Source organism: Actinoplanes sp. NPDC026623 (assembly GCF_040638275.1).
Taxonomy (GTDB): Bacteria; Actinomycetota; Actinomycetes; order Mycobacteriales; family Micromonosporaceae; genus Actinoplanes.
On sequence record NZ_JBEZXZ010000007.1, the window covers coordinates 57672 to 102755 of the forward strand.

The 45084-nt window shown below is 71.6% G+C and carries 43 protein-coding genes; 29 read left to right on the forward strand and 14 right to left on the reverse strand.

Annotated elements, in window-relative coordinates:
* Positions 1-16 precede the first annotated feature (16 nt).
* The gene (eccD, locus tag AB0F10_RS03730) at positions 17-1459 is read left to right on the forward strand and encodes a type VII secretion integral membrane protein EccD (protein ID WP_360620255.1); all 1443 of its coding nucleotides are present in this window, start codon (positions 17-19) and stop codon (positions 1457-1459) included.
* 57 nt (positions 1460-1516) lie between these two features.
* On the opposite strand, the gene AB0F10_RS03735 is transcribed toward eccD, so the two are convergent.
* Positions 1517-2020, reverse strand: coding sequence for an inorganic diphosphatase (locus AB0F10_RS03735; protein ID WP_360620256.1), 504 nt, complete (start codon positions 2018-2020; stop codon positions 1517-1519).
* 519 nt (positions 2021-2539) lie between these two features.
* On the opposite strand from AB0F10_RS03735, the gene AB0F10_RS03740 reads away from it, so the two are divergent.
* The 8 genes from AB0F10_RS03740 (at position 2540) to AB0F10_RS03775 (ending at position 11503) form a co-directional block, all read left to right on the forward strand.
* Positions 2540-3535 (forward strand): hypothetical protein, encoded by a 996-nt coding sequence (locus AB0F10_RS03740; protein WP_360620257.1) that lies wholly within the window; start codon positions 2540-2542, stop codon positions 3533-3535.
* Positions 3536-3746: 211 nt separating this feature from the next.
* Positions 3747-5156, forward strand: a complete 1410-nt coding sequence (dacB, locus tag AB0F10_RS03745; protein WP_360620258.1) for a D-alanyl-D-alanine carboxypeptidase/D-alanyl-D-alanine-endopeptidase — start codon at positions 3747-3749, stop codon at positions 5154-5156.
* A 71-nt stretch (positions 5157-5227) separates the two neighbouring features.
* Positions 5228-6286: a zinc-dependent metalloprotease gene (locus AB0F10_RS03750; protein ID WP_360620259.1), complete on the forward strand. Its 1059-nt coding sequence runs from the start codon at positions 5228-5230 to the stop codon at positions 6284-6286.
* Positions 6287-6295: 9 nt separating this feature from the next.
* Positions 6296-7285, forward strand: coding sequence for a tRNA lysidine(34) synthetase TilS (gene tilS / locus AB0F10_RS03755; RefSeq protein WP_360620260.1), 990 nt, complete (start codon positions 6296-6298; stop codon positions 7283-7285).
* A gap of 126 nt (positions 7286-7411) precedes the next feature.
* The gene (hpt, locus tag AB0F10_RS03760) at positions 7412-7987 is read left to right on the forward strand and encodes a hypoxanthine phosphoribosyltransferase (RefSeq protein ID WP_360620261.1); all 576 of its coding nucleotides are present in this window, start codon (positions 7412-7414) and stop codon (positions 7985-7987) included.
* A gap of 381 nt (positions 7988-8368) precedes the next feature.
* On the forward strand, positions 8369-10402 hold the full coding sequence (ftsH, locus tag AB0F10_RS03765; protein WP_360620262.1) for an ATP-dependent zinc metalloprotease FtsH: 2034 nt from the start codon (positions 8369-8371) through the stop codon (positions 10400-10402).
* Between the two features lie 2 nt (positions 10403-10404).
* The gene (folE, locus tag AB0F10_RS03770) at positions 10405-11073 is read left to right on the forward strand and encodes a GTP cyclohydrolase I FolE (protein ID WP_360620294.1); all 669 of its coding nucleotides are present in this window, start codon (positions 10405-10407) and stop codon (positions 11071-11073) included.
* 28 nt (positions 11074-11101) lie between these two features.
* A complete protein-coding gene (locus tag AB0F10_RS03775) occupies positions 11102-11503 on the forward strand; it encodes a RidA family protein (RefSeq protein WP_360620263.1) in 402 nt (133 codons plus the stop codon).
* Positions 11504-11515: 12 nt separating this feature from the next.
* Here the strand turns inward: AB0F10_RS03775 and AB0F10_RS03780 are convergent, their stop codons facing one another.
* Genes AB0F10_RS03780 through AB0F10_RS03790 form a run of 3 tightly spaced genes read right to left on the reverse strand, consistent with a single transcriptional unit; the run spans position 11516 to position 15004 of the window.
* Entirely contained in the window at positions 11516-11776 is a 261-nt protein-coding gene (locus AB0F10_RS03780; RefSeq protein WP_360620264.1) for a hypothetical protein, read from the reverse strand.
* A gap of 10 nt (positions 11777-11786) precedes the next feature.
* The gene (locus AB0F10_RS03785) at positions 11787-12425 is read right to left on the reverse strand and encodes a hypothetical protein (RefSeq protein WP_360620265.1); all 639 of its coding nucleotides are present in this window, start codon (positions 12423-12425) and stop codon (positions 11787-11789) included.
* Positions 12422-15004, reverse strand: a complete 2583-nt coding sequence (locus AB0F10_RS03790) for an FtsK/SpoIIIE domain-containing protein (protein ID WP_360620266.1) — start codon at positions 15002-15004, stop codon at positions 12422-12424. The genes AB0F10_RS03785 and AB0F10_RS03790 overlap by 4 nt, the downstream gene beginning before the upstream one ends.
* A gap of 241 nt (positions 15005-15245) precedes the next feature.
* Here AB0F10_RS03790 and AB0F10_RS03795 point away from each other — a divergent pair, with 241 nt between their 5' ends.
* A complete protein-coding gene (locus tag AB0F10_RS03795; RefSeq protein WP_360620267.1) occupies positions 15246-15782 on the forward strand; it encodes a hypothetical protein in 537 nt (178 codons plus the stop codon).
* A gap of 3 nt (positions 15783-15785) precedes the next feature.
* Here the strand turns inward: AB0F10_RS03795 and AB0F10_RS03800 are convergent, their stop codons facing one another.
* The 7 genes from AB0F10_RS03800 to AB0F10_RS03830 are packed head-to-tail and all read right to left on the reverse strand — an operon-like array spanning position 15786 to position 24252.
* The gene (locus AB0F10_RS03800; RefSeq protein ID WP_360620268.1) at positions 15786-16373 is read right to left on the reverse strand and encodes a hypothetical protein; all 588 of its coding nucleotides are present in this window, start codon (positions 16371-16373) and stop codon (positions 15786-15788) included.
* Between the two features lie 11 nt (positions 16374-16384).
* Positions 16385-17539 carry a M23 family metallopeptidase gene (locus AB0F10_RS03805; RefSeq protein ID WP_360620269.1) on the reverse strand — a complete coding sequence of 385 codons (1155 nt, stop codon included), beginning with the start codon at positions 17537-17539 and terminating at the stop codon, positions 16385-16387.
* Positions 17536-18093: a hypothetical protein gene (locus tag AB0F10_RS03810; protein WP_360620270.1), complete on the reverse strand. Its 558-nt coding sequence runs from the start codon at positions 18091-18093 to the stop codon at positions 17536-17538. The genes AB0F10_RS03805 and AB0F10_RS03810 overlap by 4 nt, the downstream gene beginning before the upstream one ends.
* Positions 18094-18099: 6 nt before the next feature.
* On the reverse strand, positions 18100-20058 hold the full coding sequence (locus AB0F10_RS03815; RefSeq protein WP_360620271.1) for an MFS transporter: 1959 nt from the start codon (positions 20056-20058) through the stop codon (positions 18100-18102).
* 1 nt (position 20059) lies between these two features.
* Positions 20060-23536 carry an ATP-binding protein gene (locus AB0F10_RS03820; RefSeq protein ID WP_360620272.1) on the reverse strand — a complete coding sequence of 1159 codons (3477 nt, stop codon included), beginning with the start codon at positions 23534-23536 and terminating at the stop codon, positions 20060-20062.
* Between the two features lie 43 nt (positions 23537-23579).
* Positions 23580-23942, reverse strand: coding sequence for a hypothetical protein (locus tag AB0F10_RS03825; protein WP_360620273.1), 363 nt, complete (start codon positions 23940-23942; stop codon positions 23580-23582).
* Between the two features lie 16 nt (positions 23943-23958).
* Complete coding sequence (locus AB0F10_RS03830) at positions 23959-24252, reverse strand: hypothetical protein (RefSeq protein WP_360620274.1); 294 nt, start codon at positions 24250-24252, stop codon at positions 23959-23961.
* Between the two features lie 389 nt (positions 24253-24641).
* Between AB0F10_RS03830 and folP the strand changes: the two genes are divergently transcribed.
* The 7 genes from folP to AB0F10_RS03865 all read left to right on the forward strand — a co-directional run bounded on the left by folP (position 24642) and on the right by AB0F10_RS03865 (position 29086).
* Positions 24642-25487 carry a dihydropteroate synthase gene (gene folP / locus AB0F10_RS03835; RefSeq protein WP_360620295.1) on the forward strand — a complete coding sequence of 282 codons (846 nt, stop codon included), beginning with the start codon at positions 24642-24644 and terminating at the stop codon, positions 25485-25487.
* Positions 25466-25825, forward strand: coding sequence for a dihydroneopterin aldolase (gene folB / locus AB0F10_RS03840; RefSeq protein WP_360620275.1), 360 nt, complete (start codon positions 25466-25468; stop codon positions 25823-25825). Before folP ends, folB begins: the two co-directional genes overlap by 22 nt.
* Positions 25822-26349, forward strand: coding sequence for a 2-amino-4-hydroxy-6-hydroxymethyldihydropteridine diphosphokinase (gene folK, locus AB0F10_RS03845; RefSeq protein ID WP_360620276.1), 528 nt, complete (start codon positions 25822-25824; stop codon positions 26347-26349). Before folB ends, folK begins: the two co-directional genes overlap by 4 nt.
* A 35-nt stretch (positions 26350-26384) precedes the next feature.
* Entirely contained in the window at positions 26385-26864 is a 480-nt protein-coding gene (locus AB0F10_RS03850) for a DUF3180 domain-containing protein (protein ID WP_360620296.1), read from the forward strand.
* Between the two features lie 155 nt (positions 26865-27019).
* Entirely contained in the window at positions 27020-28201 is a 1182-nt protein-coding gene (locus AB0F10_RS03855; protein ID WP_360620277.1) for an ABC transporter permease, read from the forward strand.
* Positions 28202-28230: 29 nt separating this feature from the next.
* Positions 28231-28515 carry a hypothetical protein gene (locus AB0F10_RS03860; protein WP_360620278.1) on the forward strand — a complete coding sequence of 95 codons (285 nt, stop codon included), beginning with the start codon at positions 28231-28233 and terminating at the stop codon, positions 28513-28515.
* A 79-nt stretch (positions 28516-28594) separates the two neighbouring features.
* Positions 28595-29086: a hypothetical protein gene (locus tag AB0F10_RS03865; RefSeq protein ID WP_360620279.1), complete on the forward strand. Its 492-nt coding sequence runs from the start codon at positions 28595-28597 to the stop codon at positions 29084-29086.
* A 72-nt stretch (positions 29087-29158) separates the two neighbouring features.
* Here the strand turns inward: AB0F10_RS03865 and AB0F10_RS03870 are convergent, their stop codons facing one another.
* The gene (locus AB0F10_RS03870; protein ID WP_360620280.1) at positions 29159-30172 is read right to left on the reverse strand and encodes an ABC transporter ATP-binding protein; all 1014 of its coding nucleotides are present in this window, start codon (positions 30170-30172) and stop codon (positions 29159-29161) included.
* 2 nt (positions 30173-30174) lie between these two features.
* Between AB0F10_RS03870 and AB0F10_RS03875 the strand changes: the two genes are divergently transcribed.
* From AB0F10_RS03875 to AB0F10_RS03890, 4 genes are all read left to right on the forward strand, one after another.
* Positions 30175-30897, forward strand: a complete 723-nt coding sequence (locus AB0F10_RS03875; protein WP_360620281.1) for an ABC transporter permease — start codon at positions 30175-30177, stop codon at positions 30895-30897.
* Positions 30894-31610, forward strand: coding sequence for an ABC transporter permease (locus AB0F10_RS03880; RefSeq protein WP_360620282.1), 717 nt, complete (start codon positions 30894-30896; stop codon positions 31608-31610). The genes AB0F10_RS03875 and AB0F10_RS03880 overlap by 4 nt, the downstream gene beginning before the upstream one ends.
* 160 nt (positions 31611-31770) lie before the next feature.
* Positions 31771-32769, forward strand: coding sequence for a glycine betaine ABC transporter substrate-binding protein (locus AB0F10_RS03885; RefSeq protein ID WP_360620283.1), 999 nt, complete (start codon positions 31771-31773; stop codon positions 32767-32769).
* A gap of 108 nt (positions 32770-32877) precedes the next feature.
* Positions 32878-34251, forward strand: a complete 1374-nt coding sequence (locus AB0F10_RS03890) for a hypothetical protein (RefSeq protein WP_360620284.1) — start codon at positions 32878-32880, stop codon at positions 34249-34251.
* A gap of 8 nt (positions 34252-34259) precedes the next feature.
* On the opposite strand, the gene AB0F10_RS03895 is transcribed toward AB0F10_RS03890, so the two are convergent.
* Together AB0F10_RS03895 and AB0F10_RS03900 are read right to left on the reverse strand one after the other, a co-directional pair.
* Positions 34260-35384 (reverse strand): NADH-quinone oxidoreductase subunit D, encoded by a 1125-nt coding sequence (locus tag AB0F10_RS03895; protein WP_360620297.1) that lies wholly within the window; start codon positions 35382-35384, stop codon positions 34260-34262.
* A gap of 61 nt (positions 35385-35445) precedes the next feature.
* The gene (locus AB0F10_RS03900; protein ID WP_360620298.1) at positions 35446-36444 is read right to left on the reverse strand and encodes an SAM-dependent methyltransferase; all 999 of its coding nucleotides are present in this window, start codon (positions 36442-36444) and stop codon (positions 35446-35448) included.
* Between the two features lie 147 nt (positions 36445-36591).
* Between AB0F10_RS03900 and AB0F10_RS03905 the strand changes: the two genes are divergently transcribed.
* The 8 genes from AB0F10_RS03905 to AB0F10_RS03940 all read left to right on the forward strand — a co-directional run bounded on the left by AB0F10_RS03905 (position 36592) and on the right by AB0F10_RS03940 (position 44951).
* A complete protein-coding gene (locus AB0F10_RS03905; protein WP_360620285.1) occupies positions 36592-37509 on the forward strand; it encodes a Rossmann-like and DUF2520 domain-containing protein in 918 nt (305 codons plus the stop codon).
* Positions 37506-38339, forward strand: a complete 834-nt coding sequence (panC, locus tag AB0F10_RS03910) for a pantoate--beta-alanine ligase (RefSeq protein WP_360620286.1) — start codon at positions 37506-37508, stop codon at positions 38337-38339. The genes AB0F10_RS03905 and panC overlap by 4 nt, the downstream gene beginning before the upstream one ends.
* A 91-nt stretch (positions 38340-38430) precedes the next feature.
* The gene (locus AB0F10_RS03915; protein WP_360620287.1) at positions 38431-39366 is read left to right on the forward strand and encodes a septum formation family protein; all 936 of its coding nucleotides are present in this window, start codon (positions 38431-38433) and stop codon (positions 39364-39366) included.
* A gap of 62 nt (positions 39367-39428) precedes the next feature.
* Positions 39429-41075 carry an L-aspartate oxidase gene (locus AB0F10_RS03920; RefSeq protein ID WP_360620288.1) on the forward strand — a complete coding sequence of 549 codons (1647 nt, stop codon included), beginning with the start codon at positions 39429-39431 and terminating at the stop codon, positions 41073-41075.
* Between the two features lie 56 nt (positions 41076-41131).
* Entirely contained in the window at positions 41132-41986 is an 855-nt protein-coding gene (gene nadC, locus AB0F10_RS03925) for a carboxylating nicotinate-nucleotide diphosphorylase (RefSeq protein WP_360620299.1), read from the forward strand.
* Positions 41987-42118: 132 nt separating this feature from the next.
* A complete protein-coding gene (locus tag AB0F10_RS03930; RefSeq protein WP_360620289.1) occupies positions 42119-42877 on the forward strand; it encodes a type III pantothenate kinase in 759 nt (252 codons plus the stop codon).
* A 59-nt stretch (positions 42878-42936) separates the two neighbouring features.
* On the forward strand, positions 42937-44463 hold the full coding sequence (lysS, locus tag AB0F10_RS03935; RefSeq protein ID WP_360620290.1) for a lysine--tRNA ligase: 1527 nt from the start codon (positions 42937-42939) through the stop codon (positions 44461-44463).
* A 134-nt stretch (positions 44464-44597) separates the two neighbouring features.
* Positions 44598-44951 (forward strand): Lsr2 family protein, encoded by a 354-nt coding sequence (locus AB0F10_RS03940; RefSeq protein ID WP_184988208.1) that lies wholly within the window; start codon positions 44598-44600, stop codon positions 44949-44951.
* Positions 44952-45084 lie beyond the last annotated feature (133 nt).

Consider the following 45084-nt stretch of genomic DNA (forward strand, 5'->3'; position numbering starts at 1 on the left):
CGATGGGAAATATGGCATGAGCATTGGGTTGGCCCGCGTCACGATCAGTGCTCCACAGCGCCGGGTCGATGTCGCGCTGCCCGAGCACGTGCCGCTCGCCGAGCTGCTGCCCGAGTTGCTGCGGCACGCGGGCGAGGGGCTCGCCGACGACGGCGAGAAGCACGGCGGCTGGCTGCTGCGCCGCACCGACGGCGTCGCGCTCGTGACCGCGCAGGGCCTCTTCCCGCAGGGCGTCCGCGACGGCGAGGTGCTGCACCTGGTGCCGGCCCGCGACAACTGGCCCGAGCTCGAATACGACGACGTCGTCGAGGCGATCGCCGAGGGTGCCCGCCGCCGCGGCACGATCTGGACACCGGCCTCCACCCGCACCGCGACCCTGGCCGGCAGCGTCGTGCTGCTCTCGATCGGACTCCTCGCGGTGCTCGCCGCCGGGCCGGCCTGGGGCGGCGCGGCCTTCTTCGGACTCGGCGTCGGCCTGCTGCTCGCGCTCGCCGGCATCACGGCCTCCCGGGCGTACGGGGACTCGCGCGCCGGTGCGGTCCTCGGCGGCTGCGCCATGCCGTACGCGTTCGCGGGCGGCGCCGCGCTGATCTCCTCCGGCGACGGCGACAAGGTCGGCGTCCTCGCCCTGCTGCCCTGGATCGGCGGCCCCGAGCTGCTCGCCGGCTCGGTGGCGCTGCTGCTGGTCGCCGCGCTGGGCGGGGTCGGCGTGGCCGCCTCGTTCCGGGTCTTCGCCGCGGGCGTCATGGCTGGCCTCCTCGGCGCGCTGACCGCCCTGACCGGCCTGGTCACCACCGCTGCCGGTGCCGCCGCGGTGCTGTTGTCGGCGCTGGTCTGCGGCATCGGCGCGCTGCCGCTGCTGGCCATCCGGCTCGGCAAGATGCCGACGCCCCCCGTGACCCTGCCCACCGGCAGCGAGGCCGAACAGGGCTTCACCGGCGCGCCGACGGGCAGCGCCGCGCTGGACGCCGCGCGGGAGCGCCCCGACCGGGCCCGGGTCTTCGCCGCGGTCAGCCGCACCGAGGAGTTGCTCACCGGCCTGCTGATCGGGCACGCGCTGCTCTGCGCGGGCGCGTTCATCGTGCTGGCCTCGTCCGGCGGGCTGTCCGCGCGGATCCTGATGGGCCTGGCCGTGGCGGCGCTGCTGCTGCGCTCGCGGCTCTTCGTGACGCTGCGCCAGCGGCTCCCGCTGATCTCGGCCGGGCTGGCCGGCCTCTTCGTGCTCGGCCTTGACCTGCTCTGGGGCGCCGGCGAGGCGATGCTGCTCGGCCTCGGCGTTGCGACGCTGCTCATGGCGCTGGCGACCGTGGCCGCCGGCGCGACGTGGACCCGGCGGCCGCCCTCGCCGTACCTGGGCCGGCTCGCCGACGTGCTGGACACCCTCGCCGTCGTGGCGGTCATCCCGGTGGCCTGCGCGGTCGTCGGCCTCTACGCGATGGCCAGCAACATCAACATTTGAGCGGAAACGACAATGCGGCGGTCGGGCCTGCGCCCCACCGCCGCGTTCCCGTGAACGTCAGTGATCCTCTTCGTGGTGCTCGGCCGCCTCCGCGCGCTTGAACGACGCCCGGATCTCCTCCTCGGCCTCGACCCGGCCGGTCCAGGTCGCACCCTCGACCGACTTGCCGGGCTCGAGGTCCTTGTAGACCGTGAAGAAGTGCTGGATTTCCATCCGGTCGAACTCGCCCAGGTGGTGAATGTCGCGCAGGTGCTCCTGGCGCGGGTCCTCGAAGGGCACGCAGAGGACCTTGTCGTCGCGGCCCTTCTCGTCGGTCATCCGGTACATGCCGATCGCCCGCGCCCGCACGAGGCAGCCGGGGAAGGTCGGCTCCTGGATCAGCACCAGGGCGTCCAGGGGGTCGCCGTCCTGCCCGAGGGTGCCCTCGATGAACCCGTAGTCGGCCGGGTACTGCGTCGCGGTGAAGAGCGTCCGGTCCAGCCGGATCCGGCCGGTCTTGTGGTCGACCTCATACTTGTTCCGCTGGCCCTTGGGGATCTCAACCAAAACGTCGAAATCCATCGTTCGCTCCCTTGTTAGCCCCGCAGTCGGACCCGGCGGGGCGCGGCGACGGAGCGGGAGCGAGACAATCCCCCACAGGATCCGCGCGCGCCGGTGTGCCGGATGTTTGTAGTCTCCCCTAAGTCTGACGCCACGTACGGAGGAGGGGCTTGTGGGGAGGCAAGATTCACAGAACACTCCCGAGTACGACGGCGTGTCCGAGCCGAAAAAGGGCGAATCGCCGGTAGGGCGGGCCAGTGTGTCGCCGCCGGGATCACCTGGGGGGTCGCAGCCCGTGTCGCCCGCTGAATCACCGGCCGAGCCGCCAGCCGGGCAGCCAGCCGGTTCAGAGGCTGAGCCGCCCGCTGGCTCACCCGCTGAGCCGCCCGCTGGCTCAGCGGCAGGGCCGTCCGCTGGCTCAGTAGCTGGGCCGCTGGCTGGGCCGCCTCCCGGTTCACCGGCTGGGCCGACGCCGGCCTCGCCGCCTGCGGGGTCGCCGCCTGTGTCCTCCGGGCCGCCGGCTGGGCCGTCCGCCAGCCCGTGGGCCGGGCCGCCTACCGGGCCGCGGGTTGGACCGCCTGCTGGGCCGCCTGCCATGCCGCCGGCCGGATCGCCGGCCGGGCCTTCACCTGCGTCGTCTGCTGGATCGGCGGCCGTGCCGCCTGCCGGGCCACCGGCTGGGTCGACGGCCGCGAGGCCTGCTGGATCGGCGGCCGTGCCGCCTGCCATGCCGCCCGCCGGATCGCCGACCGGGCCTCCACCTGCGCCGCCGGCTGGATCGTCGGCCGGGCCTTCATCTGCGCCGCCTGCAATGCCGCTGGCCGGATCGCCGGCCGGGCCTTCATCTGCGCGGCCTGCTGGGCCGCCTGCAATGCCGCCGGCCGGATCGCAGGCCGGGCCTTCATCTGCGTCGTCTGCTGGATCGGCGACTGTGCCGCCTGCCGGGTCACCGGTTGGGCCGACGGCCGCGAGGCCCGCTGGATCGGCGGCTGTTCCGTCCGCCGGGTCGTCGGCTGGGAGGCCTGCTGGATCGGCGGCTGTGCCGCCTGCCGGGCCGTGGGTCGGGCCGCCTGCCGGATCACCGGCCGGGCCGCCACCTGCGTCGCCCGCCGGACAGCCCGACGGGCCGTGGGTCGGACCGTCGGCTGGGCCGCGTGCCGGGTCGCCCGCGGGGCCACGTCCTGGGTCGCCCACCTGGTTGCCGGCCGGGCCGCCTCCTGGATCGACCGGGGTGCCGCCGGCTGGGTCGCCCGCGGCGCCACCTCCGGTGCAGTCCACCTGGTTGCAGGCCGGGCCACCTCCTGGATCAACGGCCGGTTCGCCCGCCGGGCCGCCGGTCGGACCGCAGACGGTCTGGCCCGCCGGACCGCCCGCGGCGCCGCCGGCTGGATCGCCCGCGGGGTCGCCGGCTGGGTCGCCCGCGGCGTCGCCAGCTGGGCGGTCTGCGGTGCCGCCGGGTGGGCAGGCGCCGGCATCGGCGCCGGTGACGCCGCGTCCGTCCGGGACCACCTACGGCCGTGCCACGGTCGCACCTAGCGGCTCCACTCATCAGGTCTACGGGACTCCGTCGCCTCAGCCGCAGCGGTCGCCACAGGAGTCTGCGCAGGTGCAGGCGCCTTCGGCCGGACCGGCGGATGCGCCCGGCGGCTCGTCCCCCGGCCTGGGGGATCGCCCGGCTGAGAAGCCGGCAGCGGCGCAGCCGGGTACGGGTCGGTCGCGGCGTACCGTAATGGTTTCGGTTTTTTCGGTGATTTTGCTGGTGGTGGCGCTGGCGGCCGGGACGTTCGTGGTCCGGCCGGGGCCGGTGGACCGCTGGCTGGCCGCCGACCCGACCCAGGCGCCGACGGCCGAGCCGGCGCCCGAGCCGACGCCCACGCCCGTGCTGGCGGCGATCGGCACCTCCGGCACGGCGCCCACACCCGAAGGGGTGAAGGCGGCGATCGGCCCGCTGGTCGATGCGGCGGTCCTGGGCCCGCGGGTCAACGTCTCGGTGGTCGACGCCGTGACCGGTGAGTCGCTTTTCGCGCAGAATGCCGATACCAAGGCCATGCCGGCCTCCACCACCAAGCTGCTGACCGCGGCGACCGTGCTGGCCGCGCGCGGCGCGGCCTACCGGCTGACCACCCGCGTGGTGGCCGGAGCGGAGCCCGGCGAGGTCGTGCTGGTCGGCGGCGGCGACCCGACGCTGTCGGTGGACGACAAGGGCCAGTTCCCGGGCGCGGCCCGGCTGGACAAGCTTGCCGCCCAGGTCGAGAAGGCAATGGGCGGCCGGCCGATCACCAAGGTCATCGTCGACACCTCGCTGTACGAGGGCCCGCTGACCGCCAAGGGCTGGGACGGCGACGTCATCAGCGGCGGCCAGGTCGCGCGGATCCAGCCGCTGATGACCGACGCCGGGCGGATCAGGCCCGTGCACAACGAGTTCGGCGGCGATCCGCGCTACGCCGATCCCGCGGCGGCGGCCGGCCGGGCCTTCGCCCGGCATCTCGGCCTGCCGGCCAGCGCGGTGAGCAAGGGCACGGCCCCGGCCACGGCGCCGGTGGCCCCGTCCGCGGCGCCCTCCGCCCCGGCGACCTTCGTGGCCGGCGCCCGGCTCGGGAAGGTCGACTCGCCGCCGCTGGTGCGGGTGGTCGACTGGATGCTGGAGCAGAGCGACAACGTGATCGCCGAGACGATGGCCCGGCAGGTCGCGCTGGCCGCGAGCGAGGAGCCGTCGTTCGAGGGCGCCGCCGCCGCGATGATCGCCAAGATCGGTGAGCTGGGACTGTCCACGGACGAGGTTCAGCTCTCCGACGGCAGCGGCCTGTCCCGGAAGAACCGGATCAGCCCGAAGCTGCTCACCGACGTGTTGACCCTCGCCGCCGGTGGCACGAATCCCCAGCTGAGCGCCATGTTCGGCGGCCTGCCGGTGGCCGGCTGGTCGGGCACCCTGCGTACCCGTTTCATCGTCCCGTCGGCGAACCAGGTCGGGCAGGGCCTGGTCCGGGCCAAGACGGGCTCGCTCACCGGGGTCAACGCGATCTCCGGCGAGCTGGTCACCCAGGACGGCCGGCTGCTGGTCTTCGCCATCCTGGCCGACGCCACCGGCGAGTCCGGCGCCGCGCGCCGGGCGCTCGACAAGATCGCGGCGAAGCTGGTCACCTGCGGGTGTACCTAGGGGTTTTCTCCGGGCCGTCCTCGGGCTTTCTCAGGGCGGCGCGGTGGAAGCGCGCGAGTACGGTGGTCTGCATGGCGCAGTTCGTTGACTGGGATCTGGCCGCCGCCACCGCGGGCGCGCTGTCGAAATCCGGACCCGCGGTGTCCTACGAGGAAGCCACGCAGGTGGTGGCGCAACTGCGCGACCTTACCGACGAGGCCGCGGCGCACGTCGCGGCATACACCGGGCTCACGCCGCAGGTCGAGGCGCCGCCGGTGCGGGTCGTCGACCGCAAGGACTGGGCGGCGGTCAACATCTCCGGCCTCCGCGAGGTGATCATCCCGCTGGTGGCGCGGCTCTCGGGCGGCAAGCAGCCGGGCGGGGTCGCCGACGCGATCGGCTCCCGGGTCACCGGCGTGCAGGCCGGCACGGTGCTGGCCTACCTCTCCGGCCGGGTGCTCGGGCAATATGAGGTGTTCTCGTCCGAGCCGGGCCAGCTGCTGCTGAACGCCCCCAACATCGTCGAGGTCGAGCGCAAGATCGGCGCCGACCCGCGCGACTTCCGGCTCTGGGTCTGCCTGCACGAGGTCACCCACCGCACCCAGTTCACGGCCGTGCCGTGGATGCGCGGCTACTTCCTCGGCGAGGTGCAGGCGTTCGTCGACGCCTCGCAGAGCGGCGAGCACATCCTCGAGCGGCTGCGCCGCGGCGTGGCGACGCTCTCCGACGCGCTGCGGGACCCGGACAGCCGCTCGTCGGTGCTCGACATCGTGCAGACCCCCGCGCAGAAGGCGGTCCTCGACCGGCTGACCGCGCTGATGACGCTGCTTGAGGGGCACGCCGAGTTCGTCATGGACGGCGTCGGCCCCGAGGTCATCCCCTCGGTCGAGTCGATCCGCTCGAAGTTCAACCAGCGCCGCGAGGGCGGCAACCCGCTGGAGAAGGCGATCCGCCGGCTGCTCGGCATCGAGGTCAAGATGCGGCAGTACGCGGAGGGGCACAAGTTCGTGCACGGCGTCGTGGAGCGGGTCGGGATGGCGGGCTTCAACAAGATCTTCAGCTCCCCGCTGACCCTGCCCCGGCTCGACGAGCTCAGCGACCCGGACGCCTGGGTGGCCCGGGTGCACGGTCCGGTCGCCCTGCCGTCATAGCGTGAGCGGATGGCCAGGATCCCGCCTCCGGTAGCGACCGTCCGCTCGGCGGTGCGGCGGGCATTGCTGCCGGACCCGGGCGGGGCCGCCGGGGCGCCGCGGCTCGTGCTCGTCGCGTGCTCGGGCGGCGCCGACTCGCTGGCGCTCGCCGCGGCGACCGCCTTCATCGCACCCCGCCTCGGCGTGCGCGCCGGCCTCGTGACGGTGGATCACGGACTGCAGGACGGCTCCGCGGGCCGGGCCGCCGCCGTGGCCCGGTGGGGGCGGTCCGTGGGGCTGGATCCGGTCGAGGTCGCGACGGTCGAGGTGGCCGGGCGCCCCGGCGGGCCGGAGGCGGCCGCGCGGGACGCGCGCTACGAGGTGCTCTCCAGCGTCGCCGGGCGGACCGGCGCGTCGGCCGTGCTGCTCGGGCACACCCGCGACGACCAGGCCGAGACGGTGCTGCTCGCGCTCGTCCGGGGCGCCGGCCCGCGCGGACTGTCCGGGATGCCGTACCGCAGGGGGGTCTTCGTCCGGCCGATGCTCGACGTCGGCCGGGCCGACACCCGCAAGGCCTGCGCCGCCCTCGGCCTCGCGGCCTGGGAGGACCCGCACAACACCGACCCCGCGTACACCCGGTCCCGGGTCCGGGCGGACGCCCTGCCGGCGCTGATCGCCGCCGTGGGGCCCGGCGTGGTCGCGAACCTGGCCCGGACCGCCGGCCTGGTCGCCGCGGACGTCGCCTACCTGGACGGGGTGGCCGGTGCGGCGCTGCTCGCCTGCCGCTCGGCGGCCGGGCTGTCGGTGCCGGCCCTGTCGGAGCTGCCGCCGGCCATCCGGAGCCGCGTCCTGCACGCCTGGGCCGGGGAGCTCGGCGCGCCCGGCGCGGCCCTGTCGCATCGGCACGTGGTCGCCCTGGACGCCCTGGTCACCGGCTGGCACGGGCAGGGCCCGACGGCCCTGCCGGGTGGGATCGTCGTGGGTCGCCGGGCGGGTGACCTCGCCCGCGTGGACGTGTGACAGTGGTCACCGCCCGTCGCCGAGGCCCGGACACGGGGGTGGAATCACCCCATAACCTGCGCTTGGGCGGACACTTACCCCCGCCCCCGGCCACGCGAGGCCATCTTCATACGGCACGCTAGGCGCATGGCAGACGGCTCCTGGTACGACGCCGACATCGACCACGTGATCATCTCTGAGGAGCAGATCCGCGAGAAGACCGAAGAGCTCGCCAAGCAGGTCGCCGCGGACTACGCGGATGCCGAGGGCGGAATTCTGCTGGTCTGCGTGCTCAAGGGCGCGGTCATGTTCATGGCGGACTTCGCCCGCGCGCTGGGCCGGCAGGGCCCCTCCTCCGAGATGGAGTTCATGGCGGTCTCGTCCTACGGCTCGGGCACCACGTCGTCGGGGGTGGTGCGCATCCTCAAGGACCTGGACCGCGACATCACCGGCCGGCACGTGGTGATCGTCGAGGACATCGTCGACTCCGGTCTGACCCTGTCCTGGCTGATGAAGTACCTGCGGTCGCGTCAGCCGGAGAGCGTCGAGGTGGTGGCGCTGTTCCGCAAGCCGGAGGCCATCAAGGTGCCGGTGCCGACCAAGTACGTGGGCTTCGACATTCCGAGCGAGTTCGTGGTCGGTTACGGACTCGACTTCGCGGAGCGTTACCGCGAGGTTCCGTACGTGGGCGTGCTCAAGCCCGAGGTCTACGCCCGTAGCTGAACGTACTCCCAGCCGACTCTCAGGAATCGGATACCCGGCCCGCTGGCGTGCTGTATTGTCCGGTTTTGTTCGCGTTAAACCGGCCCCTACGTGCGGGTAACCGGTGACCACGGGGGTCGCGCGGGCCGGGCTGACGAAGCCGGAAGAGGCACCCACGGTGTACGGTCGAGTGACCGATGGCGCCGTGTGACGAGCGCCGGAGGGGTCGGATCGCCAGCGGTCGGGCCGGTGCAGTCAGCCGGAGCGGCCTTGATCATCGATCCGGCAGCGTCTGCGTGGCTCGGTTGCCTTGACACGGTGGCCGGTCGTGGAGACTCGTAAATCCAGGTGACCAGGACGCCGATCAGGAGGGTCCGGGCGCATCAGGCGCCCGACAACAGTATGGAACGTACGCGTTTCTTCCGCCGCCCGGTGGTCTGGATCATTCTGGTGATCGCCGGTGCGATTGCGCTGAGCTCTATCTTCACCAATGGCCCGAGCTACCAGCGAGTTGATACTTCGGTCGTCCTCGAGCGACTCAACCAGCCCGGCATCAAGAAGGTCATCCAGAAGGACAAGGAGCAGACGCTCCAGCTCGAACTGGCGACACCGGAACGGTTCGACAGCAAGAGCACTGACAAGATCGAGACCCAGTATCCGTACGAAGCCACGGACGAGATCTGGAACAAGGCTCTCGAGGCGAAGAAGGCCGGCCGGGTCACCGGCACGGTCGACGCCACGGTCTCCGGCGACAGCATTCTGCTGAGTCTGCTGGTCAACCTGCTGCCGATCGCGATCCTCGTCATCCTGCTGCTGCTGTTCATGTCGCAGATGCAGGGCGGCGGCTCGCGCGTCCTCAACTTCGGCAAGTCCAAGGCCAAGATGCTGACCAAGGACATGCCGAAGACGACATTCGCCGACGTGGCGGGTGCCGACGAGGCCGTCGAGGAGTTGCAGGAGATCAAGGACTTCCTGCAGAACCCGGCGAAATACCAGGCACTCGGCGCCAAGATCCCCAAGGGCGTGCTGCTCTTCGGTCAGCCCGGCACCGGCAAGACCCTGCTGGCGCGTGCCGTCGCGGGCGAGGCCGGGGTGCCGTTCTACTCGATCTCCGGTTCCGACTTCGTCGAGATGTTCGTCGGCGTCGGCGCCAGCCGCGTCCGTGACCTCTTCGAGCAGGCCAAGGCGAACGCGCCGGCCATCGTCTTCGTCGACGAGATCGACGCGGTCGGCCGGCACCGCGGTGCCGGCATGGGCGGCGGCCACGACGAGCGCGAGCAGACCCTCAACCAGTTGTTGGTCGAGATGGACGGCTTCGACACCAAGGGTGGCGTCATCCTCATCGCCGCCACCAACCGGCCCGACATCCTCGACCCGGCGCTGCTGCGCCCGGGCCGCTTCGACCGCCAGATCCCGGTCGACAACCCGGACATGGAGGGCCGCAAGGCCATCCTGCGGGTGCACGCCAAGGGCAAGCCGTTCACGCCCGACGTCGACCTCGACTCGGTGGCCCGCCGGACCCCCGGCTTCTCGGGTGCCGACCTGGCCAACGTGATCAACGAGGCCGCGCTGCTGACGGCCCGTAACGAGAAGCGGGCGATCTCGAACTTCTTCCTCGAGGAAGCGATCGACCGGGTCATCGCCGGCCCGGAGCGGCGCTCCCGCGCGATGAGCGACAACGAGAAGAAGATCACCGCCTACCACGAGGGCGGGCACGCGCTGGTGGCCTACGCGCTGCCGCACTCCGCGCCCGTGCACAAGGTGACGATCCTTCCCCGTGGCCGCTCGCTCGGGCACACGCTGGTCCTGCCGACCGAGGACAAATACACGCAGACCCGCGCCGAGATGATCGACACGCTGGCGTACGCGCTGGGCGGCCGGGCGGCGGAGGAACTCGTCTTCCACGAGCCCACCACCGGCGCCGGCAACGACATCGAGAAGGCGTCCGGCCTGGCCCGTGCCATGGTCACCCAGTACGGCATGAGCTCGAAGCTCGGTGCGGTCAAGTACGGCACCAGCGGCGACGAGCCGTTCATGGGGCGCAACATGGGCCACGAGAAGGACTACTCCGACGCCGTCGCCGCCGAGATCGACAGCGAGGTTCGTGCGCTGATCGAGCTGGCGCACGACGAGGCGTGGGAGATCCTGGTCGAGTACCGCGACGTTCTCGACAGCATGGTCCTCGAGCTGATGGAGAAGGAAACCATCACTCAGGACGACATGAACCGCATCTGCGCCCGCGTGCAGAAGCGGCCACCGATGTCCCCGTTCAACGGGTTCGGCAAGCGGCTCCCCTCGGAGGCGCCCCCGGTCCTGACGCCGGCCGAGCGCGACAAGCTCAAGGCCCAGGCTGAGGCCGACGGTCAGGTCGCGGTCGGCGGCGGCAGCTCCAGCGCGGGGTCGACGCCGAACGGCACGGTGGAAGGCAACCTCTGATCATCGACGGAAGCTCGACGGAGCCGAACGACTCCGACGACGAGCCTGACTACCTCGCCGCGCGTCTGGTCGACGGCAAGCTCACCGGTACGCCGGTCGAGCGCGCCGTCGACCTGGCCCGCATCGAGAAAGCGGTCCGGGAGATCCTCATCGCCCTCGGTGAGGACCCGGACCGTGACGGGCTGGTGCGCACCCCCTCCCGGGTGGCCCGGGCCTACGCCGAGCTCTTCGCCGGCCTGCGGGTCGACCCGGCGAAGGTGCTAACCACGTCGTTCGAGGCGAACCACGAGGAGCTGGTGCTCGTCCGCGACATCCAGATGATGAGCCTCTGCGAGCACCACCTGCTGCCGTTCAAGGGCGTGGCGCACGTCGGCTACATCCCGGGCACCGACGGCCGGATCACCGGCCTGTCGAAGCTCGCCCGGCTCGTCGAGGTCTTCGCCCGGCGGCCCCAGGTGCAGGAGCGGCTCACCTCGCAGATCGCCGACCTGCTGATGGAGAAGCTCGGCCCGCGCGGTGTCATCGTGGTCCTCGAGTGCGAGCACCTCTGCATGGAGATGCGCGGCATCCGCAAGGTCGGCGCCCGCACGGTCACCTCGGCGGTGCGCGGCGCGTTCCAGACCGACGGCAAGGTCCGCGCCGAGGCGATGGCGCTGATAAACGCGCGCTGAACCGCGCCCGCTTGGCCATACTGGCGCGATGATCCAGAAGTTCAATCCACCCAGCGTGCACGAACCGTCCGGGTACAGCCACGTCACGATCACCTCGGCCGGTCGGCTGGCACACCTCGCCGGCCAGTGCCCGCTGGACCTCGCCGGCCGGGTCGTCGGCCACGGCGACTTCGACGCGCAGACCGACCAGGTCGTCGCGAACTGCCTCGCCGTGCTCGCGGCCGCCGGCGCCGAGCCGTCCGACGTCGCCCGCTCGATCGTCTACGTCGTCAGCCCGGACAGCCGCGTCCTGTCGGCCGTCTGGGACCGGCTGATGGCCTCCGCCCTCGCCCCCGCCTTCACCACGGCCAGCACCCTGCTCGGCGTGTCCGCGCTCGGCTACACCGGCCAGCTCATCGAGATCGACCTGACCGCGGCCCTGCCGGATTAGATCCAGACCGGGTCAGACGATCATGCGGTAGGACTCGGCGCTGTCCATCGCCGCCCGGGCCAAAGTCTGCGCCTCGTCCAGGCGGGTGTGCGCCTGCTCCAGCTGCGCGATGGCCGTCGCGATCGACGGATGGAACGAGCCGATCGCGGTCAGCCGCAGCCGGGTCAGCGCCTCGTCGAGCTGGTCCGCGACCTGCTGGATGCCGGACACCGCGCGCTGGGCGCCGTCGACCGACGCGGCGACGTTGGCCTTGATCTCTTCGACGCTGGTCATCTCAGCTCCCTTACCGGATGAACGCGAGCAGGCCGACTCCCATGCAGGTCAACAGCACGGGGGTCAGGCAGGCGATCGCGCCGACGATCGGCGTCCGGTCCACCTTGGCCGGACCGCCGCCGTACACGAAACCGATCGTCAGCCAGCCCAGCCCGAACGCGAGCACCGGCATGCTGAGCCCGCACAGCAGCGCGTACGTGGGCACGGAGCCGGATGGGGCGATCAGGTAGAGCGCTATCTGCACGATCAGCACGGCCGCCGCGAACGGGCCGTACACCAGCAGGTTGCGGGCCCACGGCCGCCAGGGCCGCGCCGGGGCCGAGGCCAGCATCGCGGCGTCGGCGGCGTCGGCGGTGCCGCGCGCCTGCCGCAACGTGGCCAGGATCGCCTCCGGGCCCGCGGCGACGGTCTGCGCCGCCAGCGCCCGCTCGGCCGGCTGCGGCGCCAGCGCCAGCTCCGGCACGCCCAGATCCTGGACGAGGCGGGCGCGCTGCGGTGCCAGGCGGGCGCGTACCCCGGCAAGCTCCTGCTGCGCGGCCTGAACCGTCGCCGCCTGCGCGCCCGCCGCGGTGCTCGCGGCCCGCCGCACGGCGTCGAGGCGCTGCGCCGCGGCCACGTAGCCGGCCCACGACTCCTGCATGTCCGTCATGTCGAGTCGCTCTCGGGTTGCACGAACGGCACGATCGTCACCGTACGGTCGGTGTGCCGGTCGTGCAGCAGCGCGCGGTTCTCCCTCGGCTGCCAGTCGAGCGGCCTGCCGAGCATCAGACACACTTCCTGGTTCGAGCAGTTCAGGAAGACCAGGCCGGCTACGTCCTCGCGGCCGGCGCTGCCGCCCGTCTCCTCGTTGAACCGGCGCAGCCCGCGCCACCACGACAGCAGGTGCACGCCGCGGGCCGGCCCTTCCCGCAGCATCTGGCGCAACCGGGGCAGGCTGCCCGGGCTGACCGCGTCCATTCCGAACACCACCCGGTAGCCGGGCCGCTCGAGGTCCATCTCCGCGGCGAGGCCGGCCGCGTCGACCACGACGACCTCCTGGCGGTGGCCGATCTCCACGGCGAGATCCTTGGCGAGCTCGTCACCCTCGGCGACCAGCGAGGAGATCACAAACCTGGCGGTACGGGGAGGATGGTGCGCGGCGACGCTACGGGCGGCCGCGTCCAGCACCTGGGCGCCGATCGCGTTCGAGCCGAAGATGGCCAGGTGCCGCCCGGGCGACGTGTCCAGCGGGAACGTGGCGGTGGACAGGTTGACGTCGATGACCCGGCCGACCAGCGCCGCCGGCCGCCCGGCCCGGCCCGCGAGCGCGGTGCGATAGGTCGGGTCGTCGGCGAGGTGCTGGTGTGCGTAACCGCAGAAGATGCGCGGCGCGGGCGACTCCTGGTCACGGGCGCCCCACAGCCGGTGCCGCAGCTCGCTGAGGACCTCGCGGTCGGCGTGCGGATCGGGGAAGCGCACGATGCGTTCGTGGCCCCGGGTGGCACCCCGCGGGCCGCCGAGGCCGCCGGCCGTGTTGACGACCGCCGTGCCCAGCGGCAGCCCGGCCGCCGAGTCGTTCGTGGGCTCGAGCACGTCACCGCCGCCCGGCAACGCGAGCCGAACCGGGAACTGGCCGAAGATCGAGTCGCGCTTCGCGTACAGCGCCTCGACGCCGAGGACGGTCTGGCTGGCCAGGATCAGGTGGATGCCGTAGGAGCGGCCCTTGCGGGCGAGCGACTCCAGCAACTGCACCGCCTCGTTGGCCATCGGGTCGTTGCCGGCCAGCAGCACCTGGAACTCGTCGATGACGCAGAGGATCCGCGGCATCGGCCGGCCGCGGCCCTCCTCGGCGGCGACCGCGCGCAGATCCGCGAACCGGGTCACCCCGGCCCGCTTGTACGCCACCGAGCGGCGGGTCATCTCCGCGTCCAGCTCGCGCAGCACGGCCAGGCCGTACTCGCGGTCGGACTCGACGCCGACGGCCCGCGCGTGCGGCAGCCAGGTGCGGTCCCGCCGGGTCGGCACGAACTCGGCGAAGGAGACGCCCTCCTTGAAGTCGAGCAGGTAGAGGGCAAGCTCGTCGGGGCTGTAACGGGTGCCGAGGCCGTACAGGACGTTGATGAGCAGGGCGGTCTTGCCGGCGCCGGACCGGCCGCCGACCATCCAGTGCGGAGTCAGGTCGTTGAACCGCAGCACCACCGGGGTGTCGCCGTCATGACCGATCGTGGTGCCGAGCCCGTCGGCGGCGTCCCCGCCCCAGATCTCCTCGGACGGCTCCGGCAGCAGGTCGGCGAGCGTCACCTGCGAATCGGCCGAGTGTGCGGCCAGCTCCCGGCAGACGGCGTCGACCAGGTGCGGCGGCGGATCCTCGTCGAGGAAGACCGGGGCGTTGAGCCAGACCGCCTCCGGTATCGACCCGAACGTGGCGCCGGGGGGATTGCCGATCACCGCGTAAGGATTGCGGAGCGAGACCTGGGTGGTGCGCGGCAGCGGCGCCTGGGTGGTCTCCGCGGTCAGCGGCGGCGGCGGCCAGCCGGCGACGATCAGGTGCAGGCCCGACTCCGGGCCCTGCTGCGCGAGCGCGGCGATCCGGACCAGGTCGGAGCCCTCGGTGAGCTCCGGAAGGCTGGCGATGACCAGCAGCATCATCCGGTCGCGCCGGCTGCGGCGGACGGCGCCGCCCCGCACCGGGCGCAGCCACCGCTCGGCCTCGGTCAGCACCTCGCGCAGCACCACCCGGTCCGTGGCCGTCGGCGAGAGCAGGCCGGCGTCCGCCAGCGCGGAAAATGGGGCGAAGACCGTGCCGCCGCCCGTGCCGTCGACGGCGCGGACCAGCAGCGACCCGGCGGGCGCGGCGGCGAGCAGGCGCAGCAGCAGGCAGCGAAGCAGGCCGGCGACCCGCCCGTCACGGGCGTCGGCGTCGATGGTCAGGTGCCCGGTGCCGAGCAGCGGGATGACTGCCGGAAAACGGGCGTCGTCGAGCGGCTGCGCGACGCCGAGCCGGACGAACTGCGGCGGGAACTCGCCGCCGAGCGGCGTGTTCGCCGACTGCGCGTCCAGCGGCGCGCCGAGCCAGCCCGGCGTCAGGTCACTGGCGGCGGCCCGCAGCTCCTCGGCGAGATGATGCTGCTCGAGGGGGTCGGCCGCGGCGGGCGCCTCCGACTCCAGCGCGGCGGCGGCCGCCTGGGCGACGGCCTCTGCCTGGCGGTGCAGGGCAGCGGCCTGATCGATGCGCCCCGTCGACTCCACCGCCTCACCTCCGTGTGTGCGCTCAAACCGTACCTTGCACCGGTCGTCGCTCAATCCTCCCAGTAGGGGGTGCGGCGGACCTCAGCCCCTCCTCGGGGGACGAACGGGGCATGAACGAGGGGTGTACGGGCCCCCGGCCGGCGGGATCGGCGCCCGGTGTTCCCTCGAAAGGGTGCGGGGCGGCGGCCGGTGCGGGACGTCCACAGCGGAGCCTCGGCGGGGAACGAACTAATCTGGAGGGGTGCAGCCCTCGAATCCGCCCCCGCCACCGCAGCCCGAGCCGCCGCAGCCGGGCCCGGTGCCGGCGCGCCCGCAGGGAAAGCCGCGAAACCGCAGGCTCCGCCTGCTGCTGGCGCTGGGCACGGGAATTGTGGCACTGTTGTGCCTGGGCGGAATCGGCGTATTCGTCTCTTCCTATGACGAGGCCACGAAGATCGAGCGAAGCAAACCTGACACGGTGGTGGATCAGTTCTTACGCGCATACCTGGTCAATAGGGACGACCATGAAGCGGAACTCTTCACCTGCAAGAACGGTCTGAATCTGACGCGCATCGAGGCCTTCCGCACTGACCTGCAGAGTCGTGAGAGCCGGTTCTCTGCAAGCATCCAGGTGGTCTGGGAAGGCTTGACGGTATCCACGTCAGGCACACGCGGAACCGTCGACGTCGACCTGACTCGCACTTTCGCCGACGACAGCGAACAACTCACCACACCGTGGCAGTTTTCTGTGGTGGATGAGGATGGTTGGCGAGTCTGTGACGCCGCCGAGGTGGGCTGAGCGCTACTCCAACCAGAGCAGATTCACCGGAACTTCCAGTGTCGCAGGTGCTCTGCCGCTCCATCCCCATCGGTACCAATCCAGCTCGGTGGTAACGCGGGCACAGATGTCGCCGTCGTTACTGGTGTGCAACTCGGTGATCGCTCGCTGGTCGCGGCGCTCGCCGCCGTCCTCCAGCAACTGGACGACCCGTCGACCGGTGAGGAAGCCTGCGTCAAGCGCGGCGACCGGGTTCCGCCTCGGCGGCTCGTCCAAGGAGACGAGCCGGGAAACGCTGTTGCCGGTCCCCGTCACCGGACCAGCCAACCCGAGTTCCTCCACCCAGACCCGCTCGACCGGCACCAGCGGGGCGAAAACCTCGGTCTGCTCGGCCTCGGCGCGGTACCACTCCGCTTCAGGTATCACCGGCACGTAGGTACGGCTGCCCTGCACGACTTTCTCATCCGCGCGCAGGTCACCGCGCCAGCCATGACCGGGCAACCCGATCAGCACTCGGCGTCCGCGCAGCTTTCCAGCCATGATGGCTGGCGTCGGCACCACTGGCCGTGGCGGATCGGTGGTCCATCCGGACTCGGCGAATGGGTCAGGCATCCCACGCCCGGTCACTGCGAGGCGCCCAAAGGTGAGCCGTGCTCCGCCATGAAACGCACCGGATCCACCGCGCTGGCGCTGGATCGGTCGTTGTTGAGGTGCACCTCAAAGTGCAGGTGGGGGCCCGAGGAGTTGCCGCTGGTGCCGCTCAGCGCTACGACCTGACCGGCCGCGATCTTGTCGCCCGGTTGCAGCTTCGGCCGCTGGACCAGATGGCAGTAGCGTGTCATGACGTTGCCGGCATGACGGATCTCCAGCATCCAGCCACAGCCACCCTTGCCGGAGTATCCGGGAACGTCGCAGTCTTTCTTGCCGCTGAACGTCTCGTCGCACTTGATTCGGGAGACGACACCGCTTGCCGCCGCGTGAACAGGGTTGCCGATGCCGATGATCAGGTCGACGCCTTGGTGGTTCGGTCGGCCGGCGGTCCGGAAGCCGGAGCCCACCACCATCTTCTGGCTTCCTCTCAGGCCCTTGCCGCTGGCCGCCAGCGGGCTGGTCCAACCGGAGGCGGACACCTGGCCAATCGAGGTGCACACCATGTCCAGCGAGTTGCCGACCGCGTTCGCCGCGCCGTCGGCGAGCATGTTCACGATCTGGGTCGCGATCGGCTCGTGCTTGGCATAGGCGCCAGGATAGGCACTGATCTGCACCCGCTGGGCCGCCCGGGTCAGCGGCAGGCTCTGCCAGTTCCTGACCGTCTTCAGCTTGTTGTAGAACTTCGTCGTCGCGAAGACCGGGTTGGTGACCTGCGCCGGCGAACCCCAACCGCTGCTCGGCCGTTGCTGAAAGAGCCCAAGCGAGTCGTGATCGTTGCGCGCGCCGAGATCGCCGAGATTCCGCAGGTTGGACTCTTGCATCGCCGTAGCCACCGCGATCACCCACGCCCGCGGTGGCAGCTTGAGGTGCTTGCCAACGCTGATGATGATCGCCGCGTTTTTGATCTGCTCTTTGCTGTAGGAACCGACACTGGGCAGTTTGCCCTCCGGATCGATCGGCCCGCCGGCTCCGCAGTTGCCCCCGAGAAGGCTGAAGTTCTCCTCCTTGGGATTGTCGAACATTCCCAGGAACAGGGCGCTGACGGCGCCGCCGCAGCACAGCAGAACCATCGCGGCGGTCAAGGCAACGAGCAGGGCCACCACCCCGCGGGGTCGTGGCAGGTTCATGGGCCGTCCCAATCGACGTCGTCCACCAGCCAGCGTCCGTCAGGCGCTACCAGTTGAAGAGTCAGTTTTCCGCTGTCAACTGTCACGACTGCATTGACCAGTCCGTCACCGATCGGCACCAACGTAGGTCGACCGACCACCTTGTCGGCCGGCACGTCTGCCGGGTTGACGCCGTTCAGTTCGCTTGAGAGTTCCGCGGTCGCGTTCGGGACGAGCCCGTCGTGCCAGGTCTTCGCCGACACGTTCTTGTGATCGACCCAGGCTGAGGCGAACGCGTACGCCACGGCCTCCGGCTCCGCCGATCCCGGCCTGGTGACTGGGGACGGGGGCGGCTCATCGTCGTCGGCGGTGACCCCGTCGTCGTCGTGGCTCGGATCGACGCTGACGGCCCCTGCGGTCGGTATGGCTTCAGTGAGCGGCGGCTGGGGGTTCGCCCCGTCGTTGAAGAGGCGACCGATGCCGACCACCGCCAGCACAAGCACCGCGATCACCAGAGCGACACCCCAGCGCGATCTGAAGAGGGCGGTGAGGCTGCGTTCGAGGAATCCGGACATCTCTTATCACTTTGCCTCTGTGCGCACCCGCGGCGATGCCGGCTCACGTGAGGTGCTGCCGGTTTCCGGTCGGTAGATCGCATACGAGGCAGGTCGCTCGGTCACGTCCGGCTCCGTCCACGTGGAGGAACCTCGCTGCCGGGTTGCCTGACCGGCGACCGGGACCGGCCGGCGGTCAGGAGCCGGGGTGTCGTGCGGCGACTCGTTGCCGTCCGGTCGGCTCGCCGGGACAGCGCCTCCCCGAGTCGGGGCGGCCGCGGTGTCGCCCCGGCCGATCGCGGCGTGTGCGGGGTCCTCCAGCCGCGCCTCGGGGCGCAGATTGGTCTGCTCCACGTAGACGCCGCGTCCCTTGCCGACCCGCGGTTCGTTGGTGCCGCCGGCGTCTGCGACGTCGAGCTTGGCGGCTTCCTTCATATCGCGGAAGAACTTACGGTGCCATGAGCCAGCCGATGTGATCGCCGCGGTGCTGTCCTTGCCGCCGAGCTGGGTGATCCGCCGGTATGGCCGCAGCAGCAGCCAGCCCACGACACCGACCAGCCACACGAGAACCACCTGCAGCCAGCCGGCGAGGCTTGCGGTGTTCATGATCAGGTCGACCGCGAAGAGGTAGATGGCCGCGCCGGTACCGAAGATCGCGATGTTGAAGACCGCCGCCACCACGGCGTTCCCGAGCCGCCGGATGCCCGAGCTGGCGGGTCGCAGCAGGCCGACGGTGCCCAGGATGGGAGCGGCGATGACAGCCCACCGGAAGATCAGGAAGCCCAGCAGGACCAGCAGGGAGGCGGTGAGGTCGAACATCGCGAACATGAGTGATGCCAGCACGGCGATGAAGCCCGCGCCGATCCGGTCCATGCCGTTTGTTCCCTGCAGATAGTCGTAGGCCTCCGGGTCCTCCGTCTTGATCTGCTCAGAGACCTTCTTCCACTGATCGCTCTTCGCGGTGAGGATGGCCGGCCGGGTACCAGGATTCTGCCGGATCCTTTCGGCCTCCCGCCAGCTGATCGAGCGGGCGTCATAGAGTGCTCGGCCGTATTTCTGGGCGGTTGTGCTGTCGGCGGAACCGAGAAGACCGCGGACCCAGTTGCGATAGAGCATGGTCTCGGTCGAGGTGTCGCTCGCCCGCACAGCGGGCGGCCTGTTGTCCTCGCAGGCTTCCGGAACGCCCAGCTTGCAACTGGCGGTGCTACCGGTCTGGGGACGCGGACCCACCGCGTCATGGACGACTCCGAGAGTCGTGACCAGGGTTTGGTCGGCGATGTTCGCGGACTTGACCGGCCAGGCGGCAATCGCAGTTACCGCGACCATGACGAGGATCGCCCAGCCGGCCGTTGTCGTCGCCGCGCCCATGTCGGCCTGCTGCGAGCGCCAGATCAGGTACAGACCGACGATGGCGAGAGTGATCACGCCGAAGACGCTGAAGACTTTTTCGTATACGGCCTTGGTGGCCTGGTCGACCAGCGGGTTTGCCCAGCCCCAGAGCTGTTCCGGGTCCCAGGCGCGCTCCCGCAGCGCGTTGGACGCACCGATTACCGCCGTAGCGATCATGAACTCGCCGTTGGCCACCGTCGTCTCGAACTTGGATTCGGGCTGGGTCAGCGTCGATGCGCAGCCGCCGTCCAGGTCGAAGGTGGTGAAGCTGTAGCCGGCATAGCCGTACTGGCTGTAGATGCCCTGGGGACCGTTCAGCTTCGATGATTCCGGGCGTTCGACGAACCAACCGGCGAGACCGGAGTCAGGGGTGCTGGGAGTGGGGGCCTTGAGGCATACCGCCCGGTCAGCGGCGACGTCCTTGAGCCGCTTGACGCAGCCGGGGATGTCCTTGCCCCATTCCTCGACGCTGCAGGCGCCGCCTGGTGCCCGTAGTGGGGCGGCCGAGGCCGACGACGGTGCGACGACCGCCCAGGCGATGCTCGCCGCAATCGCTACGAGCACCGTCAGTATCAGTGCGCACCCCCGCCGGACCATGTCAGGCCTCCAGGTCGGTCAGCGATGGAATGGCCGAGGGGGTGACCTTGGCCGCCGTCGGCGTCGTGTCCAGGTGGTCCAGCAGGCCGTCCACGTACGACACGTCGACACGGACCTTCTGCACCCGGCCGTCGACGTCGCGCATCACGAACTCGCGGAAGCCGAGCCGGGTCGACGAGGTCGCGTCCGCCTGGGACAGCGACGCCAGGGTCGCCTCGTAGCCGTCGTGCACCGGGACCCGGAGCAGCCGTAGCGCCTCGGACGCGATCTCCTGGTCCTCCGCGATGCGGCCGACGAAGACCGTCGACACGAGGTTCTGCACGTCCAGGCCGAGAATGTCGCGCGGGTTCTGCGAGGCGACGAAGGCCGCAAGGTTCCACTTGCGGGAGTCGCGGGCGAGGCGGACCAGGAACGACCGGCCCGAGCGCCAGCCCTCCATGAAGTGGGCCTCGTCCAGGCCGACCATCTTGCGCGACGACATGGAGCCGCCGTAGCAGCGGCGCACCGCGAGGCGGTGTGCCGTGTGCAGCATCGGCAGGGCCAGGGACTCCTCCGCGGACCAGTACTCGCGCTCGATCTTCAGGTCGGGAAGGCGCAGGCCCGCCATCGTGATGACCGTGAGCGCCGAGTCGGCGCCGAGCAGATGCTCCGGCGGGCGGCCGAAGAACAGCAGGGCCAGCGGCATCTCGGCGGTGTCCAGCAGCAGGTTGGCGAGTTCCCGGCCGTTGTCGTCGAGGGTCTGCAGGGTGGCGACCACGTCGTCGAGCGTCGAGGTCTCCTCGGCGGGCACCTGCCGGACCGCGTGCCGCAGCAGCGTCGCGGTGGTGGCCTCCTTGGCCACCTGCGGGGGCACCAGCATCGAGCAGATGTCCTGCACCAGCATGCGGCGCTCGGCGCGGGCGTTGGAGACCGCGATCTCGTACTCGCGGTCGCCGGCGGGGCCGGTCGGGAACTCGGTGCGCACCGGGGTGGGGATCAACGCGTACGGTGCCAGCGTCCCCTGCTCCGACCCGGTCAGGTTCAGCACCCGGGAGTACGGCCGCAGCTCCGGCATCGCGCACAGCCGGGCCAGCGGGCCGGACGGGTCGAGCAGGGTCACCTGGACGCCGCGGCGCGCGTTCAGGTAGCCCAGCGCGCCCATCAGGGTGGACTTTCCACCGCCGGGCTCCGCCACGAGGACGCCGAGGCCGGAGCGCTCGCGCACCTCCATCGGGAAGTGCAGGTCGAGGAAGACGGGGCGCCGGCAGGTGCCCGAGGTGCGGCCGATCAGGTCGCCGCGGCGGTCGCCCACGTTGGACGCCGCCTGCGGCAACGCCGCGGCCAGCAGCTTGACCGGCATCCGCCGCACGTAGCCGGTGTTGGCGATCGGCTCGCCGGGGATGAACTCGCGGGCCAGCTGGTCCTGGTTCTTCGGGTGCTGCAGCGAGATGCGCAGCTCGCGGGAGTAGAGCTGGATGAGGCGCCGGGCCCGCTCCAGGCACTCCTCACGGGTGCGGCCGCCGACGGCGATCCGGTGCCAGCCGTGTGCGCGTGCGGACTCGACCGGCAGGCCGGTGGTCATCTCGTCGCCGATGACCAGGGCGCGCTTGGCGAGGCGCTCCAGCTCCGGCGGGGCGTCGATGCCGTGCTCCGCGTAGTCGAGCTGCTGGGAGCGGATCATCCGGAGCCGGTGCTCGAGGTTCTTGAAGGAGCTGTTGGACCCGAGGATGTCGATGCGCGAGGAGAGCTCCATCGGCCACGGCAGGCGCTCGTGGAAGTGCATCCACGGCTCGTGCTTCTCCGGGATCTCCAGCGGCTCCATCCGGCCGACGGAGAGGACGGCGACGTGCCGCTCCTCGCCGGTCATCCGGTTGACCAGCTTGACGGTCGACCCGTAGGGGGTGCGGTAGCGCTCGACCTGCTCGGTGAGGGCCAGCAGGTCGCCGCGCTCCCAGTGGCCGTTCGAGACGGGGGAGAGCGGGCCGGGCGGCGCCATGCAGAGCGCGACGGAGCGGAAGAGCAGCCATTCCAGCTCCGGCGGGGTGACCCGGCGGCCGCGCATGCCGAACGCGTTCAGCACCTCGTCGAACTGCTCGACCGTGCGGCCGAGCTTGCGACGTTCGGAGTCGGAGGTGCCCTTTCCGAACATCCGCAGGATGCGTTCGGAGAAGGTGTCGCCGAGCGAGCGGCGGGCGAAGGTGACGCCCAGGTAGGTCTGTCCCTCGGCGTGGTTGACGGAGAGCAGGTGCCGCTGCGCCGCGACGAGGTGGTTCGACCACGAGGTGGCGCCGCTGACGTCGGGCAGCGGCTTCGCCGTGTGCGAGTCGACCGTGCGGGCCCACTCATCGGCAGGGAAGGGCCGGTTGGTGCGGCGCAGGTGCAGCCGGAAGCCGGCCAGGCCCGCGTACTGCTCGGAGATCGCGGAGAGCAGGGCCTCGCGCTCGGCGTCGGGCCGGAACGCCCAGCGCACCTCCGGCAGCGAATACCAGGCCGTCACGGTGCCCTGCGTGAACGTCAGATGCCCGGCGATCTCGCTGATCTCCAGCTCGATGGCGGGGTCGCGATCGCTGAACTTGAGCCGGTGCGGGCGCAGCGGGGTCGCCTTCGGGCGCACCGCGGGCAGGTTCCCCGGCTCGTCGTGGTCCTTGTTCTTGCGGCCCCGGCGCTTGGCGGGGGCCTTCTCGCGGGTGGCCGGCGCCTTCTCCGGCATCGGCGCGGGCAGGTCGGTGCGGACGTCGGGCGCGGGCGCGGCCGGTGCGTACGGCTCGACCGGGCGGACCGGGGTCACCCCGGGCGCGGTCGTCTGCCAGAGCGGCGGCGTCTGCGCGGGCAGGACCACGGTGTCGGGCCGCGGCACGACGGGCGCGGCGGCGACGACCGGCATCGCGCCGGGCCGGGCCTCCTCGGGCCAGTCGTCGAAGTCGGACTGGGGCGGCGCTTCGCGCTCGTCGTAGAAGTCGGCCTGCGGCCCGACCGGTGCCCGCATGAAGGGCGAGACGGGTGCGTCGGGCGGGCGGGCCGCGGGGAGGAAGGTGCCCGGCGGCGGCGGAATGGGTGGCGGCGGGGCGACCAGCGACTCGGGCGCGGGCGGAGCGTCGGCGGGCGCAACGGGCGTGACCTCCTCCGGCCCGGCGGCGGGCGGCGCGGACGTCTGGCGGCGCTCGTCCGCGTCGTCGAAGTCGAAGTCGAAGTCGAAGTCGGCGTCCGGGTCGTCGGCCGGTGGCTCGATCACGGGTGCCGGTTTCGGCGCCGGCGCGCCGCCGAAGAGGTCGAGGAACGGTGAATCGATGTCCATCGGGTCGACCGGCTGGGCGGCGCCGTTGGTGCGGGGCCGGATGGGCTGCGGGGCCTGGAAGACCGCTACCGCGCCGTGTCCGGGGCCGGGCACCTGCTCCGAGCTCTCATCTGGAGAGTAGTTGTCTGGTCGCGCACCGTTACTTTGCCTGCCCGTAAGGGTGGCGTCCGCGCGGGAATGCCCGGGCGGTGGGGAAGCGGTCATGAACGGGCCCCGTTCGGGCATGCAGCATGAGAGGCGAAACTGGTCATACCAACTCCTCCCGAACCCTGATGCGCGTGGCGACAAGTCTCGGGTCGCGCTGCTCGACGGCAGGCTCGCGGGTGCGGCGCCAGTCGGTGAGCGCGGTGCGGATGACCATGCGGGCGGGGCGGTCGGGGTCGACGTGCCGGAACACGTACGAGGTGGTGACCATGGCCAGGGCGATCTCCCAGGCGGGGAAGGCGTCGAACTTCCAGGTCAGCATGTAGTGGAGAAAGACGAACAAAGGTACTAGCAGGACGAACATTCCATATTGCGCATATGGCAGATGTAGGGGCAGGGTGTATCCGGGCGGGCCCAGATAGACCAGGCGTGCCCGGTAGATGTCGTCATCAGTGCGCAGCCGCATGTGTCCGCCCGCGGCCTCAGGTGAAGATGAGGTCGATGATGTAGTCGCCGACGAAGAAGAGCGTCGCGGCGCCGGCGATGAAGGCGAGGCCCACGATGGCGATCGCCGAGCTGGTCAACACCTTGGAGATCTCACCGCGGCTGGCCCGGCCGATGAAGATGATGCCCAGGACGGCCAGCAGGATCGGAGCGATGTTGCTCGCGAAGAAGGTGACGACACCCTCGGTGTTGATGCCCTTGGGCTCGGGGGCGGCCAGGGTGCCTTGCTGCAGGGTTGCCGCGACTTGCGCGACGAGCTCTGTGGCGATCATCGGTAAACCTCCCGGGTGCCTGGCGTGAGGGCGCCGAGCACACTGCAGTTATAAAGCCTCGCTGACGGCAACGCCCATATGGTGCTACTTGCGGCTCACCGCGTCGAGTGAGCTGGTCGGGGCGCTCCTGTCCTACCCAAAGCCCGTCTGCTCTCTTCGGTCCTTCAATGATGCCCAGGTCTGAAGAGTACGGGCCGTACTTCTTACCTACAAGCTGCCCGATTCGTTACCGAAGGTAAAGGCGTGACTGAAGATGAGTCACGCGCGATCGTACACCTGTTCGAAAACCTGCGAACCGGTACCGTCTTGCTGTGACCGACACGAGCGGAAGCGCCACTTCGGTTCAGTTCAGTGGTGACCTGTTGCTCCGGCAAGATCACCCGGTCGTGATGGGCGTACTCAACGTCACCCCCGACTCCTTCTCCGACGGCGGCCGTTATTGCGACGTCGAGGCGGCCGTCGAGCACGGCGTCGAGCTGCGCGAGCAGGGCGCCGACATCATCGACATCGGTGGCGAGTCCACCCGTCCGGGTGCCGAGCGCGTGGACGGCCCGACCGAGATCGCCCGGGTGCTCCCGGTGATCAAGGCGCTGGCCGCCGCCGGGGTGCCGCTGAGCATCGACACCACCCGGGCCGAGGTCGCGGCGGCCGCCCTGGCGGCGGGCGCGACCGTGGTCAACGACGTCTCCGGCGGCCTGGCCGACCCGGGCATGGCCGCCGTCGTCGCGGACGCCGGCTGTCCGTGGGTCCTCATGCACTGGCGCGGGCACTCCCGGCGGATGCTCGAGCTGGCCGCATACACCGACGTCGTCGCCGAGGTCCGCGACGAGCTGCTGCGGCGGGTGGACGACGCGGTCGCGGCCGGCGTCGACCCCGCGCGGCTGATCCTCGACCCCGGCATCGGCTTCGCGAAGCACGCCGAGCACAACTGGTCGCTCTGCACGCACCTCGACGAACTGGTCGCGCTCGGCCATCCGGTCCTGTTCGCGGCGAGCCGCAAGACCTATCTCGGCCGGTTGCTCGCCGGGCCCGGCGGCGAGCCGCGGCCCGTCGACGGCCGGGAGGCGGCGACGATAGCGACGTCCGTGCTGGCGGTGGCCGCGGGGGCCTGGGGCGTCCGCGTGCACGACGTGCGCGCGACCACGGACGCGCTGGCCGTGTGGCGCGCCACCGGCAGTCCGCGTTTGCAAAGATCAAATTCCGGGGGTACGCGGTGCACGACCGCATCAGACTGAGCGGCCTCAGGGCCAGGGGCCACCACGGCGTGTACGACTTCGAGCGGCGCGACGGCCAGGACTTCGTGGTCGACGTGGAGCTGGAGCTGGACCTGGCTCGGGCGGCCGCCACCGACGACGTCGCCGACACCGTCCACTACGGCGAGCTGGCCGGCGGGCTGGTCGAGGTGATCGCGGGGGAGCCGGTCAACCTGATCGAGACCCTGGCCGATCGGCTCGCGACCGTCTGCCTGGCCGACGCCCGGGTGGCCGCCGCCACGGTCACCGTGCACAAGCCGCAGGCGCCCATCCCGCACGAGTTCGCCGACGTGGCGGTCACCGTCCGGCGTGCCCGGTGACCCGGGCGATCCTCTCGCTGGGCAGCAACCTCGGCGACCGGTACGCGCACCTCAGAGACGCCGTCACGCGCCTGGGCGAGCGCGTCGTGCTGGCCTCCGGCGTCTACGAGACGCCGCCGTGGGGCGACGCCGACCAGCCGCCGTACCTGAACGCGGTCCTGCTGGTCGCCGACCCGGCGGCCGGGGCGGACGGCTGGCTGGAGCAGGCTCGGGCGCTGGAGCGGGCCGGGGGCCGGGTCCGCGATCCGGAGCGCCGGTTCGGCCCGCGCACGCTCGATGTGGACGTCATCGCGGCCTGGCAGGACGACGGCACGCCGGTGCTCAGCGACGATCCGGAGCTGATCCTTCCGCATCCCCGGGCACACCAGCGCGCGTTTGTGCTCAAACCCTGGCTCGACCTGCAGCCGTACGCCCGGCTGCCCGGCCACGGCTGGGTCACCGACCTGTTGAACGCGCCGGAGCTCACCGCCGACGCGAACGCGCTGACCCCGCGGCCCGATCTGCCGTTAGAGTCACAGGAGTGAGCAGCAACCCCGGCGGCGGAGCGCCCGATCCGTCGATGCGGCCGACCAGCCTTTCGACGTTGGTGGTCGCCGGGCTGGCCGCCGCCGCGGTCGGCTGGCTGTTGTTGAGCGCCTTCTACGCGCAGATGCCGCGGCTGCCGTGGCTGCCGATCATCGTGCTCGCGGCGCTGGCGACCGCCGAGGCCTTCCTCGCGCAGAACACCAGCGCCCGGATCCAGCACAAGCCCGGCGCGCCGCGGGTCGACCCGATCGCGGTGGCCCGCTACGCCGTGCTCGCCAAGGCGTCCTCGCTGGCCGGTGCCCTCTTCGCGGGCTTCTCCGCCGGCCTGCTGGCCTGGCTGGCGCTGGAGCCGACCCGGGCCGCCCGCGACGACGTTCCGGCGGCCATCGCCGGGGTGGTCTCCGCGCTGGCGCTGGTGGGCGCCGCGTTGTGGCTCGAGCGGTCCTGTCGCGTTCCGGAGCGACCCGACCAGAAGGACGGGGGCGAGTCGGGTCGGTCCGCGGGCCGGTCCTGATCTTTATCGGTTCAGTACTTGAACCGATACCGGCTCGTCTACGTATGCTGTGCCGCGGCTAGGAGGTGCGCGAGATGGCCTACGACGACACGACATATCGTCGTGATACCGACGACCGGGGTGAAAGCAACCCGGCCGCTTACCGGGCAGGTGTCGTGGCCGCGGATTATCGCGCCCGCCGCCGCGATCTCGACCCCGAGGGCGTCGAGGCCGCCATCGACGAGGCGCCGACGGAGCCGATGCGCCGTGACGAGGCGGACGACGGCGGCCGGGACCGGCTCGGCATCCACATCGGCTGGGAGATCCTCCTGCTGCTGGCGGTCGCCGCGATCGCCTTCCTGCTCTACCGGCTCGATCCGGCCGGCCTGCGCCGGCCCGCCCTGGACGGCCTGCTGATCTCGGGCGCCGCGATCGGGCTGCTCACCCTCGGCGCCGGGCTGACGATCCGCGCCGGCGTACCGAATCTCGCGCTCGGTCCGGTCGCGCTCGCCGCGGCGCTGCACTTCGCCGAGAACGGCGACGAGGGCCTGGTGAAGGCCGCCGTGCCGGCGCTGATCATCGCCGCCGCCGGAGGCCTGCTGGTGGCGCTGTTCGTGATCGTCCTGCACGTGCCCGGCTGGGCCGCGACCCTGGGCGCCGCCATGGGCGTCGTCGTCTACGACCAGCTGCGCACGGCGCCGGTCGTCGTCCAGGGCGACTACGACCCGTCCAACCAGGCGTTCTACCTCTTCGGCGGCTTCGCGCTGCTCGCGGTCATCGGCGGGGCGCTCGGCACGGTCACGCCGATCCGCCGGCTGGTCGGGCGGCTGCGCCCGGCCGGCGACCCGGCCCTGCGCCGGGGTGCCGGCGCGGCGCTGCCGGTGATCGCCGCGCTCGTCCTCTCCTCGGTGTTCGCGGTCGGCGCCGGCATCCTGATGGCGGCGCAGTCGGCCGGCCCGATCGTCCCCGGCACCGGGCTGGAGTGGACCGGCATCGCGATCGGTGCCGCCCTGCTCGCCGGCACCAGCGCGTACGGGCGGCGCGGCGGCATCTTCGGGACCCTGCTCTCGGTCGCCGGGATCACGCTGTTCCTCGACTATGCGAACCGGCGCGACCTCGACATTTCGCTGTTCGCCATCGCGGGCTGCACGATCGGCGCGGGGCTGATCGTGAGCCGGCTGGTCGAGACGTACGGGCGCCCGCTGCCGGTGCCCGCCGTCGGCGAGGACTGGAACGCGGCGGCCTCGGTGGGCACCACGTGGTCGCCCGACATGCCGGAGACCTGGGCGACCTCGGCGACGCCGCCGGCGACCGCCGCGGGTCGCTGGGACGAGGGCCCGTGGGGCAGTGCCCGCTGATCGCCGGAGATCGGCCCTATGCTGGCAGCATGACCGAAGCGACCTTCGCCGAGCTTGACGCCCTGCCCACCGAGGAACTGCGTGAGCGCGCCTTCGCGAAGGCGCGTGAGCTGCACGACCTGAAGTTCTTCTGGTCGGTGTTCAGGCACCTGCCGGACGCCGACGAGGCCGAATCGCTGGACGGCGCGCCGCACTCGGTCGGCCCGACGATCGACGAGGCGGTCGCGCTGTGGCGCGAACTGACCGGGCACGGCTTCGGCGAGCAGGAGCCGCTGTTGCGGGCGGCGTTCATCGACTACCTGCAGAAGCACTGATACCACCGCAAGGCACACATTCACGGATATCAGCACCGACGCGTTTGGCGACCGGAATCCGCTGGGCAATAGCGGGTTCATGGCTCTCACCAACCGCTACAAAACCGCGCCCGGTGCGGGCACGCTTGCCGCGCTGATACTGGTCCTGGTCTTCGGCAGCCCCTGGTATGCCGACTGGGCCGCCGACAACACCGACCCCGACACCGCCGGAGGCTGGTGGCTGCGCCTGCTCGCGTGGCCGCACTGGCGCTTCGACTCCGACGACTCGCTGCGCTCGATCGTGATCGGCGACCTCAGGGCGATCCTGGTCGTCGTGCTGACGCTGCTCTTCCTCTACCTGCTGCCCGGCTCCCAGCTTGCCCGGGCCCGCGGCACCCTCAGCCAGTTCTTCGCGGGCTGGGCGGCGTACATCTTCGCCGCCGGTTTCGCCGCGCTGCTGACCACGCTGTTCCTGGCCAACCCGTCGCTGCTGAGCGCGTTCCGCACCGCCGGGGAGGGCGCCACCTACGGCCTCTTCGTCGGCTGGATCGTCGGAATCGCCACCCTCGGCGGACGCCGGGGCACCCGCTAGCCGGGCCCGCCCGTAGCGGTGCGGCGCGACCGGACGATCCCCCGTCGTCCGGTCGTGCCGCGTCCCGGTTTGTCAGGCGATCGCGGTGGCTTCCTCGTCGGGCACGTCGAACAGGGCCGAGCGTGAGACGGCGCCGACCGGCTGCCCGTCCTCGACCACGATGACGTTGAGGGAGTCGCTGGTCAGCATCGCCGCGAGCGCGTCGTGGAGCGTTCCGGACAGGTCCATCGTCGGCAGCCGGGAGATCTCCTCGACCTGGCCGATCGGCCGCATCGCGTCCCGTACGGGGGTGACCGCCAGCCGCCGGATGCCCCGGTCGGCGCCGATGAACTCGCGCACCGCGGCCGATGCCGGCCTGCTCAGCAGCTCGGCCGGGGGCGCGTACTGCATCAGCCGGCCGCCGTCGCCCAGCACCGCGATCCGGTCGCCGAGGCGTACGGCCTCGTCGATGTCGTGGGTGACCAGCACGATGGTCTTGCGGACCGTGGCCTGCAGCCGGAGGAACTCCTCCTGCAGCCGGCCGCGCACGATCGGATCCACCGCGGAGAACGGCTCGTCCATGAGCAGCACCACCGGATCGGCGGCGAGCGCGCGGGCCACGCCGACCCGCTGGCGCTGACCGCCGGAGAGCTCGTGCGGATAGCGGCCGCCGTAGCGGGCCGGGTCGAGGCCGACGAGGTCGAGCAGCTCGTCCGAGCGGGATCTGATCCGCTTGCGGTCCCAGCCGAGCAGCCGCGGAACCGTGCTCACGTTGGTGCGGATCGTCTGATGCGGAAAGAGTCCGACATTCTGGATCACGTAGCCGATCTGCCGGCGCAGCTCGACCGGGTCCTGCGCCGAGACGTCCCGGCCGTCGATCAGGATCCGGCCCTTGGACGGCTCGATCAGCCGATTGATCATCCGAAGCACGGTGGACTTGCCGCAGCCCGACGGGCCGATGAGTACGACCAGCTCGCCGGCCGGCACCTCGAGGCTGATGTCGCCGACCGCCACCGTGCCGTCCGGATAGACCTTTCCGAGGTTCGCGAGCGTGATAGACGCAGCGCTCCGGCCAGCGCCGGAGTCGGTGATCGCGGTAGCGTCCACGTATGTCCTTCCTGTCGAGGGCCCCGGCGCCTGCGTGGCCCTTGGCCGCCCCCGCTGATGACGGGCCGGGGAATCCGTGGTTCTCGTGGCGCTACGTGCACGACAACGCCGACGAGATCCTCTCCGCACTGCAATTCCACGTGGGCCTCACCGCGCGTGCAGTGATCATCGCGCTGATCGTCGCCCTGCCGCTGGCGGTCGTCTCCTATTGGTGGCGCCCGCTGACCGGCCCGATTCTCGCACTCTCCGGCATCCTCTACACGATTCCGTCGCTGGCGCTTCTCGCCCTGCTCGCCCCGGCGGTCGGCACCACGACCGACACCGCGGTCCTGATCGCCCTTGTGCTCTACGCGCTGCTCGTGCTCGTGCGCAACTCCCTGGCGGGCCTCACCCAGGTGCCGAACGAGGTCCGCGACGCCGCGGCCGGCATGGGGTACGGCCGGTTCGGCCGGCTGTGGCACATCGAGTTGCCGCTGGCGCTGCCCGGCATCCTCACCGGGCTGCGGCTCGCCACGGTGTCCACCGTGGCGCTGGTGACCGTCGGCTCGCTGATCGGCCGGGGCGGCCTCGGCGACATGATCCTCGGCGGCTTCCGGAACAACTTCTACAAGGCCGAGATCATGACCGGCACGATCCTCTGTGTCGGCCTGGCCCTGGTGCTCGACCTGCTTTTGGCCGGGGTGGGACGAGCGCTGACCCCCTGGGCGCGGGAGCGGAAGTCTTGAACTACCTCGAAGAGGCCTACGTCTGGCTCAACGACCCGCTCAACTGGACCAACCCGGGCGGGCTGCTCGACCGGCTCGTCGAGCACCTGGTCATCAGCGCGTGGGCGGTGCTGCTGGCCTGTGCCGTCGCCTGGCCGCTCGGCATCTGGCTCGGCCACCGCGGGCGTGGCGGCGGCGGGGTCGTCGTCCTGGCCAACCTGACCCTGGCGATCCCGACGCTGGCCCTGCTCACCATCCTGCCGCTGACCCCGCTCGGCTTCGGCAAGCCGCCCGTCGTCGTGGCGCTTGCCGTCTTCGCGGTTCCGCCGCTGCTGGCCAACGCCTACACCGGGCTGCGGCAGATCGATCCCGAGACGAGGGACGCCGCGCGGGGCATGGGCCTGTCCGGCGGCCAGCTGCTTCGCCAGGTCGAGCTGCCGCTCTCGGTGCCTTACCTCGCGGCGGGGCTGCGGACCGCGGCCGTGCAGGTGGTGGCCACGGCCGGGCTGGCCGCGTTCGTCAACGGCGGCGGGCTCGGCGAGATCATCCTGGCGGGCTTCGGCATCGGCATGAGCAACGGCGGCGGCGGGCAGATCGTGGCCGGCGGCATCGTTGTGGCGCTCGTCGCATTGCTGGTCGAAGCGCTGCTGGCGGGCGTACAACGGCTGGTGACACCGGCTCCGTTGCGGACCGGGCGGCGAGCCCGGCCCACCGCGGCGGCACCGGCGGGGTAACGGTCCCGCATCGTTACGAAAGATGTCACACCCAACGGGTAGGAATGTCTGTGGCCGTTTCCCGCGGCCGACAACCGAATCACACGGGCATCGAATACCGACTGCCCGTCGGACACGCGGCGCGGCAATCCGGCCGTGCCGGGACACAGAAGGCGGCAGTATGCGTCGACACCTGCTCCTGACGGCCGGCACCCTCATGACCGCCGCCGTCATCCTCGCCGGCTGCGGCGAGTCCGGCTCCTCCGGCACCGACGCCCCCGCGAGCGCCGCGGCGGGCGCGGGCTGCGCGCCCGTGGCCGGCGACACCCTGGTCGTCCTCACCGACGACAAGAACCTGCAGAACACCGACAACGTGGTCCCAGCGATCCACAAGAAGTCCTCGTCGCCGCAGCTCATCGCGGCGCTCGACAAGGTCTCCGCGGCGCTCGACACGACCAAGCTGATCGAGCTCAACAAGGCCGTCGACGTCGACCGCAAGTCGTCGAAGGCCGCGGCCGAGGAGTTCGCCGCCGCCAACAACATCACGGCGGGCATCGAGAAGGGCCCCGGCGGCGACCTGAAGGTCGGCGCCGCCAACTTCAGCGAGAACGCCACCCTGGGCGAGCTCTACAAGATCGCCCTGACGGCCGCGGGCTACAAGGTCGAGGTGCAGCAGATCGGCAACCGCGAGCTCTACGAGCCCGCCCTCGAGAAGGGCGACATCGCCGTGGTCCCGGAGTACGCCGCCACCCTGGCGACGTTCCTCTCCGGCAAGGTCGACGGCAAGGACGCCAAGGACCCGTCCTCGCCGCAGCTCGAAACCACGATGACCAACCTGACCGCCCTCGGCGCGAAGGTCGGCCTGGTCTTCGGCACGCCGTCCGCGGCGCAGGACCAGAACGCGTTCGCCACCACGGAGGCGTTCGCCACCAAGAACGGCCTCAAGACCCTTTCGGACCTCGCCGCCAAGTGCTCGGGCGCGGCCACCATCCTGGGTGGCCCGGCGGAGTGCCCGCAGCGGCCGAAGTGCCAGCAGGGCCTGGTCGACACCTACGGCTTCCAGGCGGGCAAGTTCAGCTCCCTGGACGCCGGCGGTCCGCTGACCAAGACCGGCCTCAAGCAGGGAACGATCAGCGTCGGCCTCGTTTTCAGCTCGGACGGAGCCCTCGCGGCGGGTTGATGACCTGCTGATACCTACCGGACGATCCCAGGCGCCGGGCATCTCGACCGAGGTGCCCGGCGCCTGGGCGTATCGTGACGGGCGACACTCTCTGTAGCATCTGCGACCATGCCTGACCGTGACCCCGAGGCGCAGCAGTCCGCTCGCCTCCTCACGGCGCTGATCTGGGCCGGCGTCGCCATCGCCCCGGTCGCCGCCCTCGTCGTGCTGCTCGGCGGCAGCGGCGGTTCCATGCGGTTCGCGGTCCTGCTGGTCGCGGTCTGCGTCGTCCTGATGGGCGCGGCGATGCTGATCAGAAACGATCCGGTGCTGCGCCGCATGGACGTCGAGGACCGGGTCGCGGCGGAGACCGGCGAGTTGCGCGAGCGGTTCCGCGAGGAGATCGCCGCGGCGGCCCGCGCGACCAACCACCGGGTGCAGGTGCTCCAGGACGAGATCACCCGGATGTGCTCGGCGGGCTCTCCGATCAATTCCCGCCAGCCCGCGGCCCTGCCCCCGTCCCCACCGCCTTCTCCGGCCCGGCCCGTGGGCGCCCGCAGCGCCGCCGCCGTAGCGGCCTCGTCGGTCAGTCCCGCCGCGGCCGTCAATGTTCCGGCCGTCGCGTCCGTATCCGTGCCGGTGGGCTCGGCAGCGGTGGGCGCGGCCTCCGTCGGCTCCGCCAGGGTCGGCTCCGCCAGCGTCGGTTCCGCCAGGGTCGGACCCGCGTCGGGCGGCGTGGTTCCGCATCCGCGCGCCGCCGCGGTCGTGCCGACCTCGGGCGGGGTCTATCGCCAGGATGGGTACGGCTCGGCGTCGGTCGTGCCGACCTCGGGCGCGGTCTACCGCCAGGGTGGGCAGGGCGCGGCCCCGGCCTCCCGGCCCGGCACGGTCTCGCGCGGCGGGTCGATCCCCCAGGCGGATGTGGTCTTTCAGGGTGGTGTCGGCGCCCCGTCCGGGCGGCGGCCCGCCGTTTACGGGCAGGCCGCCGAGTACGGCGCGAACTCCGCCGACGACCACGACACCGCCTCCGACTACTGGGCCGCGCCCGGAACGGCGATCGTGCAGCTTCCGTCGCGGCGGCACGCGGCACCCGACACCGGCACCGACCTGGCCCGCTTCGGAATCGCCGACCCGGCCGCCGGCGACGGCTACCGCCCGCACGGCGGCTACCAGGTGCCCGCGAACGACGGCTACGACTACGGCTACTCCGAGCGCGCCGCGGACGACGCCCCGGGGCAGGGCGCCGGCTGGCAGGACACCGACTACACCTCGACCGGCGGCCAGGACACCGACTACACCTCGACCGGCGGCCAGGACTCCGGCTACGGCCAGGCGACCGTTTACGGCCGGCCGGCCGGCCGCGGCCAGGCGACCGGCTACGAGCAGGAGACGGGCTACGAGCAGGAGACGGGCTACGAGCAGGCGCCCGGATACGGCCGTGCCGATCAGTTCGGCCCGGACCCCACGGCCGCCCGCCCCCGGGGCGAGCACGGCCGCTGGTAGCTCTTCCGCTACTTGTCGATGTCCCCGACCACGAAGAACATCGACCCGAGGATCGCGATCAGGTCCGGAACCAGGCACCCCGGGATCAGCGTCGCCAGCGCCTGCACGTTCGCGTAGGACGCCGTCCTCAGCTTCAGCCGCCAGGGCGTCTTCTCGCCGCGGGACACCAGGTAGTAGCCGTTGATGCCCAGCGGGTTCTCCGTCCAGGCGTACGTGTGGCCCTCCGGGGCCTTGACCACCTTCGGCAGGCGCACGTTCACCGGCCCGCTGATCTGGTCGACCCGGTCCAGGCAGGCCTGCGCCAGGTCCAGGGACACGTAGACCTGGTCCAGCAGCACCTCGAAGCGGGAGTGGCAGTCCCCGGCGGTCCGGGTGACCACCGGAACCTCAAGCTGGTCGTACGCCAGGTACGGCTCGTCGCGCCGCAGGTCGATGTCGAGGCCGCTGGCCCGCGCCACCGGTCCGGACGCGCCGTACGCGGCGGCCTGCTCGGCGGTCAGCACCCCCACGCCGACGGTCCGGGCGAGGAAGATGTCGTTGCCGCGGATCAGCCGGTCGATGTCCGGCATCCGGCGGCGTACCTTGTCGATCGCCTCGCGGGCCCGGCCGGTCCAGCCCGCCGGGACCTCCTCCTTGATGCCGCCGACGCGGTTGAACATGTAGTGGATCCGGCCGCCGGAGACCTCCTCCATGACGGCCTGCAGCGTCTCCCGCTCCCGGAAGGCGTAGAACATCGGCGTGATCGCGCCGATCTCCAGCGGGTACGAGCCGAGGAACATCAGGTGGTTGAGCACCCGGTTCAGTTCGGCGAGGGCCATCCGCAGCCAGGTCGCGCGCTCGGGCACCTCGATGCCCATGAGCCGTTCGACGGCGAGCGCGACGCCGAGTTCGTTGGAGAACGCCGATAGCCAGTCGTGCCGGTTGGCCAGCACGATGATCTGCCGGTAGTCGCGCACCTCGAACAGCTTCTCGGCGCCCCGGTGCATGTAGCCGACGATCGGCTCGCAGGCGACGACCCGCTCGCCGTCGAGGGTGAGCTTGAGCCGCAGCACGCCGTGCGTCGACGGGTGCTGCGGTCCGATGTTGAGCACCATGTCGGCCGTGTCGAGCCCGGACCCGGTGCCGACCGTCATCTCCCGCAGGTCACTCACGACGCCGCTCCGTGCCGCCCGGTGGTTCGCTCACTGCGTTCGTTCACGGCAGCATCGTCCCACGAAGCTCGATGCCTACCTCGTGCAGCAGCCACCAGTGCCCGCCCAGCCCGGCGGGGTCGGTGAGTTCGGCGGCGGCGCCGGCCGCGCTCAGCGCCCGCAGATATCCGGCCGGGTCGGTGCGCGCGAGGTCGAGCGCCGGTCGCCCGCCGTCGACACCGAGGCCTCGCAGCGCCTCACGCTGACCGATGATCCGGTACGGGGTGCCGGCCGCGGCCGCGGCGGAGTCGACGGCCACGTGGGCCGTGATGTCGCACGTGCCGTCGGGCACCGGCTCGACCTGCCGCCCGTTCCGGAAGCCGGTCAGGGTGCCCAGCGGGGGCCGAGCCGAACGCAGATGCCCGTAGTCGACGGCCAGCGCGCAGCCGAACCGCACCGCGCCGACCGCATCGGCCCAGGCGGCGTCGCGGGGCCAGCCGATCTCGACCCGGTCCCCGAGCCCGGCACCGGGCCACCACCGCGCGGCCCAGAACCGATCGGCGGCGCCGACGTCCGGCCCGAGCGACTCCAGCCCGCTCCCGCGGTCGACGAGCACCCGGCGCAGCCGCCCGCCGGCGTCGAACTCGGCGACGTCGAGCGGCACGTTGTCCAGCCACTCGGTGGCCAGCAGCACCCCGACGATCCGTTCGGGCACGTCGCGGCGCCAGCCGATCTCCGGTGGCAGCCCGGCGGGCCGCCGGGCGACCTCGACCCCGGCGAAGCGGACCCGCCCGGCGAGGCCGCGGCCCTCGCCGCCGGGCCCGGTGGCGCTGTCGGCGCTCACCAGGGCGTGCAGGGCGGCCAGCAACTCGCCGCGGCCCGCGCCCACGTCGACGACGTCCAGGCGGTCCGGGCCGCCCAGTGCGGCGTCCACCCGCCGAATCAGCCGCAGCAGGGCGCCCGCGAACAGCGGGGAGGCGTGCACGCTCGTCCGGAAGTGGTCCGCCGGGCCCTCGGCCGGGCGGGTGAAGAAGCCCCCGGTCCCGTACAGCGCCCCGGCCATCGCGGACCGCCAGCCAACGTTCGTCACGTCCGCCAATCTAGGCGCAAAACGCCGGTGTAGTTGTTCACACGCTCTTGTCACCTGCGTGTTACGTCGGCGCATAATTGCGGTCGACCGGTACCCCATTCGCGAGGACTGGATCTTGAAATGAGCGCTCTGCCGCGCGCCGGAAGGCGTGCGCATCCCCTGGTGGTCGGCGTTGTCGGCGCCGGCCGGGTGGGTGCGGTCCTCGGTGCCGCCCTCGAGGCCGCCGGGCACCACGTGGTCGCCGTGGCGGCCGTCTCCACCGCCTCCCGCGAGCGGGCCCGCCGCCTGCTGCCGCGCGCCGAGATCCTCCCCGCTGACGAGGTCGCCCGGGCCGCCGCCGATCTGCTGCTGCTCGCCGTTCCCGACGATCACCTGGCCGCGGTCGTGGCCGGCCTGGCCGCCACCGGATCCCTGCCCGGCGCCGCGGCCGTGGCGCACACCTCCGGCGCGCACGGCCTGGCGGTGCTCGGCGACACCGACGGGATCGCGCTGCACCCGGCGATGACCTTCACGGGTGCGGACGCCGACCTCGACCGGCTGCCCGGCATCGCCTGGGGCGTCACCGCGCGGGACCGGGCCTTCGCGTCGCGGCTGGTGACCGACCTCGGTGGCATTCCCGAGTGGGTCGCCGAGGACGCCCGGCCGCTCTACCACGCCGCCCTCGCGCACGGCGCGAACCACCTGGTCACGCTCGTCAACGAGGCCGCCGACCTGCTGCGCGCCGCCGGCGTCGAGCACCCGGAGACGGTCCTCTCGCCGCTGCTGCACGCCGCGCTGGACAACGCCCTGCTGCTCGGCGACGCCGCGCTCACCGGGCCGGTCTCCCGCGGCGACGCCGGGACGGTGCGCAAGCACCTGGACCGCATCGCGCCGGAGTCCGTGCCGGCCTATCTCGCCCTGGCCCGGCGCACCGCCGACCGGGCCATCGCCGCGGGGCGGCTGCGGCCGCGGGACGCGGCACAACTGCTGGACGTACTCGCCCAGGCGGGTGCGCCGGTGACCGCACCGACCGCGCCGACCGTAGGGAGCCTGGCATGACCGCGCTCGTTCACACCCGCGTCGAACTCGCCGCCGCCCGGGCCGCCGCGACCGGCCGGGTGGCCGTCGTGATGACCATGGGCGCCCTGCACGAGGGGCATCGGCAACTGATGCGCGAGGCCCGCGAGCGCGGCGACTTCGTGCTCGTAACGATCTTCGTGAACCCGCTGCAGTTCGGCCCGAACGAGGACTTCGACAGGTACCCGCGCACGCTGGACGCCGACCTCGAGGCCTGCCGGGCCGAGCGGGTGGACCTGGTCTTCGCGCCGGACCGCGACGAGATGTATCCCGGCGGCGCGCCGCTGGTGACCCTGGACGCCGGCCCGATGGGCGGGATTCTCGAGGGGGCGAGCCGGCCCGGGCACTTCTCCGGGATGCTCACCGTCGTCGCCAAGCTGCTCATGCTCACCCGTGCCGACCTGGCGTTCTTCGGCGAGAAGGACTTCCAGCAGCTGTCCCTGATCCGCCGGATGGTGCGTGATCTGGAGATCGGAACGGAGATCGTCGGCGTGCCGACCGTGCGGGAGGCCGACGGGCTTGCCCTGTCCAGCCGCAACCGCTATCTCTCGGCCGGGCAGCGGCAGGCCGCGCTCGCGCTCTCGCACGCCCTGCGAGAGGGCGCCGCGCAGAGCGACGCGCAGAGCGCGCTGGAGGCGGCGGGCAAGATCCTCGCCGACGAGCCCGGCGTGCAGGTCGACTACCTGGCCCTGACCGACCCGCTGCTGGGTACGCCCCCGGTCGACGGCCCGGCCCGGCTGCTGGTCGCCGCCAAGGTCGGAGCGACCCGCCTGATCGACAACGTGCCGCTCCTGCTCGGGAACGCCGCCTGACGCTCGAACCCGGGAAGCCCCCTGGCCGCCTCACCGATTGCCATATGATTGACAAATCGGACATCGGCGGACGCTGGGGAGGCTCGGGTTCATGCGACACTCGCCTCGGCGGCGGTCACGCAGGAACTGGGCGATCGCGGCCGCGCTGAGCCTGTTCGCCCTCCTGCCGGCCGGTGGCTGCGGCTACCCCGCCGGCGTGGACGGGAACCTCACCAACGGCTGGGCGGCGATCGGCGTTCCAGCCGGTTTCACGCCCGTGGCGGGCACCTGCCACCTCGCCAACTTCTCGCCCACCGGCGCCCGGGCCACCTACGAAGAGGTCGGCTGCAAGCTCAAGCACCGCACCGAGACCGTCTACGTCGGCAGCTATCCGAGCCCGGCCGCCGATGCCGCGGCTCCGCCCGCGGCCGACTCCGCGGGTGCCCGGGCGGCCTACGAGACCTGTGACCGCAAGACCACCGAGTACGTGGGCGCGCCGTGGCGCACGGCCCGGCTGTGGATCGGGGTGACCCAGCCGACCCCGGCGGCGTGGGCCGGCGGCGCGCGCTGGTTCCGCTGCGAGGTGCTGGTGAGCAGTTCGATCGAGGACGACGGCGGGCTGGTGCAGCGGGTCGGCACGCTGCGCAACGCGCTCAAGGAGCCGAAGTCCGACCTGCTGTTGACCTGCTACACCGTGCTGCTGGACCGGGACGGCGAGATCGCCACCATGCCCAGCGTGCCGTGCGACGCCAAGCACAACTCCGAGTTCGTCGGCATCTGGGACGCGGGGGACCGCGGCTACCCGAAGACCGCCAAGGACTGGGACGAGTTCCACGAGGGCTGCCAGAAGGTGATCGCCTCGTACGTCGGCGTGCCTGACGACGGCGACCTGAAGTACCGGGCCGGCGTGATCTCGCTGCCCGGCGGCGACGACGTCTGGGAACTGGGCGATCGGGACGTGCGCTGCTACCTGTGGGTGGATGAGACGACCCTCACCACTTCGCTGAAGGGCAAGGGCCCCAAGGGTGCGCCCGTGCAGTACCAGTAACGCCCGGCACTTCTTGGCGCCCCGCCCGTGATTTCGCCGCCCCGGCGGGGTTGACTGAGGCCATGTCGCATCTTGCCGACCTTCCGGCGCTACCCCGCCGCCTGGCCGCCGCCGAGCCCGGCTGGACCGAGACCACCGACGTGCTGGTGGTGGGCTCCGGCGTCGCGGGCCTCACCGCCGCGCTCTACCTGCGCGAGTCGGGCCTGCACGTCACGGTGGTTACCAAGGTCAATATCGACGACGGCTCCACCCGCTGGGCGCAGGGCGGCATCGCGGCGGTGCTCGATCCCCTCGACACGCCGGAGGCGCACGCCTTCGACACCGAGATCGCGGGGGTCGGCCTCTGCGACCCCGCGGCCGTGCGGGTGCTGGTCGAGGAGGGGCCGGCGCGGATCCGGGAGCTGATGCGGATCGGCGCCGAGTTCGATCGCAACGTCGACGGTTCGCTGATGCTGACCCGCGAGGGCGGCCACCGCGCCGACCGGATCGTGCACGCCGGCGGCGACGCCACCGGCGCCGAGGTGCAGCGCGCCCTGCACGAGGCGGTGCGCCGGGACCCGTGGATCAGGCTGGTCGAGCACGCCCTGGTGCTGGACCTGCTACGCGCGGCGGACGGCCGGGCCTGCGGCATCACCCTGCACGTCCTGGGCGAGGGCAGCGAGGACGGCGTCGGCGCGATCCTGGCCCGCGCGGTGGTGCTGGCCACCGGCGGGATGGGGCAGGTCTTCGCCTCCACCACCAACCCGGCGGTCTCCACGGGCGACGGCGTCGCGCTCGCGCTGCGGGCCGGTGCCAAGGTCAACGACGTGGAGTTCGTGCAGTTCCATCCGACGTCGTTCGTGACGGCGAGCGTGACCTCGGTGCAGCGGCCGCTGATCTCCGAGGCGCTGCGCGGCGAGGGCGCCCACCTGGTCGACGAGTCCGGCAAGCGGTTCATGGTCGGCCAGCACGAGCTCGCCGAGCTGGCACCGCGCGACATCGTGGCGAAGGGCATCCACCGGGTGCTGCGGGCCACCGGCGCCGACCACGTCTACCTGGACGCGCGGCACCTGGGCAAGGAGTTCCTGGAGCAGCGCTTCCCGACGATCATGGCGTCCACCCGGGCCGCCGGCGTCGACCCGGCGACGGAGCTGATCCCGGTCGCCCCGGCGGCGCACTACGCGTCCGGCGGCGTCCGCACCGACCTGCACGGCCGCACCTCGATCCCGGGCCTCTACGCCTGCGGCGAGGTGGCCTGCACCGGCGTGCACGGCGCCAACAGGCTGGCGAGCAACTCGCTGCTGGAGGGCCTGGTCTTCTCCCGTCGCATCGCCGACGACATCGCTCGGAGCCTGCCGCCGCAGGCGGATCCGGTGCCGCCCACCGGGGACCCGGGCTGGGTGGTCGCCCCGGCGATCCGCGGCGACCTGCAGCGGGCGATGACCCGGGGCGCCGGCGTGCTCCGCTCGGCCGACTCGCTCGCCGTGACCGCCAAGGAGCTGGCCCGCCTCGGCGAGCAGCGCGGAGCCCCGCGCAACGCGTCCTGGGAGGCGACCAACCTGCTCACGGTGGCGAGCGCGCTCGTCGCCTCGGCCTCCGAGCGGCGCGAGACGCGGGGCTGCCACTGGCGCGAGGACTACCCGAACGCGGCCGACGAATGGCGTGGCCACCTGCTCGACGCGATCGACGCCGGCGGCCGAGTCACACAGACCTTCGAGGAGATGGCATGACCGACCGCACCGCGGCGAAGCAGGGGCCGGAAGGGCAGGCCGGAGGAGAGCACCGCATGACGGGTGAGCTGGACCTGGCCGAGGTGGAGCGGATCGTCTACACGGCGCTCGCCGAGGACCTCGGGGACCCGCCCCGCGACGTGACGAGCGAGGCGACGATCCCGGCCGGCCAGGTCGACACGGCCGAGCTGATCGCCCGCGCCCCCGGCGTGGTGGCCGGCCTGCCGGTCGCGGCCCTGGTCTTCGGCGCGACCTCCGGCGGTACCGCGGAGTTCGACCAGCGGGTCGAGGAGGGCGCCCGGGTGGTCCGCGGCGACGTCCTGGCGGTGGTCACCGGGCCGACCCGGTCGCTGCTCACGGCGGAACGCACGGCGCTCAACCTGCTCTGCCGGATGTCCGGCGTCGCGACGCACACCCGCCGGTGGGCCGACGAGCTGGCGGGCACCAAGGCGACAGTGCTCGACACCCGCAAGACGACCCCGGGCCTGCGCGTGCTCGAGAAGTACGCGGTCCGGGTCGGCGGCGGCACGAACAAGCGCATGGGCCTCTACGGCGTGGCCATGATCAAGGACAACCACAAGCTCGCGGCCGGCGGCATCGCCGCGGCCTACCGCCTGATCCGCTCGGCGTTCCCGGACGTGGCCGTCCAGGTGGAGATCACCACGGTGGCCGAGGCCGAGGAGGCGGTCGAGGCGGGCGCCGGCTTCCTGCTCTGCGACAACATGGCGCCGGAGCTGCTGCGCGAGGTGGTGGCGGCGGTCGGCGACCGGGCCGAGCTGGAGGCCACCGGCAACCTGAGGCTGGAAACCGCGAAGGACTACGCGGTGACCGGCGTCGACTACCTCTCGGTCGGCGGCCTGACCCACTCGTCCCCGATCCTCGACATCGCGCTGGACCTCCGTACCCGCTGAGCTCCGCACGTGAGCTTGGGCCGCCCGCGGGTGGGCGGCCCACGCGCCGCGACGACCGGCCGGGTGGCATGGTCGCCGGTGTTGCGGTTGGTGACGCCAACGCCCGTACCGTCGAATGGTTAGGCTCCCCCCGTGCTGCTCTGCATCGACATCGGAAACACGAACACCGTCCTCGCCACCTTCGACGGGGATAAACTCGTCCACAGCTGGCGGATCAAGACCGACGCGCGGTCCACCGCCGACGAGCTCGGCCTGATGTTCCGCGGCCTGCTCGCCGGCGACGCGGTGGAGATCACCGGTGTGGCGGCCTGCTCGACCGTGCCGGCCGCGCTGCGCTCGCTGCGGACGATGCTCGCGCGCTACTACGCCGACCTGCCCAATGTCATCGTCGAGCCGGGTGTGAAGACCGGGGTGCAGCTCGCGATCGACAACCCCAAGGAGGTCGGCGCCGACCGGGTCGTCAACACCCTCGCCGCCCACGCGCTGTACGGGGGTCCGTCGATCGTGGTGGACTTCGGCACCACGACGAACTTCGACGTGATCAGCGCCCGGGGCGAGTTCCTCGGCGGCGCCTTCGCGCCCGGCATCGAGATCTCCTTCGACGCGCTGGCCGCCCGAGCCGCGCAGCTTCGCAAGGTCGAGCCGACCAAGCCGCGCTCGGTGATCGGCAAGAACACCGTCGAGTGCCTGCAGTCCGGCCTCTACTACGGCGTCGCCGGGCAGGTCGACCGGATCGTCGACCTGATGACCGAGGAGCTGGGCGGCGTCCGCTCGGTCATCGCCACCGGCGGGCTCGCCTGGCTGGTCAAGGACGAGTGCCGGACCATCACCGCGCACGAGCCGATGATCACGCTGATCGGGCTGCGGATGGTATATGAGCGGAACCTCTGAGACTGGCTTAGTAGGCTTTCCGGAACCCTGAGATGTCGTCCTCCACAGAGAGTCGTGCCGTGACCGAGCAGAATCCCGCAGCCGTTGACCCCGCCGATGGCCTCGCCCCGGCAGAGGACCTTCCCGAACAGATGCGGGTCCGCCGGTCGAAGCGGGACCGGCTGCTGGCCGACGGCGTGGAGCCGTACCCGGTCGGTTTCGACCGCACCGCGACGCTCGCCGAGGTCCGCGCCAGGTATGCGGACCTCGAGACCGACACCGCCTCGGGCGACAAGGTCGGCATCACCGGTCGGGTGATTTTCGTGCGTACCGGCGGGAAGCTCTGCTTCGCCACGCTGCGCGACGGTGACGGGACCGAGCTGCAGGCCATGCTCTCCCTGGACAAGGTCGGCGCCGAGGCGCTCGAGCAGTGGAAGCGCGTCGTCGACCTGGGCGACCTGGTCGGCATCACCGGCGAGGTGATCACCAGCCGCCGCGGCGAGCTCTCGGTGCTCGCCGACTCCTGGACCATGACGGCCAAGGCGCTGCGCCCGCTTCCGGTGGCGCACCGGCCGCTGGGCGAGGAGACCCGGGTCCGGCAGCGTTATGTCGATCTGATCGTCCGCCCGCAGGCCCGGGAGATCGTCCGGGCCCGGGCCACCGCGGTACGCAGCCTGCGCGAGTCTCTGTTTGGGCGCAATTATCTCGAAGTGGAAACGCCGATGTTGCAGTTGCTGCACGGCGGCGCCACCGCTCGCCCGTTTGTGACGCACAGCAACGCACTCGATATAGATCTCTATCTGCGTATCGCTCCGGAACTCTTTTTGAAGCGCGCCGTCGTGGGCGGCATCGAACGGGTCTTCGAGATCAACCGCAACTTCCGCAATGAGGGCATGGATTCCACGCACTCTCCGGAGTTCGCGATGCTCGAGGCGTACCAGGCGTATGCCGACTACAACGTGATGCAGCAGCAGACCCGCGAGTGGATTCAGGAGGCCGCGGAGGCGATCGCCGGATCACACATCGTCACCCACTTCGACGGCACCGAGTTGGACCTCGGCGGCGAGTGGGGATCGGTCACCCTGTTCGGTTCCCTCTCCGCGGCGCTCGGCGAAGAAGTGACCGTGCAGACCGATCTGGCGCAGCTGCAGAGGTACGCGGAAAAGCACGACCTCGCGGTCGACCCGAAGTGGGGGCCGGGCAAGCTGGCCGAGGAGCTCTTCGAGCACCTCGTCCAGCCGACGCTGCAGGCGCCGACGTTCGTGCGGGACTATCCGGAGGAGACGACCCCGCTGACCCGGGCGCACCGCGAGACGCCGGGCCTGACGGAGAAGTGGGACCTCTACGTCATGGGCTTCGAGCTGGCGACCGCCTACTCGGAGCTGACCGACCCGGTGGTGCAGCGCGAGCGGCTGACGGCCCAGTCCCTGCTGGCCGCCGGCGGCGACCCGGAGGCCATGCGGCTCGACGAGGATTTCCTGCGCGCGATGGAGTACGGAATGCCGCCCGCCGGCGGGATGGGAATGGGAATCGACCGGCTACTGATGGCGCTGACCGGCCTGGGCATTCGCGAAACGATCCTGTTCCCGTTGGCGCGCCCGGAGTAGCCGACGCGGGGCAAGCGATTTGCATCGCTTCCCCGTCAATCGACTACCCGCCATTGACGGATCACGCGGTACTCGCGTTATTGTTCACGTGATTGCGTGGAGTAGAGAACCTGTGTTCGAGAGGATAACGGCGCGTGGCCAAGCAGATCATTCACAAGCTGGTCGATGACCTCGACGGCGGTGACGCCGAGGAGACGGTCAAGTTCGCCCTCGACGGCATTCAGTACGAGATCGACCTGTCCGACAAGAACGCGGCGAAATTGCGGGAAGTCTTCGCGCCGTACGTGGGCGCGGGTTCGAAGGCCGCGCGCGGTGGTGTGGTCGTCGGCGGGCGCGCTGCTCGTGGCCGCGGCGGTGCGACCGCCGACCGGGAGCAGAACAAGGCGATCCGGGAGTGGGCCAAGAAGGCAGGCAAGGACATCTCCGACCGGGGCCGGATCCCGCAGGAGATCGTGGACGAGTTCCACGTGAAGGGTCCCGGCCGCTAAGCCGGTCCGACCGACAGCAGGGTCCGCGGCGCGTCAAGCGCCACGGACCCGGCGGTTTTGGCACTCGTTGCGGGGCCGCCCCGCGGAGGTTTTTCACAGGGGTGTGGGGGTTATACACAGGGGGTGGTAGGTG

Coding starts and splice junctions, on each gene's coding strand:
- AB0F10_RS03890 (WP_360620284.1), top strand. CDS start 32,878: ATGCCTGACCGTGACCCCGAGGCGCAGCAGTCCGCTCGCCTCCTCACG.
- AB0F10_RS03850 (WP_360620296.1), top strand. CDS start 26,385: ATGCGGCCGACCAGCCTTTCGACGTTGGTGGTCGCCGGGCTGGCCGCC.
- AB0F10_RS03885 (WP_360620283.1), top strand. CDS start 31,771: ATGCGTCGACACCTGCTCCTGACGGCCGGCACCCTCATGACCGCCGCC.
- AB0F10_RS03775 (WP_360620263.1), top strand. CDS start 11,102: ATGATCCAGAAGTTCAATCCACCCAGCGTGCACGAACCGTCCGGGTAC.
- nadC (WP_360620299.1), top strand. CDS start 41,132: ATGACGGGTGAGCTGGACCTGGCCGAGGTGGAGCGGATCGTCTACACG.
- AB0F10_RS03875 (WP_360620281.1), top strand. CDS start 30,175: ATGTCCTTCCTGTCGAGGGCCCCGGCGCCTGCGTGGCCCTTGGCCGCC.
- AB0F10_RS03920 (WP_360620288.1), top strand. CDS start 39,429: ATGTCGCATCTTGCCGACCTTCCGGCGCTACCCCGCCGCCTGGCCGCC.
- AB0F10_RS03915 (WP_360620287.1), top strand. CDS start 38,431: ATGCGACACTCGCCTCGGCGGCGGTCACGCAGGAACTGGGCGATCGCG.
- AB0F10_RS03800 (WP_360620268.1), bottom strand. CDS start 16,373: ATGCCTGACCCATTCGCCGAGTCCGGATGGACCACCGATCCGCCACGG.
- AB0F10_RS03865 (WP_360620279.1), top strand. CDS start 28,595: ATGGCTCTCACCAACCGCTACAAAACCGCGCCCGGTGCGGGCACGCTT.
- tilS (WP_360620260.1), top strand. CDS start 6,296: ATGGCCAGGATCCCGCCTCCGGTAGCGACCGTCCGCTCGGCGGTGCGG.
- eccD (WP_360620255.1), top strand. CDS start 17: ATGAGCATTGGGTTGGCCCGCGTCACGATCAGTGCTCCACAGCGCCGG.
- AB0F10_RS03860 (WP_360620278.1), top strand. CDS start 28,231: ATGACCGAAGCGACCTTCGCCGAGCTTGACGCCCTGCCCACCGAGGAA.
- panC (WP_360620286.1), top strand. CDS start 37,506: ATGACCGCGCTCGTTCACACCCGCGTCGAACTCGCCGCCGCCCGGGCC.
- AB0F10_RS03785 (WP_360620265.1), bottom strand. CDS start 12,425: ATGACGGACATGCAGGAGTCGTGGGCCGGCTACGTGGCCGCGGCGCAG.
- AB0F10_RS03780 (WP_360620264.1), bottom strand. CDS start 11,776: ATGACCAGCGTCGAAGAGATCAAGGCCAACGTCGCCGCGTCGGTCGAC.
- AB0F10_RS03810 (WP_360620270.1), bottom strand. CDS start 18,093: ATGTCCGGATTCCTCGAACGCAGCCTCACCGCCCTCTTCAGATCGCGC.
- AB0F10_RS03900 (WP_360620298.1), bottom strand. CDS start 36,444: ATGGCCGGGGCGCTGTACGGGACCGGGGGCTTCTTCACCCGCCCGGCC.
- hpt (WP_360620261.1), top strand. CDS start 7,412: ATGGCAGACGGCTCCTGGTACGACGCCGACATCGACCACGTGATCATC.
- AB0F10_RS03825 (WP_360620273.1), bottom strand. CDS start 23,942: ATGCGGCTGCGCACTGATGACGACATCTACCGGGCACGCCTGGTCTAT.
- AB0F10_RS03805 (WP_360620269.1), bottom strand. CDS start 17,539: ATGAACCTGCCACGACCCCGCGGGGTGGTGGCCCTGCTCGTTGCCTTG.
- AB0F10_RS03905 (WP_360620285.1), top strand. CDS start 36,592: ATGAGCGCTCTGCCGCGCGCCGGAAGGCGTGCGCATCCCCTGGTGGTC.
- AB0F10_RS03830 (WP_360620274.1), bottom strand. CDS start 24,252: ATGATCGCCACAGAGCTCGTCGCGCAAGTCGCGGCAACCCTGCAGCAA.
- AB0F10_RS03735 (WP_360620256.1), bottom strand. CDS start 2,020: ATGGATTTCGACGTTTTGGTTGAGATCCCCAAGGGCCAGCGGAACAAG.
- AB0F10_RS03750 (WP_360620259.1), top strand. CDS start 5,228: ATGGCGCAGTTCGTTGACTGGGATCTGGCCGCCGCCACCGCGGGCGCG.
- folP (WP_360620295.1), top strand. CDS start 24,642: ATGGGCGTACTCAACGTCACCCCCGACTCCTTCTCCGACGGCGGCCGT.
- AB0F10_RS03815 (WP_360620271.1), bottom strand. CDS start 20,058: ATGGTCCGGCGGGGGTGCGCACTGATACTGACGGTGCTCGTAGCGATT.
- AB0F10_RS03895 (WP_360620297.1), bottom strand. CDS start 35,384: ATGACGGTCGGCACCGGGTCCGGGCTCGACACGGCCGACATGGTGCTC.
- ftsH (WP_360620262.1), top strand. CDS start 8,369: ATGGAACGTACGCGTTTCTTCCGCCGCCCGGTGGTCTGGATCATTCTG.
- AB0F10_RS03820 (WP_360620272.1), bottom strand. CDS start 23,536: ATGACCGCTTCCCCACCGCCCGGGCATTCCCGCGCGGACGCCACCCTT.